Below are 57,671 nucleotides of genomic sequence, written 5' to 3'. Positions count from 1 at the left end.
AGTAGGGATCATCTACAAACCATATGGCCGTCCGAATACCCATGGCTCGTATTTGTTGTACCTGCTCCAGATGATCGTCCGGAAACACATGCAGCCCATTCATGACCAGTACGAGATCTGGACGGTGAGCCTTAGCGTCAGCCAGCATCGTGGCAGGAGTACCGACGGCGCATGAGCTGCATATTTGACTTAATGCCTCTTGCACACCTGTGTCTATAGCTGCGAAACCTTGCGGAATATACAACACTTTCAACTGGCGAACAGCAGGTTGTATTGCCACGACCTGTGACAGAGCAGCCGTGCAACCGCCCATTCTGCGTCCTTCCCGATAGCCACATCGGTATGCTTCGCGTTCATTTCCGCTTCGTTGATCATTCACATCCTTCACCCTGTCCTGTTGTAGGATAAACTTCTGTCACTCCTAAACTATATGCACAGGGGTCAAACGCATCATGGACGACTGCCACTGCCCGGACAAAATTGGCGTTTGCCCGTCCAACTGCCCAAACGCAAATAACCCCGAAGCTGCTAGGCTTCGGGGGGTTAACCGTAATAGATGATTTTCATAGTTTACTGTGCCTTGTAAGCGACCTGGTGGCCATCTTCATAACCTTTGGCAAAGCCTGAATTGAAACCCTCATTGTAAGCAGCATCATATCCCTGCTGGAATGCCTGCGGGTCATGCTCTAATGCAACAGGAACGGGCTGTGGGTTCTCCGCAGAAGGAGCTGCGGCCGGGTTAGCTTGAGGTTTTTTCCGCCGCCGCAGAAGAGAACGTCTTCTACGTACTGAATTAAGCCCCCTTTTACGGCGTCTAAGAGCAAGCAGACGTCTTCTTCTCCGTTTTAATCTACGAATGCTAGAACGCCGGGCATCTTTACGTCTTTTGCGGGCTTTGTCTCGAGCTGTGCGTTCCCACCTTGTACTCATTTTCATTCCTCCTTTGCTTTCTCGTCTTGGTTTCATTTTTTTGAACAGGCACATGGAGCCATGGCTTCGTTGGTTTCCCATATACCTGTCTTCTTAAAGGAATACCCGCCAACATTTTCGTGATTTCTCCCTGGTAGTTGCTGAGTATACGGATGGTCTCTTCCAGACGGGGAGCCGACATATCCGCATGGGGCGTCAAGTCCGCAAGACTGGTCAGCATCCGGGCAACGGCGTGCTGGCTGGCAGCAATAGACTCCATCATATCCAGCTTAATCTCACGTTCACGCCTCATGCTCATTAGTTCATATCCCCCGAGCCCATGCCTCCCATCATCCCTTCCATTCCGCCACCCTGCTGCTCATCCTGGTCCAGCAATGCTTTGAGATTACTGCATAGTCCAGTCTGAAGCCGGGTTAATCCCTCCAGCATTTCCACCATCTGCTCGTGAATTTCCAAAGGCCGTCCCAACTGCTCTTCATCGGTGTCAAATGCGTGAGGCGCCAGATGGTTCAGCGTCCAATTGCGCATTTTTTCTGCTTCGACCGCCTTGGCCTCCAGAATCATAGACACATTCCGCTGCATCTTGGAGGCTGCGTCCAGCATGTGAATCATTGCTTTTTCCCTACTCATGTGTTCACTCCCTACCCTCGATTGTTACACTACTCCTCTTCCGGGTATGCCGTCTCCTTCACGACACGAACGAGCATTTCAGCCATTGCTTCCTGAAGGTCGGCAATACCGTTCAAATAGGCAACAATGCTTTTGTTTACTTGTCCCGAGCTATCAATAATGCCCGGAATTCCATCAAAACGCGGCTCCTCATCCGGCAGTTCATGTATGATCTGTGCCATGCGCACGACCACCTGCCGTTCCGCATCCAGCAGCCTCGACATCTGCTGCTGCGAGTGCGAAATATGGATCAGCAAATCATCTAACTCGTTATGCATAAGCCCCTCCTTTATGTGTTCCGCCGTGCGGAACGCACGAAATACCTACGGGCTTTCCGCTACTACAGCGTATGCCGCAGCGAGTAGTCGGTTCCGCCTAAAAAAGCCTATTCGATCATCACAAATGCCCTTGTAGCACTGGTGGAGCAATAATAGGTTGCTTCTCCGTCAATGCCGACAATTCTTCGGAGGACAAAAACTGAATTGGATAGTCCTCAGCCCGCCAGCTCATCACAGCGTAGAGGGTCAGAAACGGTCTTTTCCAACCGTTGCCGATTTGGTACAGTTGCCCACCTTCAGCATACAGTAACTCGATCCATCGCTTGCGTTGAGCCGGGATATGAAGTGTGGGCAACATGGACATGTTTCCCAGCTCAGGAGCCGCCAGCACAGGCAAGGGTTCCTCATGCGCCACAGCTACAGGGGGGACATCAGCGGCGCCGGACACCATCGCCTCCGGCTCATCTGCCAAGGGAAGCGCCAATAAATCAAGCTGAGACACTCTAACGGGACGCACGTATTTACCTCTCGCAGCACTGGCTCCATGCAGCAGCAGCCTACTTCCCGGCTCTATCCGAAATACTGCACCGGACGGTCCCTCAACAAGCGCTCCGACGGGATAAAAGCTTGCTGCTGATAAGTGTGCTTCCTTACTTGATAATCCTTGGCCGTCTGGCTCTGCTGTTCCAAATTCCGGGTGGTGGAACAGCTTATCCGCGTCCCCCCACTTTTGGACAAAAAAGGATCGGTTCCGGCTTCCTTCCTCCGTTGAACCGATTCTTTCGGTCGTTTGAGGAAAACCATAAACCGTATCCCGATCACTTTCTACAAAATGGATAAACGCATCTCCGGCAATTGTCATACGTATCCCCAACAAGCGTACGCGCAGCAACCAATCTGCATGGGCTTCCTCAATACTGTGGCATCCTTCGTCCCAGTATCCCGTCTTTACCAAAGTTTCTCTACGTAGTAGTAGACAAAATGCGGCCAGGCTTTCAGTCTCTCGCCATGCATCCGGGTTGGGAATATTATGGGCCATGGCAAATGGACGCACTTCATTTTTATTCATATCAGGAACCTCAACCTGCTGTTCTCCGAATGGACCATTCGTTACAGGACCGACAACTCCCATACGCGAATCGCTGTATAAACAGCCCATTAACCGGTCCAGCCAGCCAGGAGTCACCATCGAGTTTGGGTCCAGTACGACAATAGTTGTACCTTTTGCCATCATCAGTCCCTGATTCAAACTGCCGATCATCTGAACATCCTTTGTTAACAGCGCATAGCGTACAGCGATGCTTTTACGGAGCAAATAGGTAGGTGTCCCGTCCGTCGAGCCGCAGTCTACCACAATAATTTCGTGAGGATGGCTCGTATTCTCTTCAATAAGGTGAATGCAAGCACGGAGCTGTTGAAGCTGATTGCAGGACGGAATGATAATACTTACGCCTTCAAAAATCTTGCCGAACGAAGCCTGCCCCAACTTCCTGCCTTGCTCCTGGCCCCTGTTATATCCTGACCAATAGCCCTTCTTTCCGAGTCGTTTGCTGTGTTTCCTTTGCGTACTCAGGCGTTTCATGCCGTTCACTCCTCCGGGTGGCATTATGCCTATACTATATGCCTGGCCCGGCTGAATGGTGTTTCAGTGAAATCAAGGTAGAAGTCCCTTCATTTTCACTCCAGCTTCCTGAAGGGAATCGAAGGTTCCTGCGTCGCTCCAGTAGCGCCGTAAAATGTCATATTCCAGCTTGCCTTCAGCAGCATAACAGTTGTTAACATCGGTGATCTCAAGCTCACCACGTGCCGAAGGCGCTATTTCCCGGATCTTATCGAATACGGCAGTATCGTACATATAGATACCCGTAACGCAATATTTGGATTGGGGATGCTGCGGCTTTTCTTCAATCCGCGTAATACTCTCCGGGCGCTCGGGGTCAAACACGGGTACCCCGTAACGACGGGCATCTGCCACCTTTTTCAGCAAGACTCTGGCGCTCCCCGGTGGCTGTTGTTTGAAGCGTTCGATGACAGGTCCCAAGTCTTCCTTGAACAAATTATCACCTAGCAAAACAGTGAACTTCTCTTCTGACTGCATGTAGCTTCTTGCCAATTCGAGAGCTTGCGCAATGCCGCCCGCTTTTTCTTGAATCCGGTATGTCAATTGGACACCATAATCACTGCCGCTGCCTAAAAAATCAGTGTACAGTCCGGCCGATTGTTTACCAATAATAATGAGCATATCGGTAATCCCCGCTTGCCGTAGCCTTTCGATACCATATACGATCATGGGATACTTGCCGACTGGAAGCAGATGCTTGTTGAGTAATGTAGTCAACGGATGAAGACGCGACCCGGTTCCTCCTGCGAGAATAATCCCTTTCATATCTTCCTTCCTCCTTCGACAGCATGTTCAGTGCATGGGATCGCAGCGTTCCCAGTTTCAATGAACATTCTGGGATCTATGCTCCATTTTTCTATAAATAATCGATAGTTCCGCTCGATCAGCTCTTCGAGCCAAGAAGTTTCCGAGCGCGAGAAACTCGCATTTCCCTGGTGATAGACAAAACAGTCGTTGCACATGAGCAGCTTATAGCCATGTACGCGTGCACGCAGACAATAATCGTCATCCTCATAATGTCCGGGGCTGAATCGTTCATCCAGCCATCCAATCCGTTCCAGCAGCTCACGCCGGAACAACAGACAAAACCCGACTAGCCGCTTGACCTCTTGCCATCTGGAGGGATTGCTTACATTATTCTGCTCCGCATACCTCAGACAGCTGGCGAAATCTCCTTCTATTCCATGAATCTGCTGAATACCGCTGATGTAATTCGTCACCGGTCCCACCAGTCCCACTGTGCTTTCACTGTGCAAAGCAGCCAACATATTCGATAGCCATCCCCGTGTAACCGTCACATCATTGTTTAAAATGACGAATTGATCGCCCGAAGCCAGACGGAGCCCCATATTACAAGCTGCCGGAAAGCCCCTGTTTTCAGGAAGACGTATGCTGATTAGCCGCTCGGATGCACAAAAATCATCCGTCCCGTCATTCGAAGCGTTGTCCACAACAATAATTTCATACGGTGCATCTATCGTATGTGTTCGAATCGCCTCGATACACGGCTTTAATAAATGAAGGCCATTATAAGTCGGAATAATGATGCTCGTCAGACTCATCGTGCATTCCTCCCTTTGGCAACGTCTACCCGTGTTGGAACAGGCCCGAGCGGAGAATACCCGGCTACCTGAAACACTGCCGTCAGCGCCTCTGCATGATCGCCGATGATTAACTGCTCCATAGCGTTCCCTTTCCCGACATTGAAGGTCCGCTTGCGATTTGTTTTAATCACATCGACAGCATGTACTGCTGCCACGATCATGCCATGCAGAATCGCCATCGCGTGGGCCTTCGGCGGTATCGCAAGCACGGCTGGCCCAAGTTGATTCAGCACACGTCGTGATAATGCATGCGGTACAGCGGTCAATGAGCTTGCTCCAAGATCCGACCTGCGCAGTACTCGGTTCAGAAACCCTTTGCACCGTGTTACGCTGTCCTGCTGGGTATAAGGAGGCAAATGTCTGCCCAGATCATTAAGCGCCACATCCGTTCCCTGATCGACCGCTTGAAGAAAAGGCAGCAAATCAGACGCTGGGATCGGCAAATCTCCGTCCACGAACAGCACAATATCAGCCTGCGTCAGACGTGCGCCTATCGCACGGCCAACATCATGCCCCAGGCGATCCGGTACGTCAACGAGAGTCGCACCAGGATGACGTTTGGCTACGGCGGAGCGCGTACCATCCGTACAGCCGTTCAATACGACAATGATATCCGCAAGCGGAAGTTTCTCCAGCTCGCCCAGTACCCGGTCAATCGTAGCCTCCTCATTACAGACGCTGACCACGGCTGCTGCAGCCCCCTGCAATACTATATCACTGGGGGCTTCACGTTCCTCGGTCAGATTGACTTCGGGTATTTCTTGCGCCCGAGGGGTGGGTTTTCTCACCCGCCGGCTATGCATCGAAGCCGTCGTTTCTCGTTTTCGCTGTACACGTCTTAGCCCCCAGCCCGGGTCTTCACGCTTTCTTCTGCGATACGCTCTAGTCACGTTTTCACCTCATCTCTGATCCGTTTGCGCTCCAAATCCGTATATCCCGCACGTGCTCCCAGACGTGATGTAAGCCAGGCAATGGCATCCAGGTGATCCTGGACAATTACACCTGCCAGCGGGTCCTTGCCGTTCTGTTTTTTACGTGTTGCGTTCATTCTACCGACAGCTATTCCATGTACAGTCACCACTCGCAACCCGGAGACGATGGACATCACTTGAAATAGCGGAGGTTTTTCCAAGGACTTTAGACCTATTTCCTTTAAAGCCTTTTGACTTATGGCATGTGGAATACCAGTCATAGAGGCTCCCCCTAAATCAGCACGATTCGACAAGATATTCAATACATGCTTTGCCTCAACTACAGGATGTATGGGCGTGCGATTCACAGGTCCATGGTAATCATTCAGCACCACATCCGCTCCTGCACATACGGCCTGTATAAATGGCCGAAGTCTGACGCAGGGAATGACGATATCACCATCCAGAAAAAGCAGGATCTGTCCGGATGCCGCCTCCGCTCCAATACGACGGCCAACATCATGTCCGAGCGGTTCCGGGAAGGAAAGTACACGAGCCCCCGCCGCCGCAGCTACCTTCGCCGTTCTATCGCGTGATCCGTTCTCAACAACGATAACCTCTGTTTGTGGATGGACATGGCGCGCTTCGCGAATCACAGCTCCGATTGTTCTTTGCTCATTCATGGCCGGAATAATGACAGATACGAGAACCTTTCCCACTGATGGCGGTTCAGATGGCCGCGCTCCGCCGATCTGTGTCCCTCTCTCCGCATCGAGAACCTCGCTCTTATCTGGGGTTATCGGCTTCTTATCCATGTTCGGCATTCGGAATGGCAGCCACATCTTAGAATGATAGTAAGCCCTGGAATGCCTCCTCCGATTGATCTTGAATCCAGCTCTTCCACGCTTTTTCATGCTCCCGTCTCACCCCCCTTGCTGCTGTATAGATGAACAGCATGATTAGGACAGTTCAACATAACCTATGCGGTCCAAACGCCGTGTGTAACGGCAAGCGTGGAGTCTTTTCGACACAGCAATTTTCGACTTTATTTTACAAAACTTATTATTCCTATTAAATAAATGAGTTTTTAGGGTCTAAAGAATCATTTTGGATAAATTTGTTACATAGATCTTCTCGTCCGTCATTCTCTGTGCTAATATCAGAGCCAGATGATGGGAGTTCGAAAAATCAACTTTTGTTTTTTTTGCATAAGGCAACTTTTTTCCATTATCCGCTTTTATTCCACTATCTTTGTATACGACAGGAAGGGAGGAGTTTGTTACCTTTTTAGGCTACTTGCTTCAAATGCAGTACCCTCTTTTCACGCACGCTTCATGAATAACACTTCGGTATTTCTCTTCATGTTCCATTCTTCTACCCCAGACGACAACACGACCTACATAAATGGCGTAATGCCTTATTCAAAACAGGATAATTCATCCTGACATTAATCGAGGAGAGTGAATTTTAATGAAAAAAGTATGGGTTTCGCTTCTTGGAGGAGCTATGTTATTAGGGTCTGTCGCGTCTGGTGCATCTGCGGAGAGTTCCGTTTCGGGGCCAGCTCAGCTTACACCGACCTTCCACGCCGAGCAATGGAAAGCACCTACCTCGGTATCGGGGGATGACATTGTATGGAGCTATTTAAATCGACAAAAGAAATCGTTGCTGGGTGTGGATAGCTCCAGTGTACGTGAACAATTCCGAATCGTTGATCGCACAAGCGACAAATCCGGTGTAAGCCATTATCGACTGAAGCAGTATGTAAACGGAATTCCCGTGTATGGAGCTGAACAAACTATTCATGTGGGCAAATCTGGTGAGGTCACCTCTTACTTAGGAGCGGTGGTTAATGAGGATCAGCAGGCAGAAGCTACGCAAGGTACAACTCCAAAAATCAGCGCTTCTGAAGCGGTCTACACCGCATATAAAGAAGCAGCTGCACGGATTGAAGCCCTCCCTACCTCCGACGATACTATTTCTAAAGACGCTGAGGAGCCAAGCAGTGTAAGTAAAGATACTTACACCGAAGCAGCTAACAACGAAAAAACGCTTTCTGTTGATAAGGACGAGCTGAGTCTTGATCAGGCATCTGTCCTGAAAGATAGCAAAATTGAAGCAGTGGAACCAGAAAAAAGTTCCATTGCCAAAATCGCTAATCTGCAGCCTGAAGTAGATCCTAAAGCAGAACTCTACTACTACCCTAAGGGGGATGACCTGCTGCTGGTTTATGTAACAGAAGTTAATGTTTTAGAACCTGCCCCACTGCGTACCCGCTACATTATTGATGCCAATGACGGCAGCATCGTATTCCAGTATGACATCATTAATGAAGCGACAGGCACAGGTAAAGGTGTGCTTGGTGATTCCAAATCGTTCACTACTACCGCTTCCGGCAGTAGCTACCAGTTAAAAGATACAACACGCGGTAACGGAATCGTGACTTACACGGCCTCCAACCGTCAAAGCATCCCAGGTACCATTTTGACAGATGCTGATAATGTATGGAATGATCCAGCTGGTGTGGACGCCCATGCGTATGCTGCCAAAACCTATGATTACTATAAAGCCAAATTTGGACGCAACAGCATTGACGGACGCGGTCTGCAACTCCGTTCGACGGTCCATTACGGTAGTCGCTACAACAATGCCTTCTGGAACGGCTCCCAAATGACTTATGGAGATGGAGACGGTAGCACATTTATCGCCTTCAGCGGGGACCCCGATGTAGTAGGACATGAACTTACGCATGGTGTCACAGAGTATACTTCGAATTTGGAATATTACGGAGAGTCCGGCGCATTGAATGAAGCTTTCTCAGACGTTATCGGTAATGATATTCAGCGCAAAAACTGGCTTGTAGGCGATGATATTTACACGCCAAACATTGCAGGCGATGCCCTTCGCTCAATGTCCAATCCAACCCTGTACGATCAACCAGATCACTATTCCAACCTGTACAGAGGCAGCTCCGATAACGGCGGTGTTCACACCAACAGCGGTATTATCAATAAAGCTTACTACTTGTTAGCACAAGGTGGTAATTTCCATGGCGTAACTGTAAATGGAATTGGCCGTGATGCAGCGGTGCAAATTTACTACAGTGCCTTTACGAACTACCTGACTTCTTCTTCCGACTTCTCCAACGCACGTGCTGCTGTGATCCAAGCCGCAAAAGATCTGTACGGGGCGAACTCAGCAGAAGCAACTGCAGCTGCCAAGTCTTTTGACGCTGTAGGCGTAAACTAAATCATATCCATCCTCTTCACGATTCTCGTCCATAGACCTTTGCCGTTGTGCAACTGTTACTTGGCCCTGCCCATACCATGGACGAAAAATAGGGGTGCAGTGTACAAGTCTGCACCCCTTCCCCCCCTTATTTAGGGCGCCCCCTCAAGGGGGCGCCCTTTTCTCTTACAAAAGTAATCCTGTATCTCTTGCTTTTTGCACGGCTTCTTCTCGATTGTTGACTCCCAGCTTGTCATAGAGAGTGGAGGCGTAATTTCTTACTGTGCCGTTGGATAGGTAAAGTTTCTCAGAAATTGTTTTATAACGGTTTCCTTGAGATAAAAGATTCAAAACCTCTAGTTCACGTTTCGTTAAGCCATACTCTTCTCCATCTGACCTCGGTCCGACTGACTCTTCTTCATCATTTCCGTCCCACATTCTATGGAACAAATCTTGGTTAATTACCGATCCTCCCCGATAGACGAGGCGAATCGTTTCAGCCAGTTCACGCGACTCTATGGATTTCAGCAAATACCCGTCAGCACCGCTTCGCATGATTTCCTTTGCCCTCTCTGTATCCTGAAACGTTGACAGGATGAGGACACGAATGTCAGGCCATGTTTCCTTGATTATTTTGGTCGCACGAATCCCATCCTGATTGGGCATCTCCAAATCCATTAATATCAAATCTGGATTCAGGCTTCTGCACAATTCCACTGCTTGTTCTCCATCTTCAGCCACCCCCACTACCTGTAAGTCCTCCTGTCCGTCCAAGATGGTATGGAGACTGTCTCGGATAAACGAATGATCATCGACGATACACAAGCGGATTCGTTCATCGGACAATTGTATCAGTCTGGGTAATACACATGAGATGAACGTCCCTTCACCCTTTTCGGAGTATACAGTGACTCTCCCTTGTAACTGTGTCGCACGTTCTTTCATTGCAGTTAATCCGAAGCCATCCTTCCACTCCTCCACTCCGTCACCATTATCCTGTACATCCAATCTCGTCTGTTGCGGCTCAAAATGCAGTGACACAATGATTTCGGTGGATTGTCCGTGGCGCACAGCATTAGTCAGCGATTCCTGCAAGCACCGATAAAGCGTCATTTTTGCTTGTTTGGAGACTATGTACTCTTCCCCTATTATTCGAGTGCGTACATTTACTTTTGCATGTTTCTGGAACTCCTCTGCTAATTGTTGCAAAGTAACAGTCAAGGGAAGCGATTCTTGTGGTGAATCTATTTGATGCAAATAGGCTCTCACTTCCTCCATACTGTTACGGGCTAATTGCAATAATGAGTCGATTTTCTGCTCTCCATCTTTTGTTGCTAATTCCGTACGCAATATTTCCAACCCCATAATGATAGAGGTATAGGAATGCCCCATCGTATCATGCAAATCTTTGGAAAGTCTGTCGCGCTCCTCTAACAAAGTAATCTGCTCAATCTGAGATAGGTACTGTTCCAGCACAAGCTTCTGATTGCGTATAATTTCATTTTGGCGGTAATTAGAAACTAGTAAGTGGAAGGAAAATCCTATCGCAAAAGCCAGACCGATTTGTGGGATAATCGCCCATAGATCTGTTCCTGGGGAAAATATTGCAACGAGCAATGGAAACAAAACAACTGTGATAGAACCCGACCAACGGAATGATTTATGAGCACTATTTGCCGCGATCATGAAAGTTGGCATTAAAAATGCAAGATATGCCGCCGGAAATAATAAGGTTAAGTAGAAGCACACTCCGCCAAACAAAACCATCTCAGTAAGCAGATAGTAGCGATAACTGAACATTAAACAAATCCAAGGTATTGAAAATGCGGCAATTTCCCAAAGAACGATGATCCAAAGGGGCACAGTTAAATGGTCTTGGTGTTGGATAGTAGTTATCATCAATGAAAACCAGATGACAAAACGTATACAAAGCAATAACCAGTCATACCAGAGCCATTGTTTCCAGGTTGTAAACAAATTATCACCTCTTAATAGCTTTAAACATGGAATGCGTGTACATTCCGACTATTTGAACTAAGCTGTTTCCAATGCGAGTATTGATCCAGACGAGAATACACCCAGCGAGCATGACACATATAGCCTTTTCCCATGAATCTACAGCGAATCCCCATAAGTATATATCAAGATGTTGAAAAAGTATCGGTGTAACGATAAATACGATCGGAGCTATGTACAGTATAACGGCACATATAAGGCTGATCACCCCAATAAAAAATTTCTGCATAAGCCAAAAAACCGCCCTCCAATTACTACTATTAAGAATGGCTTCTCTCGCTTTCATCCATTTATCCCTTCCACTGTTTGTCCTTGTCAGGATTGGCTCTATCGATATATCCGTATAAACCTTCGTCTGAATGCGTTCATATTGGACAAACGTGTGAGTTGTTCGCAATACACACGCCAACAAGGGAATGCCCACGAAGATAACCGTCACCCCCAACGCAAATGTAATGCTGACCAAATAGAAGCAAAAATAAAACAGTCCCGATCCGAAGGTAAACAACAAAAAGTAGAAATCTTGCAACCTTTTGCGAGCTGATTCTTTCGTCATTTGATTCTCTCCTACTCTTTATTTTATTTGTTAATACGTTATGAATTGCCCTTCGAATCTAACTTGTTATCTGTCACATACGGTAGTGTCAAAGTGTCATATTTGTAGGTCATGACTATAAAACAAGCTGTACTAAGCTCTTTTTTATGTCATGCATTAGCTCCTTTACCTTCGCTCGATTTAGCTTTTGGCTATTATGCTCTGCCGATTAAAAAGAAGTAAAAAAACGCCATTCTTTCCTTATAATCATAGGAAAGAATGGCGTTTTTTCATTCCTGTTTCAGTGTCTGAGGTTGTTCTAACATTACCATAAACAAAAGCTGTGTATATTTATTATCTATGATGTCCCCATCGCAATCCAGAGAATCCATCCCTCACATATCTGACCCGGTTGTCTGCGTTCCACTGTAAGCACTGCCGAATGCCTCTGTCGTTGTGTGACGGACACTATCACTCCCGGTACGCTCGCATTGGCGGTGATTGCATATTGCGTGTCTATAAAAGGCTTATCAAACACAACGTTCACTTTGCTTGTAACTTCTTGTGCAGAAAGATAAAAAGAAGTGCTGCCAAATTGAGGTAAAGTCACTTCACTGTCAGTAGTCCCGTCATCGGTCACTGAGCCAACATGAATGGCATTCCGACCTAATTCTTTTTCAGTCTGAGAAACTAGATGGGTATCTTGCTCTGGCAAGCGCATTCGCTGCTTTGGACGCTGTCTTCCTTCCGCAATATGAATACTGGTTATAGAGCAATCCAATAACGAATCTTGCTCGGTCTGACCTTCCGTCTTCATAGACGCCATGTCGTGATCCGTTCCGTATTCGGTATCCGAGTCAGGCACAGACAACAGCAGCACAGATGCTCGATTCATCTGCATCGCTTCCTCCAGCGTTTTGGGAAGCTTATGCTTTTTCCATGCTGCTTCCTCTATAGCTTGCACCGGGGTATCCTTCTCTACGGGAACAGGTACCCTTGCCGTTCCACGCTGAGTGGGTCTGGGACTGCCAGCAGGCGAAGCCGTTTTTTCCTTGTTTACACGGGGAGAGGGGACTGTATTGGAAAGGTTACGCCGTGCTATTTTTTTATCCTTAGGGCTATGGTTCGTGCGATGGTTCATGATGACCGCTCCTTTGACACAGGAGTGAACCAGCGGTCGCTCCGCTTCATTCACCCAGGTGGGAATCATGGCCTAATGCCTATGAGATAGCCTATGCACGTAACCGCGACCACGTCACTCAGTTGCGCAGTCTGTTATAAATTGAGCCCAGCGTTGGGCGGAGTGCTGCCATAAAAATCGCCTCCGTACCTCGTCCAGCCCGGCTTCTCCCATTTGTCGCCGTAAGTCGTGCTGCTGGAGCAACCTGGTGATGGCGTTGGCCATTTCCTGCTCGCCGCGTGACGGATAAACAAGCCAGCCTGTCTTGCCGTGTTGTATAACCTCCGGAATACCACCGATTCGTGATGCTACCACAGGTACTCCTGCCGCCATGGCTTCCAGATTGACCAGCCCGAAGGCTTCAGCTTCAATAGAAGGAACAACGGCTACATCGGCTAACTGATATAACGAGGCCAATGCCGGATGCGGCACATAGCCGAGGAAGTCCACATGCCTCGCCAACCTTAGTTTACGGATCTGCCGATGCAATGCTGCGGTGTACGGCGTGAGGCGGTCGTGACCGTAATAGGCACTCCCTGCTATGAGCAGCAGCACGTCTGGACAGGTATGGACGATACGCCGCAGAGCCTTTAGCAGCCGATGAACTCCCTTCCCTGGCATCAGTCTGCCTGCATATAACACGATTCGGCGGCCTGACCAGCCGAAATCGTCCAATCGTGCCGACCTGATCGCTTCTGCTGCAGGAGTCCACCGTGGCAGGAAATCGCCAGGATGAATACCCAGCTTGTTGATGACGATGCGTTCTCTGACCGCATCGGGACTGTCAGAGGCCACGATTGCCCCCAAATACGCACTGTTCACAATAATACGATCCATCGACAACAGCAGCCTACCCATGTCCTTCCGTTTGAGGTGAGGCTCCCGGATGAACGTGGTGGAATGCAAAGTCAGCACAATTTTGCTATCGGGCAAAGCCTCGCGAATGGCATACGCAACTGTGGGGCGGTTGTGTACATCTATTACCGCAGGTAACCATCTCTTCAAATCAGCGATTACCTCGGGAATATAACCTGCCCCCCGCGTATAGCGCATACAAGGAATTCCGTCAACATCGCCGTGATCCGGTGTTTCTGCTCCTCTTATGCCATAGATCTGTGCCTGAAGCTTATGGCTAGCCAGCGGTACCATACGAGCAATTACCCGCTCCACTGAACTGCTGCGGGGCGAAGGTATAACAAAAGATCCCGGTGTAATGACTGCTACCTTCAGCCTCTGCATCACCTCACCTACTTTCCTTACCTTATTCCCTCACCCTTCAACACTCATCTTGTATCATATCGTTTCTTGCTCTGAAAGGTGCTTGGCTTATTACTTTGGGCATATCGCAAGGCTAGCGTCCATGCCTGGCCGATCTTTGATACATATGATGGACTAGAATCACAATATGGTCAGTTGGATTGACGATAAGGAGGGCGGACATACTCATGTTGCATGTCGGCGTCATGCTCAACCCGGCAACTTACCGGGGCATTCCCGTCATGAGGACGCGTTATGAATCTATCGCCAATTACGAGGAGGCCGGGTTAAGCTACGAGCTAATCCCCTGCTTTCTTCGTCTGGAAGATATTCATATATCGACCGGAACATGCCGGGCTTTTGTTAAAAACGGCAACGAGTATCGGCAGATGACTCTTCCGTTGCCGCCAGTCATCCACAATCGGACTCTCTATCGGCAAAATGAAAATGCCCGCGATATCAACAGGCTGGTACACAAGGGATTCTATATTTTTAATGAACAAAACCGTTTCGGCAAAGACCATATACATGCAATTCTACAGGAAGATCCTCTGCTACATCCCCACCTTCCCAAAACATTGCAAGGCAACCTGTCTTCCATCCGTACCTTGATGGAGCAAACCGGGGATGTTGTAATTAAACCCAGTAGCAGTAGCATAGGTAGAGGAATTATGCGGTTGAGGCATTCCAGCGGAAGCTGGACATTGCAATGTGCTCATCCAACGATATCTGAACGTTGGTCCACCCTACGGTTGAAGGTCGGAGAGCTCCCTTTATTTCTGCATAAGCGACTGATGCATGTGCCTCATATCGTACAGCAAACCATTCCGCTTGCTTTGTGCGACAATCGTCCATTCGATATCCGTGTGACCGTTCAGCGTGGGTATGGCGGAATCTGGGGGGTGACAGGCATGTTTGCCAAAATTGCTCCATCCCACACTTTCGTCTCGAATGTAGCCCAAGGCGGTACGGCTTGTTCCCTACCAGAGGTGTTATCACGAACAGAGACAGTTCAAAACTCAAACATAGCCCGGCTGATGAATGAGCTAGAGAGACTCTCATTGCAAATCGTCCACCGATTGGCACAACACCTGCCCCGTCTGGCCGATGTCGGACTGGATCTGGGAATTACCCATGAAGGCAAGATTGTTTTTATCGAATGCAATGGTCGTGATCAGCGCTATGGCTTTAGCCAGGCAGGCATGAGTAATGTCTGGAAAGAAACGTACGCTCAGCCAATGGCTTACGCTCGTTGGCTTCTCGAACGAATGTCTTCGTCAGGCACTGAACGTTCACCAGGCCGTCCCCTGTATTGATTTACGTCACATTCTGTGTCAATATAGTTCAGAGCGGCCGGACAGGTTCCGGCCAAGACGGCTCGGAAATGAACAAGGGGGATCTGTAATGGCAAAACAGTGGCTGCGGCTTATGACGGAGCTATCATCGCGCAAGTGGGTGTGCCGGATTGTGGGCTCCTTCGCGCAAAGCGGTGCAAGCCGACTTTTTATCCCCACCTTTATACGTACGTACCAGATCCAGACGCATGAGGCGGAACAGGATTGGAAAGAATATCGCTCCCTGAACGCCTATTTTACACGCAAATTAAAAGCGGGCATGCGCCCGATTGATACGAACGCCGAGGTGATGACCAGTCCGGTGGATGCACGGATTACTTTTACCGGCCCAATTACGTCTGGCACTCTTTTGAATGTCAAGGGGCAAGACTATACGCTGGAAGAGCTTCTTAATCGCTCTCCGCGTCTTGAGAAGTACACACACGGCTATGCTTTTGTGCTCTATCTCAGCCCGTCAAATTATCATCGCATTCATGCACCGGTATCCGGTACACTGGTAGAAAAGGAACATCTGCGCGGTAAAGTATACCCAGTGAATGACTTCGGCTTGCAGCATATGAGGGGAGTTCTTAGCCGCAATGAACGACAGATTACGTACATGGCCCACGAATATGGTGAGGTGGCAGTCGTCAAGGTTGGCGCAATGAATGTGAGCAGCATCAAATATACGGATGAAAAAGCGGTCTCATGGACAAAAGGTGACGATCTCGCCTATTTTGAATTTGGCTCAACCGTCGTTTTGCTAACTGAAAACGGCACATTTGAGCCAGACCCCGCATTGAAGCTGGGGGATGTGGTGAAAATGGGACAACGTCTTGGTAGCTTTCGACACGATCCTAAGGCATAAATGAAGGATTGTAACAAAAAAATAGCTGCACATTTAAGCATTCGGATCGAATGATTCAAATGGCTCATATGAAAAAGGACCCAGCGTAACTGCTTCGGTCCTTTTTGATTTATCCTTTATATTCGTCATGCGTTAATAGCCTTATCGAATCTCAGACGGACTTTTTCCTGTATACTGCTTGAATTGGCGGCTGAAGAAAAAGATGTCGCGGTATCCCAAAGCCTCCGCCACCTCAGTCACATTCATTCCGGCATGTAGCAGTAGGTGCTGTGCGCGCTCAATCCGCATGCTGATAATATGAGATTGCACAGAAACACCTAGCAACTCCTTGAATTTTATCGAAAAATAACGCGGTGACAGCCCTGCACGTGCTGCCAAATCCTCGACTCGATGAGGAAGTCCCGGATGCTGCCGCACGTAGTTAGCCGTTTCTCGAATGACCTCGGTGAGCTGGTTACTGGCCTGTTGCTCCTGCGGTTCCTTCCGGTCTGCACGCAGCAGATGAATCATCAGTTGCTTTAGGATCAGCCTGCCCTCCTCATCAGCCCCATAGGCACGCTCCAGACGCAGACGGACATATCTGGCAAGCATATGCTCCACCTCGAACGTTTCCTCCAGCATACGGTAGCTGGTTGGTATTTGCTTGGGTTGTTCGGTGAGATCAAAATGAATATAAGTAAGTATGAGCGGCTTTTGCGGATTATGTGTGGCACGGGTATCGTCTCCCGGTTTGAACAGAAAGCAGCTGCCCTTGCTCACCGGATAGGCTTCCCCATTTAATACAACCGTCCCTTCTCCGCTCCATACATAAAATAAATCATAGTTTGGCATCGGCTTCTCGCGTACCTGCCATTTCCAGCCCGGCTCGCACACAATTTTGGCAAAGGCCGGCAGCAGGATAAACGATGACGCAGATGTATCCAGCAAAATCTGCACCTCCTTTTGTTCATCTCTGGTTGTCCTGTTATCCCGTTATTTTATAATATAAGCGCAGCGCCACGATTAAGCAAAAAATACGCTCTTATGCCCCCTAATGCTTGTGCGTGACGCTTACCGTGTGTAATGCTATAATATGTAATCAAAATGACTTGGAAGGATGAAACGGGAATGAATCCACTGGCAGCGCAGTTAAATCAAAACATTCAGACAGGCAACGAGCATGTATATCAAATGCTTTCTCTTTTAGGTAAAGAGATTTATTTTCCAAAAGAAGGGATCTTGAGTCAATCTGCCGAGGCAGGGAAACTTGCTAAAAAATATAATGCTACGATCGGGATTGCTACTGAAGGTAATGGCCCTATGCATTTGGAGGTGATTCAGGAGAAGCTGTCCGCTTATAGTCCTAAGGATTTATATCCTTACGCTCCCCCTGCGGGCAAACCTGAACTTCGTAGCGTATGGCGTGACAAAATGCTGAAAGAAAATCCTTCGCTGGCTGGAAAAGGCTACGGCCTTCCTGTAGTTACGAACGCGCTGACCCACGGTTTGAGCATCGTTGCCGACCTGTTTACGGATGAAGGAGATGCTGTCATTTATCCAGATAAAAACTGGGAGAACTATGAACTGACTTTCGGTATTCGCCGTCATGGACGTTTGTTGAATTTCCCGTTGTTCACAGAGGATCACCGTTTTAATAGTGAGGGTTTACGCGAGGCGCTACTAGCGCAGAAAGAATACGGCAAAGCGATCGTTGTACTGAACTTCCCGAACAATCCGACAGGCTATACACCGGGCATTGAAGAGGGTAAAGCTATTGTCGCTGCCATTCAGGAAGCGGCGGAAGCAGGCATCAATGTCGTAGTTGTGACAGATGACGCTTATTTTGGCCTGTTCTTCGAGGACTCCCTGCATGAATCATTATTCGGTCAGCTAGCCGGACTTCATCCGAGAATTTTACCAGTCAAAATTGACGGAGCTACCAAAGAAGAATTTGTTTGGGGCTTCCGTGTCGGATTTATTACCTTTGCTTCGGAGCATCAGGATGTACTGAGTGCGCTGGAACAAAAAACACTAGGGATTATCCGGGCAACGATTTCGAGCGGGCCTCACCCATCTCAAACCTTCGTACTGGATGCCCTCAAATCACCCGATTTTGAGCAACAGAAGAATGAAAAGTTCCAAATTATGAAGGGGCGGGCTAATAAAGTCAAAGCGTTGCTCGATAGCGGAAAATACGGGGATGTATGGAGCTACTATCCTTTCAATTCAGGCTATTTTATGTGTCTCAAGCTGAACGGCTTGTCTGCTGAACGACTGCGCACTCATTTGCTGGAACAATATGGGGTAGGCACGATTGCACTGGGTGAATACGATCTCCGTATTGCGTTCTCATGTATCGAAGAAGAGTATCTGGAAGACCTGTATGACATTGTGTATCGTGGCGCACAAGATTTGTTGAACGCCTAATCTGTCTGTATCAGGTTAAATATATAGCATAACTAGCGGTATGCCGGATATTAGGGCATACCGCTTTTGATTGGCTGACTATTGTCCATCACACGTCCGCACAATTATCCTTCCGCAGCGAGCAGAGATTCCTGTGCCAGTGGTAGGAGGATGACGACCTCCGTTCCGACTCCGGGCTCACTTTCATAGCGTATACTCCCGTTCATGGCTTCAATAATTCGAAAGGAAACGACCGTTCCCAGTCCTGTTCCTACCTCTTTGGTTGAAAAAAACAATGTACCCACTCGTTCAAGATGCTCCTGGCTCATGCCTTTTCCGGTATCCCTAATACTTAGACATGCCTGCTCTTCCTGAACCGTCAGCTTTATGTATACCCTGCCTCCATCTTCCGCAGCTTCAATCGCATTTTTCGTCACATGTATTAACGCCTGTAGCAGCTGGTTACGATCTGTATGTATGTAAATTTCATTCCTTAGCTCTGTATACAGCCTTACGCCTTGCTTGGTCGCCATTGGCTTCAGAAGCAAAACGATCTGTTGAACCATGCCAGACAGATCCATCCGTTCTGTGTTTCCAATCTGCGGTCTGGATAAGTTCAGATAATCGCTAATAATTCTTTCAGCCCGATCCACTTCTGCCAGTGCCAAAGCAACATATCTGCGATTTTTCCCTTCTAATCCTGACTGGACCATTTGCAGGAACCCTTTTACGACGGTTAAAGGATTCCGTACTTCATGGGCCATAGAGGCTGCCAGTTCACCCAACGTATTCAGACGCTCGGCATATTTAATTTTTCTTCTCATTTCTTCTCGCTCCAAACTAAACTCCATCCAGAAAGAAGAAGCTCCAATACTTAGGAATTGAATCACACCGAACCAGAGTATTGAACGGATCAGCTCAATCTCATCCTCATCCAGTCTGCCATTGATCCAAGAATGTATTAAAAGAAAAATCAGCATGACCCCAGTAATCCATATACTCATTACCATATTCATGCCCACTCGAAGCAACATGCTTTTGAGCTGCATAAATTTGTTTCTTACCAAGAGAGGTCCCAAATAACACAACATCATGCTCGGAAGCCCCACCACCATAGACTCAGGGCCTACATACATGCGAGCCATTACCATTAGCGTCACATTCATTAGACCTGCCGTAGGACCAAAATATAAAACAGAAAGGATCAAAGGAACATAGCGAAGATCCCAATATAATCCGTACCAAATGTACGAAAACATAAGGCAAAGCACAGAAGAAACACCCAGCACCCCTCCCATAAGCAGCGGGGTATGCTTCCTATGCCGATGATCCGACAAAGCGCTATATACGAGTAACGGTACAAACACAAGAAATATGTTCACGAGCAGCTTATCTACCAGCATCTCGTCTTTCCCACTTTCCAAGTGATAATGATTACATACTTCTTCTATTCTCGGTAATACGTACCTTTTCCTCTCTCACTTCGTGTATCTGATGAAAAATATAGGGCGATTCGGCAACACACCAGAACATTGGCCCACGCAATCCAAAAACCCACTTCATAAGATACGATGTATCCTTTATCACAATGACCGAGAGGAGAATGAGCATGGGAGCAGAAGAAACAAGAGGCGGTTACAGTGGTTATGGCGCATTCACAAGTACAGGAACAATTTTGGTACTGTTCATTTTGTTAGTTATCATCAGCAAAACGATCTTCGTTTAAGCAGACGGATATCTGCACCCACGACTACCATAGCAGCAAACGTACAAAAAAGGCTAATCCGCAGGCAGCTCAGCTTTTGCTGCTTGCGAATTAGCCTTTATTTTATTCACCCAGATATGGGTCACACTTCTTCCTCATCCTGTCCATCCAAACGCCATTTTTTGGCTTGAGTACCACGGAGCAGGAACACAACAAGGACTCCCCCAACCAATGTAAGCAATGTAGACAGTAGATCCTCCGTTCCTTTTGCCAGAAAAGGAAGCCACAGCACCACCGCAGCCGGCAACGTCAACCGAACAACAAAGTCAAGAAAAGACGCACGGCGACTATGCGCAGGAATCGGATATAACTGAAGCCACAACGAATCCCTGTGATACTGTCTTAAAGAAGTGATCTGAACACCTATGAGGAATATAAAAAATAAATATACGGCAATACCAATCCAGCTAGCATGGGTGATATATATAATTAACAGACCCAGAATACCTAACCGAATGACAATGCCTGCTGGCTCTGTACGCAAGAACGTCTTAAACAGCAGGTAACGATACGCTCCCCTTCTGTTCCAAGGTATGTTACCACCCAGCCAGGACAGCCAGCGGCGCGGCGTCACTCTCTGCGTAAGGGCAGGCACATCGACAAACCAGCCCAACGTACGCATCACGCGAGCAGCCTGCATGCCCTCTGTGCGGATTAGTTTTTCCCAAGCCACTAGCAGTTTGACTGGTAAACGCAGAACAAGCACGTACACCACGCCAACCAACACGATAAATGGCAAGCTGTGTAGCGGAGGCTGCCATAGCCATGCGGCTACCATCAGCACAGCCAGAACCCACCGCAGGAGACGATAGCCTACGCTCCCGCCAACCGATACCATGCGAAGCTCCTGCCAGCCGCCGTAGCTAAATAGCAGCTTCAGCAGCACGAACAGCAGCAGAGTCAATAGCAGCGGCTTAGGCGCAGCATCACTGCGGATATACAGCGGCCACAAAATAATGGACAGCAGCAGCAAACCGAATATTTTATATACCACGCCTCGAATCCGGCTGGCCTTGAAATACTGGGGCATCGCGTGCTCCTGGGGACGAAGGAAGACAATATCTGCCTCATTCAAATACGTTCGAAAGCTCGCATGCGCAATTGGAATAGCTACAATAAGCATGATCCAGCGGATGGGCAAATCCGGCGGAATATGCATCAGCAAGGACGTGTACCATGCGGCAAAGGCAATCAGCGCAAAGCCGAAGACCACTGCAAGGCCGCTCTGAATGACATAGCCCAGATAAGGCAGCACCTGTCCCCAGAACGCTAGACGTCTTTCTTTATGCAAACGTTGCAAATCCATGCTCATTCCCTGCCTTGTACCAGCTCATAAAATGCATCTTCCAGCGGCATGCCCGGCTTACCCGCCTGTGCTGTCACTTCGTCCAACGTACCCTGAGCGATGATGGCACCCTGATGAAGCACAATGAAACGATCGCAATAATTTTCAATCGTGGACAAAATATGAGAACTGAGCAAAATAGACGAACCCGAACGCTTCATCTCCAACATAAAGTCAAGCAGGGAACGAATGCCGAGCGGGTCCAAACCCAAAAAAGGCTCATCTATGACATACAACGGCGGCCCCGCTAAAAATGCACACATAATCATCACTTTCTGGCGCATCCCTTTGGAGAGATGCATCGACATACTTCCGCTTTTATCCCGCATACGGAACAAGTCCAGCATTTGATCGCTGCGCGTCCGGAAATCTGCTTCGCTGACTCCGTATGCTCTAGCCGTAAACTCCATATGCTCCATCACTGTCATTTCAGGATACAGCTCTGGAGCTTCAGGTACAAAAGCAATAGCTCCCTGATACGCTTCGGGATTCTCATCCTGCTTATGCCCCTGTACGCGAATTTCTCCGGCCTGCGGTGTCATCAGTCCCAAAATATGCTTCATGGTCGTGCTTTTCCCGGCCCCGTTCAGACCGATCAGTCCCACCATTTCGCCCGGCTTCACATCAAGCGAAATCTGATGCAGCACCGGGCGTTTGGCGCTGTATCCACCGGTCAGTCCGTTAATTTGCAACACAGGCTGTTGTTCCATGGCTTCCCCTCTTCTCCCTTACTCGTTCGGTTTTGATCCTTTTTCCTTCAGCCATCTTGGCGCACCCTTGTTTTTACGATCACGCTCGCGCTGTGCCTTTCCTGCTTTGGATAAGGCTGCTCCTTTGCTCTTGCCTGGAGCTGAACCGTTCACGGAATTCCTGCCTGGACGCCCTGCTTCAGTCCGAACAGGTGTCTTGCGGTTTTCCGTCACCGTTCCATTGGAAATGGATCTAGTCTCAGATGGCCTTACAGGGGCACGCTTGGCATCCGTCGGGCGCGGCACTACAACTCGACCTCCGTACAACGCGCGCTCTGCAATATCGATTCCCAGCTCACGGGAAAACTTACGCATGATGAACGTTTCGCGGTCGGTCACCACCGACACCACCAGTCCTTTGCGTCCCATACGTCCTGTCCGCCCTGCGCGGTGAACATAAGCTTGACTATCCGTAGCCGGGTCAAAATGAATGACCATTTCAAGCCCCTCAATATCCAGACCACGGGCTGCCACATCCGAAGCGACCAGCACTTTGAGCTTGTCCTCGCGGAACCGAGCCAACACGTTGCTGCGCGTGACTTTATCTGCATCTCCATACAAGGATGCCGTAGTTAGGCCCATGTGCTTGAGCTTGGCTTCAATTTCCCCGATGGCATTGGTCGTATTTACGAACACCAGCGCTTTTCTCGGATTAAAATGCCGTACCAGACGGCGCAGCATATCCACCTTATCCCGTTCTTCGGATACAAAGTAGTAATGTTCCAGTCCACTGGCCGTCTTCTGGTCAGGATCAATCCCGATTTCTACGTAATCAGGCATCTCCCGTTGTGCCAATGACTGAATTTCATTATTCAGCGTTGCGGACAGGAATACCAATTGACGATCACGCTGGGCAGAGCCCAGTATATGGGTCACATCGCCTGCTCCGCCGAGTTGGAACATCTGATCCACCTCATCGATGACAATAGTTGTAATATTGTGCATCTTCAGCTTTTTCGAAGCAATGAGTTCCCGTACACGTCCTGGTGTGCCTACCACAAGCTGTGGATGATCCTTTAGCTTTTCGATTTGGCGCTTGATTGCCGCCCCACCAATCAAACCTAGTACACGGATTCCACGATGCTCTCCGTAGCGCTGACCCTCACGTACAATTTGCATGGCCAATTCCTGGCTTGGAGCCAGTATCAGCTTTTGTGTAGCCTTTTTCTGTGGGTCAATGGCTTGTAGCAGCGGTAGCAAATAAGCCAGTGTTTTTCCTGTACCGGTTTGTGAGCGCGCCAATACATGCTTTCCCTTCATTATTTCCGGTATAGCCTCTGCCTGAACTGGCGAAGGCTGTGTAATTTCATGCTCGGTCAGTTTGTCTAACAGATCTTGTTCAACGCCGAGCGCTTCAAAATTCAATGTCATGAAAAGGTCCAACCCCTATACGTAAATTCGTTACTCTCCATTATATGCGAAAATAGCCCTGTTACCAAATCACAAAAATAAAAGATGTCCCTCACCACACCTAATGGCTACGGGACATCTATTATTTCTTATTCATCACACCATGCCCCAGCCTGTCGATCAGTCTGGGAGCTAATTGATACAGCTTGAGAAAAGGAGATACCCACTGCGGCAGATTAACCTCCTCCTTGCGGAGCTCCATCGCCCTTACGATATGCTGTGCTACCTTATCAGGTTTTAGCATAAACCAGCCAACATTCCGCACATAACCCCCTGAAGGATCTGCCAGCTCAAAAAACGGTGTATCAATCGGCCCAGGGTTAATCGTCGTTACGGTCACTCCACTTCCGCGCAGTTCTTGCCGGAGCGCATTGCTGAAACCGAGCAACGCATGCTTTGTGGCCGTATAAGAAGCCGATTTGGCTGTCCCGATTTTACCGGCCATCGATGCTACATTCACAATCTGCCCATCGTTCCGCTCTGTCATTTGCGGCAGAAACGCCTTGATGCAGCGAACAACCCCCATATAGTTCACGTCCATCATTTGTTCAAACTCTGTCAGGTCGGTTTCATTAAAATACTCAAACTTTCCGTAACCTGCATTGTTGAGCAATATATCAACCCGTCCGTACTTTTCCAATACTCGTGCAGCAACAGCCTCTACCTGCTCCTGGCAGGTAACGTCCAATGGGATCAGCTCATGCCTGCCGCTGATTCCCGCAGATACTTGCTTCAATCGCTCCTGCGAACGTGCTGTTAAAATAGGAATCGCGCCCTTTGCGCTCAACAACTGAGCGCAAAGGGCGCCAATCCCACTGGATGCACCTGTAATCACAATTACCTTATCCTGCAATGTACTCATGGTCATCCCTCCACATTAAAGAAACTTACTCCTTTAATATTAAGAGATCATCACCTGAATATCCAGCTCACCGATTCCTTCCACCGAAAGCGGAATACAAAGGGCGCGCTGGGGCACAAAAGTGGTCAAGTTTTCTGATTTCATGACCTGCGGAGGGGTGATATCCACGACAATTCCCTGACTGGACAAAATTGTACTGGCATTGCCACTAATCATATTGCCCAATTCCGAAATTGCGCTTTTTCCCATCTCATCAATTTCAGTCAACACAAATCCGCCCATCATCGCCGATACCATACGTAGCGCCACCTGTTCATTCAGGCCGAACACAATATTTCCGCTAAGCTGTCCGGTCATCCCGATCATAATCCAGATATGGTCGTCCACCAACTCGACATTTTTCACACCGAGATTTCCGGGTAAAGGAGAAACTTGGATCAATTGTTCAATGACCCGTCTCGCCGACTCCAAAAAAGGATTTATCACTTCTGCCTTCACGATCATTGCGCCCCTTTACGATGGGCTTTTAGACACACAACAAAAGTCCCATTTAAATTTGAATTTTTATTTAAATAATGCTGGATAACGACTCAACCTGCAATAAAATACTCTCTCTATCACTTATCGACAGCAGTCCGGCAATTTTTTATAGCTAAAGCACAAAAAATGTGAATAATGTCCTATATCTTTACTTCAACCCGAATCTAGACTGGTTATTTTTAAAGTATATCAGGACTTTAGTCTTTATTTCCCAATATACCACACTTTACGGTGTACTGCTTCGATTCATTGCCCTTCCTGCTCGAATAACCTATAATCTAATGAAATAAAGCATAACGATGGTTTTACATATAAACAAGTAGATTGGCTAAACTCAGTTTATACAGCTGCGACAAGCTAAAGAAAAGAGAGGAGGAACTTCATGAACATCAGTCAACTTGAAACACTTATCATGATTTCCAAAACGATGAGCTTCCGTAAAGCCGGAGAACTTCTCAATTTGACGCAGCCGGCGGTGTCCGCCCAAATCAAAAGTCTAGAGGATGAGTTCAAAACCATTCTGATTGACCGCAACCAGCCCGTCACCCTGACCGACCGGGGAGTTGTTTTTTTGGAACACGCCGAGCGCATATTGGAGGTTGTTGAGGAATTAAGACAGAGATTGTATGACTTGAACGAAACACCGCAGGGTCACATTGCGCTGGGTACCACAACATCCATCGCCATTCAAATTTTACCGCGTGTGCTCTCCTACTTTCAGGATCAGTTCCCTCTCATCAAAACCTCCATTCAATCCATGGCCTCCTCGATGATCTATCAGCAGGTGGAGAACGGACTTATTGATGTTGGTATCGGTTATCTGATCGAACGTAATCCCAATCTAAGCACTTCAGTCCTGTATTATGATTCTTTTGAACTTGTCGTGTCTCCTACACATCCGCTGGCCTCGCAACCACACGCTACTATTGAAGCCCTTCGGGAAATTCCGCTCATTCTGCTCTCTCCCGATACGGTAGGACGGAAATTCGTGGACGATGTTTTTAAAAAGCACCAAATTGTGCCCCATGTCGTGATCGAGTTGTCCAGCAGTGAGGAAGTCAAACGGATGGTCGAAATCAATCTCGGAGCTGCCATAATTTCCAGACTGTCAGTCACTTCTGAACTGCGTACAGGCACATTAAAAATGATCCATATTCCCGAGCTGGAAGTTAGTCATCCGGTAGGGGTGATTTATAAGTCCGGCCGTTATCTAAACTCAGCAATGCAGCAATTTTTGAGCGATCTGAAGGGGATGCCGGAGACGAATTTCACCAATTCTGAATAACGTAATTCGCTATGAACAACATACACAATATAAACCTTGGTTACGAAAGGAAGACAGTCCATGAAATTTGATCTGCACACCCATCATTTCCGCTGCGGTCATGCAGACGGCAACATTCGGGATTACATCGAAGCAGGTATTCAATCAGGCTTACAAGCTATTGGTATTTCCGACCATTCCCCCTTCCTATGTAGCGAAAAGGATCAGGCTTTTCCTAAAATTTATATGGCCAAGTCACAGCTTGCTGAATATGTAAAAGAAGTACAGGAGCTTAAGCAGGAATACGAGGGCCGTATTGACGTGCTCCTTGGATTGGAAACGGATTATTTCCCTGATTTTGCTGAATTGTATCGTTCCACTTTGGCTCCTTATCCATTTGATTACCTTATCGGGTCGATTCACAATGTCGAAGGGGATAGCATTTTTAACCGCAACCGTTGGAAAAAATTAAGTGACGCTCGTAAAGTCGAGGTCAAACAAGCCTACTATGCGCTCATTCAGCAATCTGCGCGAAGCGGCATGTTTCAGATTTTAGGTCATATTGACGCAATGAAAGGGAATTTCCCTGCCTTTTCAGACATTCCTGCCGATGAAGCCATTGACGAAACCTTGCGAGTGATTGCGGAATCCAATGTGGCGATTGAAATTAATACTTCGGGTAAAACCAAGCTGAGTGGCGGATGGTACCCCTCTGCTTCTATTTTAGAAAGAGCACACCATTTTGGTGTGGAGGTCACTTTTGGTTCGGATGCCCATAAGCCTTCACGGGTAGGCGACGATTGGGAAGACGTAAAAGCGATGCTGAAGGATATCGGCTTCCAGGAATGGGTTTATTTTAAAGAAAAACGTAAAATTCCTGTAGCGCTTTAAAATGTATTAAGGGTGGGAATCGCTGTTGCAATGGGATTCTTGGGAAATCCTTATATAGGGTAACAATCCCATTGCAAAGGCGAACACTAACGCTTCTCCAGATTCAAATCCTCGCTCTGCTACCAATCGCCTTAAAACCGTACAACCCCATTATTTTAAATAAACAACATCTTTGTGTGAGGAGAATTACATATGCAATTGGAAGATCCTATGGACAAGCTCAAAAAGCTAAAGCATGACATCACGCGATTTATGCTCATCTATAAGTTTGCGCTCGACGAAATGGAAACCAAGATTGAAATATTAAAACAGGAATTTCAAGCATTGCACGATTACAGCCCTATTGAGCATACCAAATCACGCCTTAAATCTCCTGAAAGCATCATGAACAAATTGCTTCGTAAAAATAGCGAATTATCGCTGGATGCTATCAAAGATTCTATCAAGGATATCGCGGGCTTACGTATTACTTGTTCTTTTATTTCTGACATTTATGATGTCAGTAACATGCTTCAGAGACAGAGTGACCTCAAGGTGCTGGAAATCAAGGATTACATCAAGAATCCCAAGCCGAACGGTTATCAGAGTCTGCATTTGCTGGTTCAAGTTCCTGTATTCATGTCGGACTGTGAGGAACTAGTCTGCGTAGAGGTGCAGATTCGAACCATTGCGATGGATTTTTGGGCAAGCCTGGAGCATAAAATCTTTTATAAATACAACCAGTCTGTTCCCGAGAGTCTGACACGTGAATTAAAGAACGCAGCGGATTCCGCTAATGCGCTGGATCTGCAAATGGAACGTCTGCATCGTGAAATCAAGGAGATTAAAGATGCCAGAGGTGAAGAAGACTCTATGGAAGAGCTTCGAAAGATTATGATTAATAATCAGCAAATTACGGTGCCAGCCAATTTTTTGAAGCTTCTAGGGGAATAATTTTAATCAACCAATAGCATGTTTATTCAAAAATTGAAGAATAGAATCATTGATTAAAATGGGCTGTTCTCTAAGCATGTGCGGCCGATGACTACAACCCGGAGCAACTAGATAACGTGAATCTTGGACCCATGAGCATAATTCCTGAAGCTGCTCTTCTGTGGCAAAGTCGTCATGTTCACCAGCAATAAATAATGCAGGGCACGTAATGCGGCTTAACTCATTACGTGTCAATTGTGGATATTGGCGCCAATCCTGAGCGCTCTGACGCATAAATTCCTGCCAATTACCTTGATGCGCTTCCTCATGGCGTTCCATCATTTGATGGATCATTTCATAACATTCGTTTTGGACGAGCCACTCCGGCTCAAACTCATCTGCCCCCTCAGGACATGCGACTCCACTACAGCCAATGGTGGTAAGGGTTGCGAACATTTGAGGGTGCTTCACCGCACAGTATAAAGCCACATTGCCTCCGCAGCTGTACCCAATAAGATGGGCCTTGGAGATATGTAGGGCCTTCATAAAATTAATCACATCTTCTGCAAGTTGAGGGGTACTCCATTCCAGGCTGTCACATTTCGTTCTGCCATGTCCCCGGTGATCGGGAAAATAACATGTATACTTTTGCTGAAAATCAAGTAATTGAGATGAAAAAGCTAGGATTCCTCTTGAATAATGACTGTGCAAAAATATGACGGGATCTCCTGTACCCATTTTTTCATAATACATCTCTAAATCCTGAATTTTTACGTATGGCATGTGATCCTCCTCATTTTCATTGCGTCCTGTATCTTTTACATTCATTCGTCTGTCTATCTTAATATAAATGAAAACCATTCCAGCAGGAGTGATGTAAGTATGTATATATCTCATTTATTCGTTCCGATGAAACCGCTAATTTTCTGCTTTGGCTTGGGTCTGCTCATGTAACAGGCCCTGTAAATGCTTGCTCCGACGGTACAGTAAGGATTGGAGACATCATTTCATTCATTGAACAGGTAACAGGGAAACAAGCTGTAATGAAAGAAAAAACAGTAGACGAGCACAGGTCTCCATTCGGTATTACACAATCGTGGTACATGGATACGTCCAAAGCCCAGTCAGAGGGATACTCCTTTCTCTCCCTAAATGAATGGCTTCCAGAGCTGGTAACCAGCCTGAACCGTACCTATGAACTATAAAAAAAAGAGGACCCGAAGCTTCGGGTCCCAGCAATTTATATGATTCAAAGGGGGTCATGTCTATGTTGTACCCAGTCTATATTAAAGTAGTTTTGCAGTTATATTTCATTTTTGTAACAAAATGAAATACAAATGAGCGCAGCCAAGGCAAGAAGGCCACTCACCGCCACAGAAATAATGAATGCCCTGATATAATCGGACAGATTAGCATCTGAAAGCGTGTGATTGAGCGAGGATAAGAACAAGATACCGATCAAAGCGACACCCAACGAATTAGCCAAGTACATAAAGGTCGTAAACAAGCCTGAACCCGTTCCTGCCTCTTCAGCCGATACAGCACCAAGGGCGACATGGGCCAGTGGCGTTGTGGTCATCCCGAGACCTAGACCCTATACACCTAGTAGCATGATATTTTGAATATGACATAAATGGATTGTATCTAGATGTAACGTTCCCTTCCCTTACCCAAATGAGGCGGAATCGTGAGTTAGCCCTTCTTTCCTGATTGGTTCTAACTATAGGATAACAAAAAAAGAGGACCCGAATGATCGGGTCCCAGCAACATATATTATTCAAAAGGGGGTCATGTCTGTATTGTACCCGTCCTGTGTTAGAGTTGTTTTGCAGTTATATTTCATCTTTGTAACAAAATATTCCAATGTTATTTCTATGCATAATCCCCTTGGGTCAGCGAAAATACCAATACACTCGGCACCTCTCCTGAGGGATCATAGGCACCAATGGTGCGCAGCAGGCGCATCTTATTTTTCATAAGCACACGCATAGAAGCCTGGTTATTCTCTTGGCAACGGCTTTCGATCCGCTTGAGCTTCAAAGACTCGAAACCAAATTTCAGCATTTCTCCTACGACTTCTGTAGCCAGTCCCTGTCCCCAAAAAGGCCGATCCAGAATATAGCCCAGTTGTGCCTCACCCGTTCTTTCATTCCATTGCTGAAAAGAAACAATACCGAGCAACGGTGAGGAGGACCGTTCGTTGAATTCATCATGCAGATTGCTCTCTCCTGTAATTCTCCGATGCCATTCCACCGCAAAATGTAGGGAATCCAGTGAGTCAGCTGATATTTTAATTTGCGCAACCAGGCGTCTCATTCTTGCATAGACTGGCTTGCGAATTCGATTCACATATTGGATTACCAATGGATCGGATAAGATCCGCTCCAGCGCAGGATAATCCTCCGCTTTTAGCTGGCGCAATCGGACTCGGCGAGTGTAAAGCTCCGGCAATCCGAGACGAAGCATTTCTCTGGTCAGCACAATGTTCCCTCCTGCGGATGGATTCTGCTTTTAGCAATGCATATTTCCATACTTAATCCAGGTCCTGAATTCCCCGGTAAATTCCGGTACGCAGCTCTCGAATATAATATGCCAAAGAAGGCACATCTGCCTCCTCTGCATGTTTTACTGCCAATTCTATATCATAGGGTACGCGTACAAAATGAATGGAAAAAGGCGTGAACTGCTCCTCTCCCCATCGCCCCTCTAAAATGCAGTAGGAAGCCTGGGTAATATCCAACGGATTCCCGACACTCCCAACGTTAAAAAGTGTTTTTCCCTGAAAATGCTGGATAAAGGCATTATGCACATCCCCATATCCCACAACCTCTGGAGCAAAAGGTACTTTTCCACTTTCTTCAGCTAGCGGATCGAACATGGCAAGCCTTTTGGCTGGCTCATCCCATGGCTGTACGCGGTGATACACACTTTGCGGCGAGGCATGCACCAAGCGGATACGACGTCCGCTCATTCTGAAATCATAATGAAACGGCAACTGTGCCAAATACTGCACTCGCTCTGCACCCAAACGTTCGGCTTGCCAGCTAAAATTGAGATCATCCGTTATGCTAACCAGTTCATCCCAATTGCCCCGAACGACGACTTCACAATGTTGGCGGATAGCATCCAGAACCTCGCACGGGCTAGGCCCTTTGCCGATCAGATCCCCCAAACAAAACACACGGCTAATGCCTCGGGAAGCAATATCCTCCAGCACCGCCTCACAAGCAGGCCAATTGCCATGAATATCTGAAATGACAGCAATACGATCCATCTGAATCTCACTCCTTTGTCCGAAACGGCTACATCTCTACACTACATTCAAGCCAACATTATGTAGTTCCAACATATATGATGAAGATGAAAAAAAGATCATGACCTATTGGCCAGATTTTAACGTAATAACACTAAGCTCCGGTCTGCACAGCACCCGTATTGGCAAATGTGTCATACCAATGCCTCGGCTGACATACAGTGGCATTCTATCCGTTCCCACATGAAATAATCCCTGAATGTACTTGCGTCCACCAGGGGGCGGCATCGGTGCTCCAATGACAGGCAAACGTACCTGTCCCCCATGGGTATGTCCTGACAATTGAAGATCAAAGGACATTTGTGCCGCCACATCTGCATAGTCCGGCTCATGCATCAGTAGCAGCTTGCACATCCCATCAGGCAGTCCGTGGATTGCACGCTGCGGATTGGGCTTGCCCATGATGTTATCCTCCAAGCCGACAATGGCCACACGTTGTCCCGCGCGCTCTACAACCGCATGCTCATTTCTCAGCAGTGTAAATCCGGTTTTTGGATATAGTTCCTGAACGCCGGCGGGTAAGCCTCTATAATCATGATTGCCCAGAATAGCAAATTTACCAAGGGTAGCGTGCATGGAAGCCATAACTGGAACAGCAGCCTTCATAGATACTGAATAATCATCTACAATATCGCCTGTAAAACAGAGCAAATCCGGCTCCAGACCAGCTATTCGGTCCGCAAGCTCGCTCAGATCCTGCTCATCCATGTGAAACCCCAAGTGCACATCGCTGAAATGCACCACCTTAATTCCGTCAAATGCAGACGGAAGACGAGGGAGAGACAAGTTGAAGCGTGTAATCTCCAAATGATTAGGCTCCCATAAGGAGGCATATCCTCCAGCCAATAGTGCAGTTCCTGCTGTGGCTAAAGCCGCTTTTTTCAAAAAACGGCGGCGGGAAGGATTGGCTGGCTCATTTGATAAGGAACGCCGCGAAGAACCGGGAGGGATAGCGGCCTCCTGATGTGGGCCATCCTGACTCTCGCGGCGGATTTGCGGCGTCTTTTCCATATGCGTTCCCCCTTGCGATCTATTCCTCTATCTCATTTTCTCAGAATCCCCTACTGTTCAGAAGCTTTAGCGATGAGTGGACAACCACTGCTCTGCATAGTCAACCAAATCCCGTTGCCTTGCGAAAAAACATGAAGCCTCTCCAATGTTCACCCGCATAAAGGATGTGGGACATTCCCGTTCAAAATCAAGTCCCAGCTGCTCAAAATCATCCGAGGTAATATTATAATCCTGAAAAGACACCCACGTTTTGGTCCCATCCACCATCATAGGGGCTTGATGCGTGACAACTTCACGTCCATTGTAGGCTGTTCGATATTCTGCCAAATGTAAGGAGGTGTTGCTGTCATGTCCGCAGCCCAGCAGCAGTACATAGGCATCTGCCTCATACAGCTTCGCCAAGGGCGAATGCTCACCCAGCCCAAAATCAAGCTCATGCGCTTCCAGCAAGCCTATAGCAGCAGGTCCACATGCCGCCAGAGAAACGTGCGGATGTCCGCTGCGCACTGTTCCCGGCAGGCCACGGAACGTTTCTACAATGACGCCCATCCCTCCGGTCAACGTCCAGGCCGGATCATAAGCAGGCATTTCCTCACGTACCAGTTCCCACCATGACTCATCCAGAGGCGGGTTCATCCAGGTGGACGGATCTGTCAAGTCGTGTGACTGTGTTGGCATCACCAGCGTCCCTTCCCGGCCAATCGCTTCGGTTAATGCGGCAAGAATGGTGGAGGCCCCGCCTGGAACAAAGCGCCCAAAGCTGCGCATCGACGAGTGAACAAGCAATGTCATGCCGCTCTGAACTCCCAGCTCCTTTAATCCTTTCATTACATCCGACCTCGTGACAGGTCGATTCGTTATCGGTTGCACAGTCACCTGTCCAGCCTCCTTTTCTCCAAAACGATACACAATATTATAATTATACCATAAGTGCTGTCCCTCGCTCCTTCCTCCATGTTACCCTCCATCATTCCTGAGCGCAAAAAAACAGGCTTTCTCCGGTTGGGAAGAAGCCTGTTTGAGTACAACCTATGGGCTGGCTCTGCTACACAGTCAGCCAGCGCTTAAACATATGCTTAGTCGTTTGCTTGTTCATTTCGGCAATAGAAGTTGTCAACGGAATGCCTTTCGGGCAAGAGCGTACGCAGTTTTGCGAATTACCACAGCCTTCTAGCCCGTCGTCCGTCATCAATGCATCCAGGCGCTCTTCCTGATTCATTTCCCCTGTCGGATGGCTGTTAAACAGGCGAACCTGAGATATCGCCGCAGGACCGATGAACGTCGTCTTCTCATTGACGTTCGGGCATGCTTCCAGACAGACTCCACAGGTCATGCACTTGGACAGCTCATACGCCCACTGACGCTTTTTCTCTGCCATTCTAGGACCCGGTCCCAGATCGTAGGTACCGTCAATCGGAATCCACGCTTTGACCTTCTTGAGCGCGTTAAACATCCGGCTGCGGTCAATGACCAAATCCCGTACTACCGGGAATGTACTCATGGGCGCAATCGTAATCGGCTGCTCCAGCTTATCGACGAGCGCTGCGCACGCCTGACGTGGCTTGCCGTTAATCACCATAGAACAAGCTCCACATACTTCCTCCAGGCAGTTTGACTCCCAGCACACTGGAGCCGTCTCTTTACCTTGGCTGTCTACCGGGTTACGCTGAATTTCCATCAGCGCGCTGATCACGTTCATTCCCGGTCTGTAGGCCAATTCAAATTCTTCCGTATAGGAACTAGCATTAGGCTCATCCTGACGAGTAACCACGAACTTCACTGTTTTATTCGACTTCACTGCTTGCTCCGACATCTAAATACACTCCCTTCTGTTATTTGCTCTTGGAATAATCTCGAACACGCGGCTTGATCAGTGAAACGTCGACCTCTTCATACGAAATTTGTGGTCCTTCCGGTGTCCAATCTGCAATCGTCGTTTTCAGATAATCTTCATCGTTGCGATCCGGGAAGTCCGGCTTGTAATGAGCCCCCCGGCTTTCGTTGCGCAGTAACGCCCCTTTGGTCATCGCTTCAGCCAGTTCCATCATATTCCACAACTGCCGTGTAAACGCCGCACCCGCATTATTCCAGCGCGAAGCGTCATTAATGTTAATGTTCGAGTAACGTTCCTTCAGCTCCTTGATCTTGTGAATCGTAGCTTCCAGCTTGTCATTATAACGAACCACGGTCATATTGTTCGTCATCCACTCACCCAGCTCTTTGTGAAGAACATAGGCATTTTCTTTTCCGTCCATATGCAAAATACGCTCATACTTCTCCGTCTGCTGATTGACTGCGGCATCAAATACCGAAGAAGCTACATCCTGTGCAGACTTTTTCAAGCCCTTGATATATTCCACAGCCTTTGGTCCAGCCACCATCCCGCCATAAATGGCCGACAGCAGTGAGTTTGCACCCAAGCGGTTCGCTCCGTGATACTGGAATTCACATTCACCAGCTGCGAACAGACCCGGTATATTTGTCATTTGGTTGTAATCGACCCACATGCCGCCCATTGAATAGTGAACAGCCGGGAATATTTTCATTGGGATTTTACGCGGATCGTCGCCGACAAATTTTTCATAAATCTCAATAATGCCGCCCAGCTTTACATCCAGCTCTTTCGGGTCCTTGTGAGACAGATCCAGATAGACCATGTTCTCGCCGTTAATACCCAGTCCATCATCAACGCATACGCTGAATATTTCACGTGTCGCAATGTCGCGAGGGACTAGATTTCCATAAGCCGGATATTTTTCTTCAAGGAAATACCATGGCTTTCCGTCTTTATACGTCCAAATGCGACCGCCCTCTCCCCGTGCCGACTCGGACATGAGACGCAGCTTGTCGTCACCGGGTATAGCCGTTGGATGAATCTGTATAAATTCACCGTTCGCATAGCGAACGCCTTGCTGATACACTGCACCGGCAGCCGTACCGGTATTAATGACGGAATTTGTGGTTTTACCGAAAATAATCCCGGGACCACCAGATGCCAGAATAACGGCATCCGCTGCAAAAGTCTTCACTTCCATCGTACGCAAATCTTGCCCACAAATCCCTCGACAGATGCCTTCATCATCCAGTATAGCCTGTAAAAACTCCCAGTTTTCGTACTTGGTCACCAAACCAGCAGATTCCCAGCGTCGTACCTGCTCATCGAGAGCATACAGGAGCTGCTGTCCTGTCGTCGCACCAGCAAAGGCTGTGCGATGATGCTGGGTACCGCCAAAACGGCGGAAATCCAGCAGTCCTTCTGGTGTCCGATTGAACATAACCCCCATACGATCCATGAGATGGATGATTCCCGGAGCCGCTTCGCACATCGCTTTTACCGGCGGCTGGTTTGCCAGAAAGTCACCGCCATAGACTGAATCGTCAAAGTGAATCCAGGGTGAGTCTCCCTCACCTTTGGTATTTACCGCACCGTTAATGCCGCCCTGCGCACAAACGGAGTGGGATCTTTTGACCGGAACCAAAGAAAATAGATGAACGTGGACTCCCGCTTCTGCCGCCTTGATCGTAGCCATTAGACCTGCCAGACCGCCGCCCACGACAATAATGTTGGATGCTGCCATTTCTGCTCACTCCTTCTTTTCAGGATTTGTACTAAATCCCCTTTTACAAATCAGAATAGAATCTCAACACGATGTATAATTTAAATAACTCGTTTACAGTAGCTGTTTAAAGGCGCTGCATTGCACCAAGGCTGTTGCCGTTTCCTGGAATTCCGCGCTGCGAAATGCAAGCAGGGAAGCAACGAAGCCGATCGACACCACTACGAACAGGGTCATACAGATATAGGAAGATATTTTTTGGGCACGTGGTCCCACGGTAATCCCCCAACTGACCATAAATGCCCACAGTCCATTAGCAAAGTGAAATGATGCCGAAACGACACTGATTAAATACAAAATAAAATAGACCGGGTTCGTCACTATACCATGCATTACGCCGCCTAGCTCCTCATGAGTGACATTACCCAGGGCCACCTGAAAGCGTGTGTCGTATACGTGCCAGATAATAAATACAAACGTAATGACGCCGGAAATACGCTGGAACAAAAAGCGCCAGTTACGCGAATAGCCAAACCTTTTAACATTCGGATCAGCCTGATAAGCGATATACAAGCCATAGATCCCGTGGAATAATAATGGCAAGTAGATGAATAACGTTTCTAACACAATAACCAGCGGCAAACCATTCAGGAAGGCCACGCTGCGATTAAAACCTTCCTTACCGCCCTCCACCGCTGTGAAGTTCGTCACCAAATGCTCAACAAAAAATAGAGCCAACGGAATGACGCCAAGAAGTGAATGCAGCTTTCTGGAATAAAATCCTCTCATCTAGGTCATGCTCCCTTCTCCCAATAATAGCGTTTTCAATAGTAATATAACATATAAAATGACAGTTCCCGACAGGGAATGTTCAACAAGGTGTCCCTTATAAGGAAAAACAAAAGTGTGAACATCTTGTGTCGCTTTCATGTTACTCCTTTTCGGCTTATAATGGAATTGCAATATACGTATTAATTATTATGTCTTTTTTGCATATAGAGAGGAAGTGGAAGATTTGTTTGAGGATTTGAACGCTTTTGCCGTCATTGTCGAGCAGTCCAGCTTGAATAAAGCCTCCAAACTGCTGAATTTGTCCCAACCCGCCCTGTCTCGCAAAATTGCCAAGCTGGAGGAAGAGCTGGGTGTCCATCTCTTTGATCGTCGGGGCAAACGGCTCGAAATTACATCGACTGGCCGATTTGTATATACTTTCGCGCTGGAGCAACGGCAACGTCAGCTTCGCTTCTTACAAAAGCTGTCACAGCACAAAAATGAAGCCCAGAGCATGCTTACTCTGGGCGCAAGTCTTACGACACTCCAAACGACGTTGCCTACCCTCGTCGAGGCTTTCATGAGCAAGCATCCTCAGACTGAGCTAAAGCTGCTCACCGGCAAAACGCATGAAATCGTCGCCTTTGTACGCGACAAAAAAGCAGACGCCGGCGTTGTCGGGTCTGCCATTCATGAAGCTGGATTACGCTGCATTCCGTTATTTGACGATCATTTGGAGCTAGTCGTCCCCATCGGGCATGAATTAACTGTCAAGACAGGAACGGCTTCAATGAAGGACCTGCAAGGATTGCCGATGATCATTTTCTCCAAAGGAACCTGGTACCGCAGCCTGACGGATGACTTGTTCCAGCGCAGCGGCATTATGCCGGATATCCGCATGGAAATCGACTCCTTCGAGGCGATTGTACGCCTGCTTCCAACCTGCAAGGCATCCGCTTTGCTGCCCAAATCCTACTTGCGCAGCGAACTGCTGCGAGATAATGGACTTACTGCATTGTACTTGCCTGATTTGAAGGAGACACGCCGAACGACCTCCCTCATATACTCAGAAACGGCCGATCTCGGCCCGACAGCACGACGCTGGATTAGCGAGACACGTGCATCGTTTGCAGGCTACCGTATGGTGTAGAGAATTTAACCCTCTTCATTGACATTAACGACCTCATCCTCAAAGCGGCCGATATTGTCATTGGAGCCGATAATGACCATAATATCGTCTGCTTTCAGCCGATCCATAGCTGTCGGCGCGATCAAGATACCATTCGCCGTATGAAGTGCCACGATGCTGCAACCAAAGCGGGTACGAGCATTTAATTCTGCTAACGTTTTGCCATTCAGACATGCAGGCACATTGAGTTCCACAATGCTGTATTCCTTGGACAGCTCCAAATAATCGAGCAGATTAGGCGTGACCAGCTGATGCGCTACCCGAATACCCATATCTCGTTCCGGATAAATGACTCGGTCCACCCCAAGCTTCTCTAACGCACGCCCATGCAGTACAGATATAGCTTTGGCTACGACTTTTCTCACACCCAGCTCCTTCAGCAAAATGGCGGTCAGGATGCTTACCTGAATATCATCACCAATTGCAACAATGCCGCAATCGAAATTACGGATGCCCAGTGACCGCAACGCATCCTCATCTGTAGCGTCCGCCACGACAGTATGTGTCAGGATCTCACTCATACTGTCTACAACATCCTCATTCCGATCAATGCCCAGCACCTCGCACCCCATATCCACCAATTGCAAAGCCAGGCTTGAGCCAAACCGTCCCAGGCCAATGACTACAAACTGCTGCGTTTTCATATCTACTCGAAAACTCCCTTACCCTATAATTATTTTACCTTCTGGATGACGATACAATTCCTTACCCTTTTTCGGTCCCAGTGCATAAGCTAGCGTGAGTGGACCCAGCCTGCCTGCAAACATCGTCAGAGTAATCACCAGCTTGCCTACAACTGACAAATCAGGTGTAAGCCCCATAGACAGCCCTACTGTACCAAATGCAGACACTGTCTCGAACAAGATCATTAGAAAATGATGATCTTCGGTTGCCGACAGAATCATCGTCACCCCAATCACGAACAGCAGCCCCAGCAAGGTAATGGTCAAAGCCTTATAAATTCGTGCCTGCGCAAGTCGGTACCTGAACAGCACAATATCTTCCCGTCCCCGCAGCATCGAAAACACCGCTCCAATGAGCAGGGCAAATGTAGTGGTCTTAATCCCGCCCCCAGTGGAGCCAGGCGAAGCTCCAATAAACATGAGTATGATGATAAAAAACTGCGTAGCCTGCCGCAAGCCTGCAATGTCCAGCGTGTTGGCACCTGCGGTACGTGGAGTAACGGACTGGAATAAAGAACCCAGCAGTTTACCACCCCAATCAAGCGAGCCAAGCGTCTTTGGATTCGTAAACTCAAATACAAAAATGACGAGCGTCCCGACGACAATCAGAGCAGCTGTCATGCTGAGTACCACCTTGGTATGCAAGGATAGTCTCTTACGCTTACGATAATCTGCCAGGTCTGACATCACTACAAAACCAATACCACCCGAAATAATGAGAAACATGGCTGTAAAATTAACAATCGGATCATATACATAACCTGTCAGGCTGCGAAATTCACCGAATAAATCAAAACCAGCATTATTAAACATGGAAATGGCATGCCAAATTCCAAAATAAATCGCCCTGCCGACAGGCATATCAAATGACCAGCGAATCGAAAAAATAGCTGCACATACGCCCTCAATCATCAGCGAGTACCATAGCACCTTGCGAATCAATCCAACAATTCCTTCGACAGAGGTCTGATTCATCGCTTCTTGCAAAATAAGGCGCTCCCGCAAGGAAATGCGACGTTTGAACACCAGCGCAATCAAGGTAGCCATGGTCATAAAGCCAAGACCACCGATCTGGATCAGCGCAACGATAACGATTTGACCAAAGGTTGTAAAAAAGAGCCCTGTATCCTTAACGACAAGTCCGGTTACACAGGTCGCGGACGCGGCAGTAAACAAAGCGTCTATAAACGCAAGTGGTTTTCCAGTTGTATTAGAGACGGGCAGCATTAACAATAAACTACCTATTAGAATGATAATGGCAAAGCCTGCAACGAATATCTGCGGTGGAGAAAGCCGAAGCCAGCGTGCATTGGGATTCATCTATTCATCACTTCTCTCCTAATCCTTAAAACTATAAAAACAGTGACTTAATACGGTGTAAGCCCGCTACGCGTTCCATTTATCTTCCGATCGTCGTTGCCCCTGATTTTTTTGATTTTCCAAACCTTAAGTAGCTATAATTAGCATTCCCTGAATACAGGAAGAATGCATGTCAAACACTACTCGGCTCCCTGTGCTATTGGCGAGCAGCAGCGAAGGGGGCAGAATTGTTCTGAAGAAGCGAAGCGTTTGCCTTTATCTCCGGATTTTAACCATTAAAGGGTTTATACAATCAAAAAAAATCCGGGGGTAACAGCAATCGAAGGAATAATCTGAACCCGCAGCGGTCTAACCAATCCAAACACTTTTATACACACAAAAAAAGACACCGGAAAACCGAGTGCCTGACTTGGTTCCTGTCCACAGCCTACGAGGTTAGCTGACGGATTCGGACAGCACAGTATGCCCTATTTACACTTCCGGTCCATCAGGATCGGCTGTAAAATTCACCCCAGTAACATGGTTCCCCCGTTTTCTCATAGAAATTCGGCTTAAATGTATATCATTACCCATATATTTCATAGGCATTGCCTCAAGATTATAATCCTTCTCTATCCAGATCACAAAACCGATTTCGCCGAAAAAACGTGAAATTGGCTTTAATTCGCGAATAGACATCGGTTAATCACAGCTTATCTAATTTTATTAAAACTTTAAAGTGCTTTCACTCTGTTTTCATGAATATCGCTGGTCTGTTGGCGGGAACCTGTGCAGTATGATATCTTTAATGGATGTTCTTATTTACAGATTAAGGAGGAAACTCATGAATCCTATCGGGAAACCGGTCGTGCTCACGGCCAACTTCAAAAAATTAGGCTTGCTGGGCGGGGTTGGCCTGATTTGCTTTTTTATCTTTCAATTGCTTATTCCCTCAATTAGCAATCCAAGTCCGGAATCATTGATGAATGCAAAGGTCATCAGCAAACAAGAAGCGGTCATACACGCCCTGGACTTTGCCCGTTCCGAGCTGGGCTATACGGAATCACAGCCAGAGAAGCCCGTCGTAACCTATCAGGCTGAAACAGATTTGTACGGTTATTTATCCAGAGAAAAATTGGTTCAAGAGTACGATCGTACATGGAAAAAAAATTATCCTTATGAAACCTTTCGGGTTGATTTGCCTGACTCCTCAGCGAAGGGCAAGCTGCAAATCCATGTGGATTTATCCACTGGGAAGGTCGTTAGCTTTAAACGGATCACCTCCAGCACCAATTACACACAGGCTGATGTTTCTACAGATGAACAAGCACGAAGCAGACTTGTACGTGTAGCTGAGGGTGACATGACGCTCGAAGCCAAGGAACAGGCTGCAGCAATATGGATCAAACGCTTTGGCTTTAAGCCATCTGAATTGAAGCTCGCGACCACTGAGGGGGAAGGTGGATTAAAATATACCGTGGACGGAAAGAAAATCGGCGCCTCGGTACTTACGCTGGCTTTTACTTTTGAAGACGGGGATGTTCGCTCGTTTACCCAAAGCTTTTCGGCCCCTTCGTCCTATACCGACTATGTTAAAAAGCAAACATACTGGGCGAATTGGATGACTTATGCGGGTTATGCCCTATTTAGCTTTGTCCTAGGCGTACTTGCCATTGTGTATGCGTCACTCACCCGACGACATACTTCATTTGTGCGCGGTATTATTCTGTCCATTGTATACTTTATTGCTAGTATAGCTGGGACAATGAACATGCTACCTTTATTGCAAGCTGAAGCAGGCAGTAAGGGCATGCTTATATTTCTTATGGTATTCCAGGTTGGTGTTACCTTCTTCATGGCTGTAGCTATCTATTTCTCCTTGGTAGGCGGTGACGGGCTTATGCGTCAGGTTGGACTAAATGCATGGCCACGTGCTAAAGAGCCGGGCTACGGATTGTATGTGCTTCGCAGTATGTATGTCGGTTACTTGTGGGCCTTCATTTTACTGGGCGTACAATCCATTTTGTTCTTTGTATTGGAGCGCACATTTAATACGTTCTCCACTACAGACGCCACGCAGTCCCCTTACAATATGGCTTATCCATGGCTATTGCCGATTATGGCTTGGATGGCAGGTATTGGAGAAGAAACTGTTTACCGTCTATTTGGTATTCCGATGGTAAAAAAAATAGTCAAGAATACGTTTGTTGCTTGTCTGATCACTACGCTTATTTGGGCACTGGGACATACGCTTTATCCGATCTATCCGGTGATTTCCAGACCTATTGAGCTGACTTTTCTTGGTTTGCTGTTTAGTTTCGTGTTCTTGCGTTACGGCTTTATCGCTGCTATGTTCAGCCACGTTATTTTTGATAGCATATTAATGGGGCTTAGTGTGATAAGTCTGGGAGACACCGTGAATGTGAGCGCCGGCCTATTCTGGATCTTACTTCCGGCTATTGTAGGCTACATCATTTACTGGTTTAGTCCCAAAAAACCTAATCGAATCATGTTTGAACCCATGAAAAAAGAGGAGCCGTATTCTACGACTCCTCCTCCCGAAGGGCAGCTATAATCTGACGAGCAAGCTTATCCCCAATAGAGAGAGGCCGGAAGTCTTCGACGCTGGCCTCTCTTATTTTTTTGAGCGATCCAAAATGCTTAAGCAGCAACTTACGCCGTTTCTCGCCGATGCCTGGAATGGAGTCCAACTGGGAAGTTACCATAGATTTGCCGCGCTGCTCGCGGTGGAACGTAATGGCAAAACGGTGAACCTCGTCCTGGATCCGTTGCAGCAGATAAAATTCCTCGCTATTGCGTGCAAGTGTCACGGCCTCAAATGTTTCTCCCATCAGTAGTTGGGAAGTTCTGTGTTTGGCATCCTTCACCAAACCACACACAGGTATAAACAAACCCAACTCATTTTCCAATACATCGGTTGCCGCTTTAATTTGTCCACGCCCACCATCGACAATGATCAAGTCGGGACGTTCAAGATTTTCCTTCAGCACACGTTCATATCGACGCCGAATAACCTCACGCATCGTCTCATAATCATCTGGTCCCTGCACAGAACGGATCTTGTATTTTCGATACTCCTTCTTGGCAGGCTTGCCATCAATAAAGACGATCATGGCCGAGACTGGATCAGAACCCTGAATGTTGGAATTATCGAACGCCTCTACCCGATGCAGACTATCCAGCCCAATGGCACGTCCCAGATTACTTGCAGCTTTGGATGTCCGTTCCTCATCCCGCTCGATCAGCTTAAACTTCTCATCCAGAGCAACACGTGCATTTTCCGTCGCCATACCCGTCATTTGCTTTTTCAGCCCACGCTGTGGCACAAGTACTTTTACATCCAACCATTCAGCCAGAGCGAGAGCTGCCGCAGATGGGTCCTCCAGTCCACCGGATAGTTGAGTTTCTGTTTCCCCGGTTTCTTGGTCACCAACTTGAGCTTGATTCGTTCCTTCTGCATAAGCTGCTCGTGCTTCGGCTACCCGCAGTGGGTCAGCAGAACGGTCTGACTCCGTTTGTACTGCTTCCTCATCTGTAATCCCGGTAGTCTCAGCTGTAGTTGCACTGTAAAGCTCAGTTTCTGTTGCAATCGGTTGATCAACATCAGTCGATTTTGCTTTCATCAGCTTAGGAGAATCCGGCAACAATATCTCCTGCGGCACTGCCGGGTTGTCACTGTAATATTGCGTCACATAGGACATAAAATCACTGTAAGCTTCACCGTAGAAAGGGAAAGTCGACATATGGCGCTCGATCATTTTACCCTTACGGACATATAGAATCTGTACACACATCCAGCCCTTATCTACCGAAAAGCCGAATACATCCCGGTCCTTCGCATCAGATGTGGTGATTTTCTGCTTTTCCATCATCGCGTCGATGCTAATAATCTGATCCCGCAGCTCCTTGGCACGCTCAAAGTACAATTCCTCTGCGGCCTCCTGCATTTTACGTTGGAGATCCTTTTTAATTTCCTCATGTCCTCCACTCAAAAAGGAACCAATCTCCTGACTGATCTGGTCATATGTTTCCTTCTCAACCTCTTTCACACAAGGTCCCAAGCACTGATGCATGTGATAATACAGACACACTTCTTTTGGCATCACACCGCACTTGCGCAGCGGATACATACGATCCAGCAGCTTTTTCGTCTGATGTGCCGCGTAGGAATTAGGGTACGGTCCAAAATATTTCGCTTTATCTTTCAGAACGCGACGGGTTACCTCCAGCTTGGGGTGTGCCTCGTTCGTAATTTTCAAGTACGGAAAGGTTTTATCATCCTTCAACAGCACGTTATAACGCGGCTGGTGCTTTTTAATAAGGTTGCACTCCAGAATGAGCGCCTCCATATTGCTGCCTGTAACGATATATTCAAAATCACGAATATCGGCAACCAGTCGTTGCGTCTTGCCGTTATGGCTACCTGTAAAATAGGAACGGACCCGGTTTTTCAACACTTTGGCCTTGCCGACATAAATGATGGTGCCTTCGCTGTTCTTCATCAGGTAACAGCCTGATGCATCCGGCAGCAATGCTAATTTGTGCCGTATATTCTCCAGCGCCTTCTCCTGGTTCTGCAAGTCCTCCGCATAGGATTTCATTCGCCCGGTTCCTCCTTCCATTCTTAATGACTGCTCAACTAACTACTTATATTATATAGGAATAATGCACAAAAACGCCCCCGGTATATATAACCGGAGGCATTGACTGTTCATGGCGCTCCACCAAGCCCCCGCAGGAGCATGGGTCACATTCCATGATTATTGGTGTTTAGTAAGCATGCTTTTCAATGCTTCTTTAGAGTTCAAGCCTACCACTTTATCAACAGGCTGTCCGTCTTTGAAGACGATCAGGGTAGGAATACTCATCACGCCGAAACGGGAAGCAGACTCTGGATTTTCATCCACGTTCACCTTCGCGATTTTGACACTATCGCCAACTTCTGTGGACAGATCCTCCAGAATTGGAGCGATCATTTTGCAAGGACCGCACCATGGCGCCCAAAAATCAACCAAAACGGTTCCTGTGCCTTCGACTTCTGCGTTGAAGGATTGATCGGACACGTTAACAATTGCCATTGTATGTTCCTCCTTTATAGAAAAGTCAACATTATTATAACCTGTAATGTCTGTTTCGACACCTTTTAATTATATCACAATAGTCTTTTAATTGTAAGATATCAAAAGAGTAGGCAGATGACCGCTTATCCTCGCTGATTTTTCCCCTTGACGGTAATGACATCTACAAAAGGACGAATCCGGTCCATCAAGCGTTGTCCCTTGTACATTTCCTCTCCGTCTTTGCTTGTAAAGCTAAGATGCTTCTCTAGCCCTTGCAGCGAGTAATTGGAAGTATAAAAGGTCGGTTTGCGGTTCATTCGGTAATTCAAAATAGAGCCCATTACATGGTCCCGTACCCATGGACTCAAATTTTCAGCACCAATATCGTCAAATACAAGTAGATCACAATTTTTAAGCATTTCAGTCGTTTCCTTGAGCTTCTGTCCATCCTGAATCATGGATTTTAAGTCCTCCACAAAATCAGGCATGTACACAATCACACCGTTGAAACCCGACAGAGCCAATTCGTGCAACAGATAGCCCATCAAAAAGGTTTTTCCCGTACCAAACGTACCTTCCAGGTACAGCCCTTTTTTTAATAAACCCTGCCTTTTGGTTTCCTCAATATAGCGGAATACCTGATTTACTGCAGGCACGCGTTGCAAATCCTTGCGCGCAATTTCAACGGCATTATAGCCTTCCAACAGCGCGCGCTCATCTACATAAAAGCTTTTAATTCGCTCGCGCACCCGTTGTTCATGCTGAGAAGCAACCAGCTTGGCGCACGGGGTCCGAATGTCCACCATTTCCGCTGTTCCATTTGGGTACTCCACGCCCAGCTTGCAAAAGTGACCCTGAAAATCGTTAGGACACCGTTCCAGTCCCGGACAGTTGTCGCAATTTCGACGATCCCGGGTATACTGAAAGAGCATACTCATATTAAGTCGCAATTGCGTTTCGTCCACATCAGGATGGACAGCACAAAATTCCTTCACCAGCGGATCATTTAGAACCTGATCGGCTACGCTGCGAGTGCGTTGGCGAAACGAAGGGTTCTGCATCTGCTGTAGCAAATCACCGAGTGATTCCAAGGACACTCCTCCTTTCTAAAATGTGCAGAGTTATGGAGCGGGAGAGACGCTCCGCTGCCGACCGCCATAAAGTCGACACATTATTGAATTGGCTTCCACTACACCTTTTTCTGTTTACCGGATTGCAATCGTTCGGCCAGGCGAAGCAGTTCATCCAGTTCTTCCTCGGATACGGATTCCTCGGAAGGTTGATCTTGTACGATCGGAATAGACGGCTTGGCAGGCCCATTGTTTTTGGCATACGTGCGGGATCTGCCTCCGGAAGAAGAAGCAGTAGACTGTTTTCCTTTTACCTTGGCTTGATCCCTTATATATTGAACGGCTTTTTCGTAAGTGTTTACCTGCTTTAGCAGCATGTTGGAGGCAACAGCCTCGACAAAGTTGCGGTTAATCCGTTGATCGCTCCCCGATACGAGCAGTGACATTAAATAATGGATCAGCACATTGATGACTTCACCAGGCAGCTTATAGCTGATATCTATCTTCTCGAATATATCCAGCAGGTTACCGGGAACCGTGCCAGGGAAAAAAGTTTGCAGCAAACGGCGATAAGGCTCGTTGCGCAGCATCATATTATATTGGTGAATGTCACACTTGGCTGTGAATTGTGGTGGTACCTCTACATAAAACTCCATTTCCACAGCCTGCTCTGCAGGCGGCTCTTCAGGTGTGGAAGTTTCCCTCTGGCGCAAGGCAACCACCTTGGCGGCCTGCACCTGCTGTTCCTCCTGACGCTTCCGTTCCTGCCTGGAGTGCTGGCTAGCCCGAAGCTGAAGCTCGTCGAGCAATAAGTCACCTGCTTCGGTAAAAATGCCGTCCTCATCCAGCAAGCGGCTAATATCCTGTACAGAGAGATCAAATTTACGTACCACGTAATTGACCATACCTAATTGCTCGTGTTCAAATCGAAGACGCTCCACGTGCTTGCGATTGGCGGATTCACGCGGAAAACGAAGAATAATATCGGCATAGTTCAATGCTTCCTCCGATTCGGACGCTAATGCTCCAGTCTGACGGCTCGTGGACACCTCGGACAGAGCCTGTTCCAGCTCATAATCGATAACATGGGTGTTCAGCTCAAACAGCTCATAAAACGGAACCGAAATATTCTCTTTATTATGGGAAGATTGCGACCATTCGCTAGATTCCCTGCTCCACAACGATTCTCTCAGAGAAAGCACTGCAAACTTACCGATTTTGTCTCTCAACAAAAGGGTGAGGTGCTGCGTTCTGAAAAATTCAGCAGGTGCGAGCGGTGGCTGCATCTCATATTCATACATATAATCGTCCGTTTCAGGCGCATACAGCCTGGACGTCTGCAACAGACCGACAGCCTCCAGCTTGGAGGTCTGTTCAATCAAATACTTGCGTCCCTTCTCACTTGGCTCCAGTCCCAGTGTCAGAAAAAGTCGACGTTGCTGTTCCAACGGCGAATAACCGATCTGTCCGACTGGCACATGCTGGAACAACAGTCGATATAGACTGACCGCAAATGCGCCTACCATCGGCTGATAGACACTTCCCAGCATCAATTCATCCAGTGCGCTCAAGCCAAATTCCCGATAAACGCAGTAGCGGTGGTTCTCAGTATAGTGCAGCAGGTTTTTCATCCGCATTCCGACATTCTTCCTTTCCTGACATAACGTTCTCCAAGATGTTTTACTATTCTATCATACTTGCCCTCGGGTGGGACCAACAAAATAAGGGCAATTGTCCTCCTTTTTGGCAGCCGTATTCGTCCGAGTTCTTCTTTTTTCGAGAATACTAACTATTTTATGACTTTTGTGACCTGCATCATGGAAAAATAATATTCTTCACACTTCTTTCATTGGTGAAAAGCTCCAAATTGAGCTACAATATAATGGTTAAACATCACGTATTGGATACAGGAACGATATACGGAAGTACACATATTTCGGCTAAGCCGATTACATTTACAGATCGTAAAGGAGTGTAGATCGTGAATCAACATCAACCTCAACAAACCCCAGCAACACCCAACGAAGTAACCTCCACACTGGAAGGCTGGTATGCGCTTCACGATTTCCGGTCCATTAACTGGACGGCATGGAAAACCGCAGACGATGAAGAGCGCGCGGGAGCACTGGACGAGCTTCAAGAGTTTATGAAGGAATGGAGCGTTACCGAGGAAGCAGGCCTGGGCAGCTCGGCTGTCTATACTATAGTCGGACAAAAGGCTGATTTTGTTATGCTGCACCTGCGTGAAACGCTGGAAGACCTCAATAAATTGGAAAATGAGTTCAACAAAACAACCTTCGCCAAATATACGACCAAAACTTATTCTTATGTAAGTGTGGTCGAACTAAGTAATTATTTGAGCAAGGAAGAAGATCCAATGCAAAATCCACAAATTGTCGCACGCCTGAAACCTGTATTAAACAAGGCTCGTTATATTTGTTTCTATCCAATGAACAAGAAACGTGATCTGGATGACAACTGGTACATGCTTTCGATGGACGAGCGTCGCACCTTGATGCGCAGCCACGGTTTAATTGGACGCAGCTATGCTGGCAAAGTAAAGCAAATCATCTCAGGTTCCATCGGCTTCGATGATTGGGAATGGGGCGTAACCCTGTTCTCCGACGACGCACTTCAATTCAAGAAGCTAATTTATGAAATGCGTTTTGATGAAGTAAGTGCCCGTTACGGCGAATTTGGTTCCTTCTATGTCGGCAGCGTGTTGAACGAAGAAACATTTGAAGACATGCTGAAGCTGTAGGAACTCTAATAATAGAAAAGAAAAGCAATAGAAAAAAGGTTTCCAGGCTCTGGTAGGAGTCGTGGAAACCTTTTTCTGTTCTTATTGTTTTTAGGTGCATCTTGACTACTTGGCTGAGATTAGAAAAATCGCCCTTTTTTCAATACCAGTGGAATGCCGCCAATGATGAACAGATAGCGTAGATCTACGATCTTTTTCAACTGTGCGGCCACCCAGCCTTTGATTTTGCGTTTACCTACTACGGCGACGGCTTCGCCCTTTCCAAGAGATGCAACTGTACCCTTATTGGAGAATACGAACTTGTGCAGCTCCTTGTTGCGGAGCGTAGCGGCCAGATTCTTGCCACAAAGCACTCCTTGCTGCATTGCAATTTGGGCAGTCGGTGGATAAGGGCGTCCTTCTGGATTAAACATCAGAGAACTGTCCCCGATAATGAAAATATCATCGTGACCCGGTGCACGCAGAAAATCGTCGATTTTCACCCTTCCACGCATCACTTCAAATCCGGCTTTCTCGATCAAACTGTTGCCCCGTATCCCACCCGTCCAGACGACCGTACAGGCTTCAATCTTTTCACCCTCACCAACGATTACACCATCCTGCAGGCATTCCTTAATCGGAACTCCAATACGGAAGTTAACCCCTTTACGTTTGAGGACATCCATCGCATACTCCACCAGTTCAGGATCAAACCCTGGTAATGCTGTAGGAGCTGCCTCAACGTTAATGATTTGAATTCGATTAAAATCGATGTCGTAAGCTTTAGCCAGCTGTGGCAGACGATCCGCCAACTCCGCTACAAACTCAATGCCACTAAAACCAGCGCCCCCTACGACGAAATTTAGGCGACCTGGTTTACCATCATTTTTATATAGGGCCAACTGATATTCAATATGCTCTCGAATCAGGCGCACAGAGTTAATACTGCGAATCGTCAGCGCGAATTGATCCATCCCTGGAATACCGAATGTTTCCGGCTCCCCACCTAGTCCGATAACCAAATAATCGTAGGATAGCGAGCCATCCTCCAGCACGATTTTTTTCTCCGTTGGTATGATTTCCTTAACTGTTCCTTTGACTAAATCCACCTTGAACTCATCGATGAGCTGCGCAATCGGAATCCTCGAATGCTCAATCGTATCCGTGCCTGCCGCAGGCATGTGAAGATGAGTCGTAATATAGTGGTAATCATGACGGTTGATTAGCGTGACAGTTGCCTCATTGTGCTTGAGCTCCTTTTGCAATTGCTGAGCCGTCAATATTCCGCCATATCCAGCGCCCACAATGACAATTTTGGGAATACTGCTCATGCTTCTACCCCTTCCGATATACATAATCATTCAATATTCACAGCTTTTCTCTCAACACGGTTAATTTATACTCATAGGAAAGTCTTCATCAAATATTAATCGCTTTAACTTTGCAAGAGGAACCCAGCAGTTTATAATGATAAGCAGTGAATCATACGTTCGGCGGCTATCTGAACCTCTATGCGGCTGATTCAATATCTACAATTCATACTATCCCTTTCGGAGGTGTTTTTAGAGTGACAGCTCAATCCACAGGTGCGGAGATCCGCGATCTGATCATAATCGGAGGCGGTCCAGCCGGTATTTTCGCCGCTTTTTACGGAGGAATGCGTCAGGCATCCGTCACCTTAATTGAAAGTATGCCCCAACTGGGCGGCCAGCTTGCAGCCCTTTATCCTGAAAAATATATTTATGACGTTGCTGGCTTTCCTAAAGTGACTGCACAGGAACTGGTCAACAATTTGGTTCAACAAATGAACCATTTTAATCCAGAGGTGCAGCTAGAAGAGAAAGTTTTATCGTTAGAGAAGAAAGAAGAACGCCACTTCATCGTCAAAACAGACAAAGGTGGCGAGTATCATGGTAAAGCGGTTATCATTACCGCTGGCGTGGGTGCTTTCGAGCCGCGCAGACTGGAGCTTCCAGGTGCCGATCGTTTTGAAAAAACGAACCTGCATTACTTTGTCAGCGACCTGAGCAAATTTGCAGGCCGTAAGGTGCTAATCAGTGGCGGCGGTGACTCTGCTGTAGACTGGGCCCTTATGCTGGAACCGATTGCAGAACAGGTTACATTGATTCACCGCCGTGACAAATTCCGCGCGCATGAACACAGTGTCGAAAACCTCCTCGCTTCCAAAGTAAACGTTATTACACCAACGGAAATTGCAGAATTGCATGGGGAAGATACGATTACGAAGGTCACTCTTGCTCATGTAAAAACCAAAGAAACTCAGGAAATCGAAGTGGACGATGTCATTGTTAACTTTGGATTTGTATCCACACTTGGCCCGATTGCTGAATGGGGAATTGAAATCGAAAGTAACTCCATCGTGGTCGATTCTCGTCAGGAGACGAATATTCCTGGCATTTTCGCTGCAGGAGACATCACCACCTATCCAGGCAAGCTCAAGCTGATCGCGGTTGGCTTTGGTGAAGCCCCTACGGCAGTCAACAACGCCAAGGTCTATGTAGATCCAGACGCCAAGTTGTCTCCCGGTCACAGCAGTAACATGAAAATGTAGTTAATTTAGACTATGACAAAAAAAGGTATTTTACTCCAGGTTTGAATCTCTGGAGTGAAATACCCTTTTTTACGGTGTGCCTATTCGTTGCAGTGATTGTCCGTAAAGTCATCCGAACCCTGAATGACTTTACAGTCGCAGTACGAGAGCTTGTCCGGTCTAATGAAGGACTACGGCTGTATTCATCTCTAGATTTCTTTTGTGAATTTCAGCCAGCAACAGTGCAATGAAGTCACATTCAAGTTTAAGCTCGATTGCCATCTGATAGGAATCCAAAAGCATTTCATCCGTCAGCATAGCCATCCTCGACACAACCTTTCCTTTTATTTCAAAATCTATTCTATCAAAATACCAAAAACGGAACAAGCGTTCTGTTATCCACAGTCAATTGTGGAAATCCTGTGTATAAATTGTTGGTAAGTGTCGTTAACCCTTATATGTGACAGGGGATAATGTGGACAATATTTATACACAGAATTTTGGCGATTAAACGCAAAAAAAATTTTTTTTATGTTTATACAAATATATTATATTTGGCATCTTGTTAATAGATTATAATGGAAACTTTTTGAAAAAAACATGAATTTATTGAGGTCTTGTGTTTACCTCTAAAATCCATATCCGTCCATTCCAATCAAGCCCGTAATCAAATCCCAGTTGTCCGATCCCGGGAAATCTCCTTTCGAGTATAGGAATACAGTGCTGTGTAAGTTCAACGATCTCCCGCCGCTTTCGTATAGCTAGCCGTCGCGGATATATCATCCGAAGTGCCTCTGTTCCCTTCAACAAAGTTCCTCCTTTGCACAGATTCGTTATGACCAGTCCGGGACGAGCATGACGCGCCACCACTGCACGAAACTCCCATTTCCCCCCTTCCTTTACGACTTTGACTCTATAGTCAACAGGTCTACCTTGGATACTTGCTAGTTGAATACCTTGCTGAATGAGATACGGACGTTGGATTCGGAGCTTATCGATTCCGACTACAAGCGCACTAAAATGGCTGAACCGATGTGTTTGTTCCATACGCGTACAGGTATAGCCCCTCCCCTCCTTTGCCACGCGCATGACTCCGCCCCCTCCGCCTCCTTTTACGGGTTTTATAAATACAAAAGCATGCCGCCGCAGCATCATGCGCAATTGTTCTTCACTATATAGACAGGTTTCCGGTATATAAACGGCGGTATGTGGATGATGGAGGAGGGCCTTCGTCTTTAGCCATTTGCTTGCAAGTTGTCTCATCTAATTCTCTCCTTTCGCCGTCAGGTATACTTATACATACTCAATAGGGGTGTGCTATTCTTGGATGTTTGTCAGGATCATGTGTCTATTTCGACAAGATCATGGTGAACGGTAGCATGCACCGGACAACACTGGTACAATGACAATAATCTGAATACCATTTAGAACGGAGCAGTTGAATTTGCTGGCAAATGGTTTCTTTCAACAAGGAGGTCAACTCATGAATAGCAAAATTGGCATCATGGACATTGGCTCAAACTCTATACGTCTCGTGATCTATGAAATGACAGAGACAGGAGCTTATCGAATTGTGCAGGAATGCAAAGAAGCTGCTCGGCTGAGCGAAAAGGTTGGGGCCAACGGTCGTATGGAACGAGAAGCAATACGCAGCATCGCTCCATTGTTACGCCAATTTATGGAAGTGTGCCGTATGCACGGGGTTGTCCGAATGCGTGCAGCAGCAACAGCGGCCATCCGCAATGCGGCGAATTCGGACGAAATCGTTCAATGGATTGCGGAAGAGACAGATCTAACATTGGAAATACTGAGCGGGGAGCAAGAGGGCTATGCCGGTTTTCTGGGCGTAGTGAATACAATGAATGTGAGTGACGGAATTATTATTGACATCGGGGGCGGCAGTACCGAAATTACGCTGTTCCGTGATCGGACACGACTGCATACAGTTTCATTTCCCTTTGGCGCAGTCAATATGAATTGGCGCTTTGGACGTGAGGTCAAGAATGGCGAATGGTCTTCTGGACAGATTGAGGAAATGGAGAGCTTTGTCCGTTCTTCACTGCAAAACCATGATTGGATCTTCTCCAATCCGGGTCTGCCGTTTATCGGGTTGGGTGGAACTCTCCGTACTTTGGCTAAAATCAATCAGAAACGTCGGGATTACTCGCTTCCTGTGACACACCATTACGAAATGACAATAGAAGATGTCGATTATTTCTATAGTAGTCTGCCTCATCTGCCCTATGAAAAACGCAAAAAAACAGCCGGCCTGTCCAAAGACAGAGCCGACATTATCGTACCGGGGCTCATTATATTGAAAACGATCTTTGAAGCTGCTCAAGGCTCCGCGTATTTGGTCAGTGGAGCGGGTCTGCGAGACGGCCTGTTTCATGAGCTAGTCAACGCTGAGCAACCTGTGGCGGCTAACCCGCTCATCACGTCGATTCGCAATATCCTGTCGTTTGCTGTCCCGGTTAGCGAAGCGCATGTCAAGCGGGTTAACGAGTACGCCGTCCGGCTCTATGACACTTTAGCTGAGGGAACCTCAATCGCTATGGACAAACGCTTGTTACTAACTGCAGCAACTCTTTACAAAACAGGCGCAGCCTTGAATTACTATCATTTCCGCCAGCATTCCGTGTTCTGGATCTTGCACGCAGGCATTGGCGGTTTATCTCACCGGGAAACGGTGCTAGCCGCGCTGATCGCTGATTACCATCCCAAAAACCGGACCCCCCGCTTGCTGCGTACACATGCAGATATTTTGGAGCCTTCCGACGAAGAACGTGTACATCGGCTCGGCTCGCTGCTCCAGCTAGCAATCGGCATGGATCGTAGCGAATCCGGCATCATCACCAGCATCCATCCCACAACAGGAGACGATGCGCTGCATATTCGTCTGGAAAGCAGGAGTGAACCGATTCTGGAACAACGAGAGCTGGTGGCTGTCGCAAAAGATTTTCAAAAGGCCTGGAATCTTACGTTGTCGTGGTCCATTCTTCCTTCTTCCAGTTTTTAACCTTCATCGCTTCGAATTGGCTCCTAATGGGGGCCTCTTCGTTGTTTCTTGCTACAAATTGATAGCTACCATTAGGTAAAAGCTGGCGCGCCTTCACATTATCTTTCAAGGATAAACGTAAAATATCCACCAGCATTTCTTTGATTCGGTCGTCATAAATCGGGCACATCAGCTCAATCCGGCGAGTCAGATTGCGAGTCATCCAATCGGCGCTGGACAAGAATAGCTCCGAATGACCTGCATTTTCAAAGTAGAACAGTCTGGAATGCTCCAAGAAACGGTCGACAATGCTGATAACCCGAATGTTCTCGCTAAAGCCCTCCACGCCAGGGCGTAAACAGCAGACCCCTCGAATGATTAAATCAATCTTTACACCTGCTTGAGAAGCCGCATATAGTTCATCAATCATTTCCTGATTGGATAAAGAATTAATTTTGGCAATAATACGCGCTGGCTTGCCTGCAAGTGCGTGCTCCGCTTCCCTGCGGATCAGCTCAAACAGCTTATTTTTCATTCCCGTCGGGGCTACGGTGAAAGCTTGCGGAGTCTTGAGCGCCGAGAAACCCGTGATTTCATTAAACAGCTCAGAGGCATCCTCACCCAGCACCGGATCCGCAGTGAATAACCCGATATCCGTATATACACGAGCTGTGCTTTCATTGTAGTTGCCAGTTCCCACATGCACGTATCGTTTGAGCACATTACGTTCATGGCGTACTATTAGAATAATTTTGGCGTGCGTCTTCAAGCCGACCAACCCGTAGACTACATGACAGCCAGCTTTTTCAAGCGTACGCGCCCAAGCAATATTACGTTCTTCGTCAAAACGTGCCTTCAGCTCGACCACTACCGTCACCTGCTTACCCGATTCGGCTGCACGTGCCAGAGCCGGAATGAGCTTCGATTCTCCATTGACACGATACAGGGTCATCTTAATGGCCATTACATCCGGGTCCTCTGATGCCTCAATGATAAAATCAGTTACCGCATCGAATGATTCATACGGATGGTACACGAGCACGTCCCGTTTGCGAAGTACGTTAAAGATATCCTCTTGCGGAGGCAGTTCTTCCGGATACAATGGTTTGATTGCCGGAAACTTCAGATGCGAATACCCCTCCAAATGATCGGCAAAAGACGATAAAAACGTCAGATCTAACGGCCCGTCGATCTCAAATACATGATCGAACAGCTTGAATTCGCGTTGAAGCTCCATCAGAGCAAACGGGTTAATCCCTTTCTCTACTTCCAGTCTGACCGGTGCTCCCCGCCGTCTTCGACGCAGCTCTTTTTCAATCTCTTCGAGCAAATCTTCGATCTCTTCTTCATTAATGGACAAATCAGAGTTACGCGTAACCCGAAAGGCATGAACCGCCTCGGGTATATATCCGGAGAACAGCGTTTGTATATGATGCTTAATCAGTTCCTCAATTAAAATAAATGATTTCTTCTTGCTATTGGAACGTAACGGCACCGAAACAACACGCGGAATATTGGAAGGCACCTGCACAATGGCAAAAAGCGGCTTATCCTCCTCCGTATCTCCCGGACGTTTCAAGACAACTGCTAAATATACGTATTTATTGTGAACTAGTGGAAAAGGACGGCTCTGATCGACCGCCATCGGTGTGAGCACCGGAAATATAATTTCATGAAAATATGCATCCAGCGACTTGCGCTGTGTCGTATTTAAGTCATTATATTCAAGTAGCAAAAGACCTTTTTTCGTCAATAGGCGAGAAATATCACGATAGGTTCGATATTGCTCGGATACCATCGAGACGGTACGCTTGATCAGCCGCTTGTACAAACCGGAGGGGGTATATCCCGTAAAATCCTTTTGCATAAAACCAGCCTTGATCTTCTCGCGCGTCTCTGCAACACGAACAGCCATAAACTCATCCAAATTACTGGACACAATTGCTAAGAATTTGGCTCTCTCCAGCAACGGTGTATCTGCATCTTGAGCCTCCTGGAGCACACGGCGATTAAATTCAATCCAGCTTAAATCTCGGTTAAAGTAACGTTCTGACCCGGCTTTATCCTTCTTCTGACTCTCTATCAACATATGGCCTCCATCAATTTCATGCAGTATAGTTACCCTTTATTGTACTATTAGATGAAACGCACTAGCATCACAGAAGTGTAAACGCAATGTAAAATGTGTGTAAACACATAATGGATGTCGAAAAGGTCAAACGGATGCTTTACAAAAATAGCATTAAGCGGTACAGTGTTTACGTCTGTTTCATAGAGTAGAATACCTTTTTCAGTTGTTTAAGTTCATTATGATGTCTAATAGCCACTTAGTAGCCACGTTCAATTGCTGATTTTCAAATGGCATGATATAGGGAGGATTTACGTTATGGAACCCAAGAAAACGCCACGTGTACTGCAAAAAAACATCGAATTTTTTACCGCGGCGCTGTCTCAACACCTCGTTTCGGTCTGGCAAGAAGACCCTGCAGGCGTGTACTGTGAGATAGGCTGTGGTTATATCGAATTGTTCAGCAGCGAGATGATTCGGGTGCGCAATCAGAATGGGACCCCAAGCCATTATGACCGCAATATCACAATGTTTCAGCTAATCACGAAGGATCAGCCGATATAATTATTATATGCTATGTCTGCGCTGTTCTTCCAGATTAGAATGGTTATATGTTTAAACTACCAATTTTCATATCTGTTGAATCTTGCAGGTTTCTCCGAAAAAGCGCCATAGAGCGCTTTTTTTGTCGACTTTTTTTGAACATCGTTTGGAAAAGCAGTATGATAAGAAAGCATATTACCTAAATTTAAAGGGGAATCAACCCATGGAGCATTCAACATCAGA

General features: G+C 47.3%; 56 protein-coding genes and 1 riboswitch (2 of these 57 running past the window's edge). Of the genes, 16 read left to right on the top strand and 40 right to left on the bottom strand.

Translation table 11 applies throughout. From position 1 onward, the window contains the following. From ACU1JV_RS17985 to ACU1JV_RS17940, 10 genes are all read right to left on the bottom strand, one after another. A protein-coding gene (locus tag ACU1JV_RS17985; RefSeq protein WP_058830446.1) for a CgeB family protein crosses the window boundary here: on the bottom strand, nucleotides 1–388 show its beginning. 704 nt of this gene lie to the left of the window's left edge; 388 of the gene's 1,092 nt are visible here — the first part of the coding sequence; the start codon lies at nucleotides 386–388; its stop codon lies off the left edge, out of view. Between the two features lie 182 nt (nucleotides 389–570). Continuing rightward, nucleotides 571–930 (bottom strand): hypothetical protein, encoded by a 360-nt coding sequence (locus tag ACU1JV_RS17980; RefSeq protein ID WP_155617182.1) that lies wholly within the window; start codon nucleotides 928–930, stop codon nucleotides 571–573. Further along, on the bottom strand, nucleotides 878–1,228 hold the full coding sequence (locus ACU1JV_RS17975; RefSeq protein ID WP_013372832.1) for a hypothetical protein: 351 nt from the start codon (nucleotides 1,226–1,228) through the stop codon (nucleotides 878–880). The genes ACU1JV_RS17980 and ACU1JV_RS17975 overlap by 53 nt, the downstream gene beginning before the upstream one ends. After that, nucleotides 1,228–1,560 (bottom strand): hypothetical protein, encoded by a 333-nt coding sequence (locus tag ACU1JV_RS17970; RefSeq protein WP_013372833.1) that lies wholly within the window; start codon nucleotides 1,558–1,560, stop codon nucleotides 1,228–1,230. The genes ACU1JV_RS17975 and ACU1JV_RS17970 overlap by 1 nt, the downstream gene beginning before the upstream one ends. 29 nt (nucleotides 1,561–1,589) lie before the next feature. Next, entirely contained in the window at nucleotides 1,590–1,877 is a 288-nt protein-coding gene (locus ACU1JV_RS17965; RefSeq protein WP_013372834.1) for a hypothetical protein, read from the bottom strand. A gap of 118 nt (nucleotides 1,878–1,995) precedes the next feature. Beyond that, on the bottom strand, nucleotides 1,996–3,459 hold the full coding sequence (locus tag ACU1JV_RS17960; RefSeq protein WP_413986924.1) for a glycosyltransferase family 2 protein: 1,464 nt from the start codon (nucleotides 3,457–3,459) through the stop codon (nucleotides 1,996–1,998). A gap of 72 nt (nucleotides 3,460–3,531) precedes the next feature. Beyond that, nucleotides 3,532–4,263, bottom strand: coding sequence for a sugar phosphate nucleotidyltransferase (locus tag ACU1JV_RS17955; protein ID WP_090738364.1), 732 nt, complete (start codon nucleotides 4,261–4,263; stop codon nucleotides 3,532–3,534). Next, nucleotides 4,260–5,060 (bottom strand): glycosyltransferase family 2 protein, encoded by an 801-nt coding sequence (locus ACU1JV_RS17950; protein ID WP_013372837.1) that lies wholly within the window; start codon nucleotides 5,058–5,060, stop codon nucleotides 4,260–4,262. The genes ACU1JV_RS17955 and ACU1JV_RS17950 overlap by 4 nt, the downstream gene beginning before the upstream one ends. Next, nucleotides 5,057–5,992, bottom strand: a complete 936-nt coding sequence (locus ACU1JV_RS17945; protein WP_413986925.1) for a glycosyltransferase family 2 protein — start codon at nucleotides 5,990–5,992, stop codon at nucleotides 5,057–5,059. Before ACU1JV_RS17945 ends, ACU1JV_RS17950 begins: the two co-directional genes overlap by 4 nt. Beyond that, nucleotides 5,989–6,927 (bottom strand): glycosyltransferase family 2 protein, encoded by a 939-nt coding sequence (locus tag ACU1JV_RS17940; RefSeq protein ID WP_413986926.1) that lies wholly within the window; start codon nucleotides 6,925–6,927, stop codon nucleotides 5,989–5,991. Before ACU1JV_RS17940 ends, ACU1JV_RS17945 begins: the two co-directional genes overlap by 4 nt. Nucleotides 6,928–7,483: 556 nt before the next feature. On the opposite strand from ACU1JV_RS17940, the gene ACU1JV_RS17935 reads away from it, so the two are divergent. Next, on the top strand, nucleotides 7,484–9,262 hold the full coding sequence (locus ACU1JV_RS17935; RefSeq protein WP_413986927.1) for a M4 family metallopeptidase: 1,779 nt from the start codon (nucleotides 7,484–7,486) through the stop codon (nucleotides 9,260–9,262). Between the two features lie 165 nt (nucleotides 9,263–9,427). On the opposite strand, the gene ACU1JV_RS17930 is transcribed toward ACU1JV_RS17935, so the two are convergent. The 4 genes from ACU1JV_RS17930 to ACU1JV_RS17915 form a co-directional block, all read right to left on the bottom strand. Beyond that, nucleotides 9,428–11,218: a hybrid sensor histidine kinase/response regulator transcription factor gene (locus tag ACU1JV_RS17930; protein WP_337683449.1), complete on the bottom strand. Its 1,791-nt coding sequence runs from the start codon at nucleotides 11,216–11,218 to the stop codon at nucleotides 9,428–9,430. A 4-nt stretch (nucleotides 11,219–11,222) separates the two neighbouring features. Next, entirely contained in the window at nucleotides 11,223–11,813 is a 591-nt protein-coding gene (locus ACU1JV_RS17925; protein WP_137079178.1) for a sensor domain-containing protein, read from the bottom strand. A gap of 337 nt (nucleotides 11,814–12,150) precedes the next feature. Further along, on the bottom strand, nucleotides 12,151–12,933 hold the full coding sequence (locus ACU1JV_RS17920) for a WIAG-tail domain (protein WP_058830438.1): 783 nt from the start codon (nucleotides 12,931–12,933) through the stop codon (nucleotides 12,151–12,153). Nucleotides 12,934–13,047: 114 nt separating this feature from the next. After that, on the bottom strand, nucleotides 13,048–14,211 hold the full coding sequence (locus ACU1JV_RS17915) for a glycosyltransferase family 4 protein (protein ID WP_413986928.1): 1,164 nt from the start codon (nucleotides 14,209–14,211) through the stop codon (nucleotides 13,048–13,050). 206 nt (nucleotides 14,212–14,417) lie between these two features. Here ACU1JV_RS17915 and ACU1JV_RS17910 point away from each other — a divergent pair, with 206 nt between their 5' ends. Continuing rightward, entirely contained in the window at nucleotides 14,418–15,545 is a 1,128-nt protein-coding gene (locus tag ACU1JV_RS17910; RefSeq protein WP_058830436.1) for a YheC/YheD family endospore coat-associated protein, read from the top strand. 88 nt (nucleotides 15,546–15,633) lie between these two features. Continuing rightward, entirely contained in the window at nucleotides 15,634–16,431 is a 798-nt protein-coding gene (gene asd, locus ACU1JV_RS17905) for an archaetidylserine decarboxylase (RefSeq protein WP_216975378.1), read from the top strand. Between the two features lie 141 nt (nucleotides 16,432–16,572). Here the strand turns inward: asd and ACU1JV_RS17900 are convergent, their stop codons facing one another. Then, a complete protein-coding gene (locus tag ACU1JV_RS17900) occupies nucleotides 16,573–17,358 on the bottom strand; it encodes a helix-turn-helix domain-containing protein (RefSeq protein WP_413986929.1) in 786 nt (261 codons plus the stop codon). Between the two features lie 180 nt (nucleotides 17,359–17,538). Between ACU1JV_RS17900 and ACU1JV_RS17895 the strand changes: the two genes are divergently transcribed. After that, a complete protein-coding gene (locus ACU1JV_RS17895) occupies nucleotides 17,539–18,837 on the top strand; it encodes an aminotransferase class I/II-fold pyridoxal phosphate-dependent enzyme (RefSeq protein WP_413986930.1) in 1,299 nt (432 codons plus the stop codon). A 104-nt stretch (nucleotides 18,838–18,941) separates the two neighbouring features. On the opposite strand, the gene ACU1JV_RS17890 is transcribed toward ACU1JV_RS17895, so the two are convergent. Further along, nucleotides 18,942–20,219 (bottom strand): ATP-binding protein, encoded by a 1,278-nt coding sequence (locus ACU1JV_RS17890; protein WP_064963438.1) that lies wholly within the window; start codon nucleotides 20,217–20,219, stop codon nucleotides 18,942–18,944. Between the two features lie 206 nt (nucleotides 20,220–20,425). Here ACU1JV_RS17890 and ACU1JV_RS17885 point away from each other — a divergent pair, with 206 nt between their 5' ends. Beyond that, nucleotides 20,426–20,542, top strand: coding sequence for a YjcZ family sporulation protein (locus ACU1JV_RS17885; protein WP_413986931.1), 117 nt, complete (start codon nucleotides 20,426–20,428; stop codon nucleotides 20,540–20,542). Between the two features lie 121 nt (nucleotides 20,543–20,663). Here ACU1JV_RS17885 and ACU1JV_RS17880 read toward each other — a convergent pair whose 3' ends face one another. From ACU1JV_RS17880 to ACU1JV_RS17860, 5 genes are all read right to left on the bottom strand, one after another. Then, complete coding sequence (locus tag ACU1JV_RS17880) at nucleotides 20,664–21,887, bottom strand: ABC transporter permease (protein ID WP_413986932.1); 1,224 nt, start codon at nucleotides 21,885–21,887, stop codon at nucleotides 20,664–20,666. Between the two features lie 2 nt (nucleotides 21,888–21,889). After that, nucleotides 21,890–22,636 carry an ABC transporter ATP-binding protein gene (locus ACU1JV_RS17875; RefSeq protein WP_013372855.1) on the bottom strand — a complete coding sequence of 249 codons (747 nt, stop codon included), beginning with the start codon at nucleotides 22,634–22,636 and terminating at the stop codon, nucleotides 21,890–21,892. An 18-nt stretch (nucleotides 22,637–22,654) separates the two neighbouring features. Then, nucleotides 22,655–24,046: a DEAD/DEAH box helicase gene (locus ACU1JV_RS17870; RefSeq protein WP_413986933.1), complete on the bottom strand. Its 1,392-nt coding sequence runs from the start codon at nucleotides 24,044–24,046 to the stop codon at nucleotides 22,655–22,657. Between the two features lie 121 nt (nucleotides 24,047–24,167). Then, nucleotides 24,168–24,947, bottom strand: coding sequence for an SDR family NAD(P)-dependent oxidoreductase (locus tag ACU1JV_RS17865; protein ID WP_413986934.1), 780 nt, complete (start codon nucleotides 24,945–24,947; stop codon nucleotides 24,168–24,170). A 39-nt stretch (nucleotides 24,948–24,986) separates the two neighbouring features. Continuing rightward, nucleotides 24,987–25,445 carry a chemotaxis protein CheX gene (locus tag ACU1JV_RS17860; RefSeq protein ID WP_025365744.1) on the bottom strand — a complete coding sequence of 153 codons (459 nt, stop codon included), beginning with the start codon at nucleotides 25,443–25,445 and terminating at the stop codon, nucleotides 24,987–24,989. Nucleotides 25,446–25,869: 424 nt separating this feature from the next. Between ACU1JV_RS17860 and ACU1JV_RS17855 the strand changes: the two genes are divergently transcribed. The 3 genes from ACU1JV_RS17855 (at nucleotide 25,870) to ACU1JV_RS17845 (ending at nucleotide 28,575) form a co-directional block, all read left to right on the top strand. Next, nucleotides 25,870–26,772, top strand: coding sequence for a LysR family transcriptional regulator (locus tag ACU1JV_RS17855; RefSeq protein ID WP_013372859.1), 903 nt, complete (start codon nucleotides 25,870–25,872; stop codon nucleotides 26,770–26,772). Between the two features lie 60 nt (nucleotides 26,773–26,832). Continuing rightward, on the top strand, nucleotides 26,833–27,642 hold the full coding sequence (locus tag ACU1JV_RS17850) for a histidinol-phosphatase (protein ID WP_129549927.1): 810 nt from the start codon (nucleotides 26,833–26,835) through the stop codon (nucleotides 27,640–27,642). Nucleotides 27,643–27,834: 192 nt separating this feature from the next. Beyond that, the gene (locus ACU1JV_RS17845; protein ID WP_413986935.1) at nucleotides 27,835–28,575 is read left to right on the top strand and encodes a GTP pyrophosphokinase; all 741 of its coding nucleotides are present in this window, start codon (nucleotides 27,835–27,837) and stop codon (nucleotides 28,573–28,575) included. 6 nt (nucleotides 28,576–28,581) lie between these two features. On the opposite strand, the gene ACU1JV_RS17840 is transcribed toward ACU1JV_RS17845, so the two are convergent. Further along, on the bottom strand, nucleotides 28,582–29,337 hold the full coding sequence (locus tag ACU1JV_RS17840) for an alpha/beta fold hydrolase (protein WP_413986936.1): 756 nt from the start codon (nucleotides 29,335–29,337) through the stop codon (nucleotides 28,582–28,584). A 260-nt stretch (nucleotides 29,338–29,597) separates the two neighbouring features. Here ACU1JV_RS17840 and ACU1JV_RS17835 point away from each other — a divergent pair, with 260 nt between their 5' ends. Further along, complete coding sequence (locus ACU1JV_RS17835; protein WP_413986937.1) at nucleotides 29,598–29,759, top strand: hypothetical protein; 162 nt, start codon at nucleotides 29,598–29,600, stop codon at nucleotides 29,757–29,759. A 98-nt stretch (nucleotides 29,760–29,857) separates the two neighbouring features. Here the strand turns inward: ACU1JV_RS17835 and ACU1JV_RS17830 are convergent, their stop codons facing one another. The 8 genes from ACU1JV_RS17830 to ACU1JV_RS17795 form a co-directional block, all read right to left on the bottom strand. Further along, nucleotides 29,858–30,133, bottom strand: a complete 276-nt coding sequence (locus ACU1JV_RS17830) for a hypothetical protein (RefSeq protein WP_058830431.1) — start codon at nucleotides 30,131–30,133, stop codon at nucleotides 29,858–29,860. Between the two features lie 293 nt (nucleotides 30,134–30,426). Continuing rightward, on the bottom strand, nucleotides 30,427–31,035 hold the full coding sequence (locus tag ACU1JV_RS17825; RefSeq protein ID WP_413986938.1) for a GNAT family N-acetyltransferase: 609 nt from the start codon (nucleotides 31,033–31,035) through the stop codon (nucleotides 30,427–30,429). Nucleotides 31,036–31,087: 52 nt separating this feature from the next. After that, nucleotides 31,088–31,828: a metallophosphoesterase family protein gene (locus ACU1JV_RS17820; RefSeq protein ID WP_413986939.1), complete on the bottom strand. Its 741-nt coding sequence runs from the start codon at nucleotides 31,826–31,828 to the stop codon at nucleotides 31,088–31,090. 105 nt (nucleotides 31,829–31,933) lie between these two features. Beyond that, nucleotides 31,934–32,878, bottom strand: coding sequence for a metallophosphoesterase (locus ACU1JV_RS17815; RefSeq protein ID WP_413986940.1), 945 nt, complete (start codon nucleotides 32,876–32,878; stop codon nucleotides 31,934–31,936). Between the two features lie 66 nt (nucleotides 32,879–32,944). Beyond that, on the bottom strand, nucleotides 32,945–33,754 hold the full coding sequence (locus ACU1JV_RS17810) for an aminoglycoside N(3)-acetyltransferase (RefSeq protein ID WP_013372868.1): 810 nt from the start codon (nucleotides 33,752–33,754) through the stop codon (nucleotides 32,945–32,947). A 169-nt stretch (nucleotides 33,755–33,923) separates the two neighbouring features. Further along, nucleotides 33,924–34,691: a succinate dehydrogenase iron-sulfur subunit gene (sdhB, locus tag ACU1JV_RS17805; protein WP_013372870.1), complete on the bottom strand. Its 768-nt coding sequence runs from the start codon at nucleotides 34,689–34,691 to the stop codon at nucleotides 33,924–33,926. A 19-nt stretch (nucleotides 34,692–34,710) separates the two neighbouring features. Then, nucleotides 34,711–36,456 carry a succinate dehydrogenase flavoprotein subunit gene (gene sdhA / locus ACU1JV_RS17800; protein WP_413986941.1) on the bottom strand — a complete coding sequence of 582 codons (1,746 nt, stop codon included), beginning with the start codon at nucleotides 36,454–36,456 and terminating at the stop codon, nucleotides 34,711–34,713. Nucleotides 36,457–36,549: 93 nt separating this feature from the next. Further along, a complete protein-coding gene (locus tag ACU1JV_RS17795; protein ID WP_413986942.1) occupies nucleotides 36,550–37,224 on the bottom strand; it encodes a succinate dehydrogenase cytochrome b558 subunit in 675 nt (224 codons plus the stop codon). A 226-nt stretch (nucleotides 37,225–37,450) separates the two neighbouring features. Here ACU1JV_RS17795 and ACU1JV_RS17790 point away from each other — a divergent pair, with 226 nt between their 5' ends. Then, a complete protein-coding gene (locus ACU1JV_RS17790; protein WP_016820037.1) occupies nucleotides 37,451–38,356 on the top strand; it encodes a LysR family transcriptional regulator in 906 nt (301 codons plus the stop codon). A 5-nt stretch (nucleotides 38,357–38,361) separates the two neighbouring features. Here the strand turns inward: ACU1JV_RS17790 and ACU1JV_RS17785 are convergent, their stop codons facing one another. Together ACU1JV_RS17785 and ACU1JV_RS17780 are read right to left on the bottom strand one after the other, a co-directional pair. Continuing rightward, nucleotides 38,362–39,039 carry a potassium channel family protein gene (locus ACU1JV_RS17785; protein ID WP_013372875.1) on the bottom strand — a complete coding sequence of 226 codons (678 nt, stop codon included), beginning with the start codon at nucleotides 39,037–39,039 and terminating at the stop codon, nucleotides 38,362–38,364. Nucleotides 39,040–39,057: 18 nt separating this feature from the next. After that, nucleotides 39,058–40,398: a TrkH family potassium uptake protein gene (locus tag ACU1JV_RS17780; RefSeq protein ID WP_137079188.1), complete on the bottom strand. Its 1,341-nt coding sequence runs from the start codon at nucleotides 40,396–40,398 to the stop codon at nucleotides 39,058–39,060. 409 nt (nucleotides 40,399–40,807) lie between these two features. Further along, a riboswitch (cyclic di-AMP (ydaO/yuaA leader) is annotated at nucleotides 40,808–40,960 on the bottom strand. A gap of 261 nt (nucleotides 40,961–41,221) precedes the next feature. Between ACU1JV_RS17780 and ACU1JV_RS17775 the strand changes: the two genes are divergently transcribed. Further along, entirely contained in the window at nucleotides 41,222–42,952 is a 1,731-nt protein-coding gene (locus tag ACU1JV_RS17775; protein WP_413986943.1) for a CPBP family intramembrane glutamic endopeptidase, read from the top strand. On the opposite strand, the gene uvrC is transcribed toward ACU1JV_RS17775, so the two are convergent. The 4 genes from uvrC to ACU1JV_RS17755 form a co-directional block, all read right to left on the bottom strand. Next, a complete protein-coding gene (gene uvrC / locus ACU1JV_RS17770) occupies nucleotides 42,921–44,999 on the bottom strand; it encodes an excinuclease ABC subunit UvrC (RefSeq protein ID WP_413986944.1) in 2,079 nt (692 codons plus the stop codon). The genes ACU1JV_RS17775 and uvrC overlap by 32 nt on opposite strands. A 159-nt stretch (nucleotides 45,000–45,158) precedes the next feature. Further along, nucleotides 45,159–45,476 (bottom strand): thioredoxin, encoded by a 318-nt coding sequence (gene trxA / locus ACU1JV_RS17765; RefSeq protein WP_010347861.1) that lies wholly within the window; start codon nucleotides 45,474–45,476, stop codon nucleotides 45,159–45,161. Between the two features lie 125 nt (nucleotides 45,477–45,601). Further along, nucleotides 45,602–46,549, bottom strand: a complete 948-nt coding sequence (dnaI, locus tag ACU1JV_RS17760; RefSeq protein ID WP_413986945.1) for a primosomal protein DnaI — start codon at nucleotides 46,547–46,549, stop codon at nucleotides 45,602–45,604. A gap of 98 nt (nucleotides 46,550–46,647) precedes the next feature. After that, complete coding sequence (locus ACU1JV_RS17755) at nucleotides 46,648–48,165, bottom strand: DnaD domain protein (protein WP_013372881.1); 1,518 nt, start codon at nucleotides 48,163–48,165, stop codon at nucleotides 46,648–46,650. Nucleotides 48,166–48,509: 344 nt separating this feature from the next. Between ACU1JV_RS17755 and hemQ the strand changes: the two genes are divergently transcribed. Beyond that, nucleotides 48,510–49,289 carry a hydrogen peroxide-dependent heme synthase gene (gene hemQ / locus ACU1JV_RS17750; RefSeq protein WP_013372883.1) on the top strand — a complete coding sequence of 260 codons (780 nt, stop codon included), beginning with the start codon at nucleotides 48,510–48,512 and terminating at the stop codon, nucleotides 49,287–49,289. Nucleotides 49,290–49,408: 119 nt separating this feature from the next. On the opposite strand, the gene ACU1JV_RS17745 is transcribed toward hemQ, so the two are convergent. Then, entirely contained in the window at nucleotides 49,409–50,599 is a 1,191-nt protein-coding gene (locus ACU1JV_RS17745; RefSeq protein WP_025674111.1) for an NAD(P)/FAD-dependent oxidoreductase, read from the bottom strand. A 236-nt stretch (nucleotides 50,600–50,835) separates the two neighbouring features. Here ACU1JV_RS17745 and ACU1JV_RS17740 point away from each other — a divergent pair, with 236 nt between their 5' ends. Then, nucleotides 50,836–51,840, top strand: coding sequence for an NAD(P)/FAD-dependent oxidoreductase (locus tag ACU1JV_RS17740; RefSeq protein ID WP_413986946.1), 1,005 nt, complete (start codon nucleotides 50,836–50,838; stop codon nucleotides 51,838–51,840). A gap of 159 nt (nucleotides 51,841–51,999) precedes the next feature. On the opposite strand, the gene sda is transcribed toward ACU1JV_RS17740, so the two are convergent. Together sda and ACU1JV_RS17730 are read right to left on the bottom strand one after the other, a co-directional pair. Beyond that, nucleotides 52,000–52,143 (bottom strand): sporulation histidine kinase inhibitor Sda, encoded by a 144-nt coding sequence (gene sda, locus ACU1JV_RS17735; RefSeq protein WP_007431918.1) that lies wholly within the window; start codon nucleotides 52,141–52,143, stop codon nucleotides 52,000–52,002. Nucleotides 52,144–52,425: 282 nt separating this feature from the next. After that, entirely contained in the window at nucleotides 52,426–53,082 is a 657-nt protein-coding gene (locus ACU1JV_RS17730) for a YheC/YheD family protein (protein WP_013372891.1), read from the bottom strand. Between the two features lie 220 nt (nucleotides 53,083–53,302). Between ACU1JV_RS17730 and ACU1JV_RS17725 the strand changes: the two genes are divergently transcribed. Further along, on the top strand, nucleotides 53,303–54,838 hold the full coding sequence (locus tag ACU1JV_RS17725; protein WP_413986947.1) for a Ppx/GppA phosphatase family protein: 1,536 nt from the start codon (nucleotides 53,303–53,305) through the stop codon (nucleotides 54,836–54,838). Here ACU1JV_RS17725 and ppk1 read toward each other — a convergent pair. Further along, complete coding sequence (gene ppk1 / locus ACU1JV_RS17720; RefSeq protein ID WP_058712384.1) at nucleotides 54,798–56,906, bottom strand: polyphosphate kinase 1; 2,109 nt, start codon at nucleotides 56,904–56,906, stop codon at nucleotides 54,798–54,800. The two genes, ACU1JV_RS17725 and ppk1, sit on opposite strands and share 41 nt — an antisense overlap. Before the next feature lie 297 nt (nucleotides 56,907–57,203). Between ppk1 and ACU1JV_RS17715 the strand changes: the two genes are divergently transcribed. Both ACU1JV_RS17715 and ACU1JV_RS17710 read left to right on the top strand, forming a co-directional pair. Further along, nucleotides 57,204–57,449, top strand: coding sequence for a hypothetical protein (locus ACU1JV_RS17715; RefSeq protein ID WP_025674119.1), 246 nt, complete (start codon nucleotides 57,204–57,206; stop codon nucleotides 57,447–57,449). Nucleotides 57,450–57,651: 202 nt separating this feature from the next. Continuing rightward, nucleotides 57,652–57,671, top strand: partial view of a futalosine hydrolase gene (locus tag ACU1JV_RS17710; RefSeq protein WP_413987512.1) — the beginning only. It continues 640 nt past the right edge of the window; 20 of the gene's 660 nt are visible here — the first part of the coding sequence; it begins with the start codon at nucleotides 57,652–57,654; its stop codon lies beyond the right edge, outside the window.

This window comes from Paenibacillus sp. T2-29, from assembly GCF_052921365.1.
This window is presented reverse-complemented; position numbering and strand designations above follow the sequence as displayed.

Bases quoted from the DNA above. Each gene is read 5' to 3' on its own strand.
- ACU1JV_RS17980 (WP_155617182.1), bottom strand. From the start codon at position 930: ATGAGTACAAGGTGGGAACGCACAGCTCGAGACAAAGCCCGCAAAAGA.
- ACU1JV_RS17975 (WP_013372832.1), bottom strand. From the start codon at position 1,228: ATGAGCATGAGGCGTGAACGTGAGATTAAGCTGGATATGATGGAGTCT.
- ACU1JV_RS17970 (WP_013372833.1), bottom strand. From the start codon at position 1,560: ATGAGTAGGGAAAAAGCAATGATTCACATGCTGGACGCAGCCTCCAAG.
- ACU1JV_RS17965 (WP_013372834.1), bottom strand. From the start codon at position 1,877: ATGCATAACGAGTTAGATGATTTGCTGATCCATATTTCGCACTCGCAG.
- ACU1JV_RS17960 (WP_413986924.1), bottom strand. From the start codon at position 3,459: ATGAAACGCCTGAGTACGCAAAGGAAACACAGCAAACGACTCGGAAAG.
- ACU1JV_RS17955 (WP_090738364.1), bottom strand. From the start codon at position 4,263: ATGAAAGGGATTATTCTCGCAGGAGGAACCGGGTCGCGTCTTCATCCG.
- ACU1JV_RS17950 (WP_013372837.1), bottom strand. From the start codon at position 5,060: ATGAGTCTGACGAGCATCATTATTCCGACTTATAATGGCCTTCATTTA.
- ACU1JV_RS17940 (WP_413986926.1), bottom strand. From the start codon at position 6,927: ATGAAAAAGCGTGGAAGAGCTGGATTCAAGATCAATCGGAGGAGGCAT.
- ACU1JV_RS17935 (WP_413986927.1), top strand. From the start codon at position 7,484: ATGAAAAAAGTATGGGTTTCGCTTCTTGGAGGAGCTATGTTATTAGGG.
- ACU1JV_RS17925 (WP_137079178.1), bottom strand. From the start codon at position 11,813: ATGACGAAAGAATCAGCTCGCAAAAGGTTGCAAGATTTCTACTTTTTG.
- ACU1JV_RS17920 (WP_058830438.1), bottom strand. From the start codon at position 12,933: ATGAACCATCGCACGAACCATAGCCCTAAGGATAAAAAAATAGCACGG.
- ACU1JV_RS17915 (WP_413986928.1), bottom strand. From the start codon at position 14,211: ATGCAGAGGCTGAAGGTAGCAGTCATTACACCGGGATCTTTTGTTATA.
- ACU1JV_RS17910 (WP_058830436.1), top strand. From the start codon at position 14,418: ATGTTGCATGTCGGCGTCATGCTCAACCCGGCAACTTACCGGGGCATT.
- asd (WP_216975378.1), top strand. From the start codon at position 15,634: ATGGCAAAACAGTGGCTGCGGCTTATGACGGAGCTATCATCGCGCAAG.
- ACU1JV_RS17895 (WP_413986930.1), top strand. From the start codon at position 17,539: ATGAATCCACTGGCAGCGCAGTTAAATCAAAACATTCAGACAGGCAAC.
- ACU1JV_RS17890 (WP_064963438.1), bottom strand. From the start codon at position 20,219: ATGCTGGTAGATAAGCTGCTCGTGAACATATTTCTTGTGTTTGTACCG.
- ACU1JV_RS17885 (WP_413986931.1), top strand. From the start codon at position 20,426: ATGGGAGCAGAAGAAACAAGAGGCGGTTACAGTGGTTATGGCGCATTC.
- ACU1JV_RS17880 (WP_413986932.1), bottom strand. From the start codon at position 21,887: ATGGATTTGCAACGTTTGCATAAAGAAAGACGTCTAGCGTTCTGGGGA.
- ACU1JV_RS17875 (WP_013372855.1), bottom strand. From the start codon at position 22,636: ATGGAACAACAGCCTGTGTTGCAAATTAACGGACTGACCGGTGGATAC.
- ACU1JV_RS17870 (WP_413986933.1), bottom strand. From the start codon at position 24,046: ATGACATTGAATTTTGAAGCGCTCGGCGTTGAACAAGATCTGTTAGAC.
- ACU1JV_RS17865 (WP_413986934.1), bottom strand. From the start codon at position 24,947: ATGAGTACATTGCAGGATAAGGTAATTGTGATTACAGGTGCATCCAGT.
- ACU1JV_RS17855 (WP_013372859.1), top strand. From the start codon at position 25,870: ATGAACATCAGTCAACTTGAAACACTTATCATGATTTCCAAAACGATG.
- ACU1JV_RS17850 (WP_129549927.1), top strand. From the start codon at position 26,833: ATGAAATTTGATCTGCACACCCATCATTTCCGCTGCGGTCATGCAGAC.
- ACU1JV_RS17845 (WP_413986935.1), top strand. From the start codon at position 27,835: ATGCAATTGGAAGATCCTATGGACAAGCTCAAAAAGCTAAAGCATGAC.
- ACU1JV_RS17840 (WP_413986936.1), bottom strand. From the start codon at position 29,337: ATGCCATACGTAAAAATTCAGGATTTAGAGATGTATTATGAAAAAATG.
- ACU1JV_RS17835 (WP_413986937.1), top strand. From the start codon at position 29,598: ATGAAAGAAAAAACAGTAGACGAGCACAGGTCTCCATTCGGTATTACA.
- ACU1JV_RS17830 (WP_058830431.1), bottom strand. From the start codon at position 30,133: ATGACCACAACGCCACTGGCCCATGTCGCCCTTGGTGCTGTATCGGCT.
- ACU1JV_RS17820 (WP_413986939.1), bottom strand. From the start codon at position 31,828: ATGGATCGTATTGCTGTCATTTCAGATATTCATGGCAATTGGCCTGCT.
- ACU1JV_RS17815 (WP_413986940.1), bottom strand. From the start codon at position 32,878: ATGGAAAAGACGCCGCAAATCCGCCGCGAGAGTCAGGATGGCCCACAT.
- sdhB (WP_013372870.1), bottom strand. From the start codon at position 34,691: ATGTCGGAGCAAGCAGTGAAGTCGAATAAAACAGTGAAGTTCGTGGTT.
- sdhA (WP_413986941.1), bottom strand. From the start codon at position 36,456: ATGGCAGCATCCAACATTATTGTCGTGGGCGGCGGTCTGGCAGGTCTA.
- ACU1JV_RS17795 (WP_413986942.1), bottom strand. From the start codon at position 37,224: ATGAGAGGATTTTATTCCAGAAAGCTGCATTCACTTCTTGGCGTCATT.
- ACU1JV_RS17785 (WP_013372875.1), bottom strand. From the start codon at position 39,039: ATGAAAACGCAGCAGTTTGTAGTCATTGGCCTGGGACGGTTTGGCTCA.
- ACU1JV_RS17780 (WP_137079188.1), bottom strand. From the start codon at position 40,398: ATGAATCCCAATGCACGCTGGCTTCGGCTTTCTCCACCGCAGATATTC.
- ACU1JV_RS17775 (WP_413986943.1), top strand. From the start codon at position 41,222: ATGAATCCTATCGGGAAACCGGTCGTGCTCACGGCCAACTTCAAAAAA.
- uvrC (WP_413986944.1), bottom strand. From the start codon at position 44,999: ATGAAATCCTATGCGGAGGACTTGCAGAACCAGGAGAAGGCGCTGGAG.
- trxA (WP_010347861.1), bottom strand. From the start codon at position 45,476: ATGGCAATTGTTAACGTGTCCGATCAATCCTTCAACGCAGAAGTCGAA.
- ACU1JV_RS17755 (WP_013372881.1), bottom strand. From the start codon at position 48,165: ATGCGGATGAAAAACCTGCTGCACTATACTGAGAACCACCGCTACTGC.
- ACU1JV_RS17745 (WP_025674111.1), bottom strand. From the start codon at position 50,599: ATGAGCAGTATTCCCAAAATTGTCATTGTGGGCGCTGGATATGGCGGA.
- sda (WP_007431918.1), bottom strand. From the start codon at position 52,143: ATGGCTATGCTGACGGATGAAATGCTTTTGGATTCCTATCAGATGGCA.
- ACU1JV_RS17730 (WP_013372891.1), bottom strand. From the start codon at position 53,082: ATGAGACAACTTGCAAGCAAATGGCTAAAGACGAAGGCCCTCCTCCAT.
- ACU1JV_RS17725 (WP_413986947.1), top strand. From the start codon at position 53,303: ATGAATAGCAAAATTGGCATCATGGACATTGGCTCAAACTCTATACGT.
- ppk1 (WP_058712384.1), bottom strand. From the start codon at position 56,906: ATGTTGATAGAGAGTCAGAAGAAGGATAAAGCCGGGTCAGAACGTTAC.
- ACU1JV_RS17715 (WP_025674119.1), top strand. From the start codon at position 57,204: ATGGAACCCAAGAAAACGCCACGTGTACTGCAAAAAAACATCGAATTT.